General features: G+C 63.8%; 55 protein-coding genes (2 of these 55 cut by a window edge). 34 read left to right on the forward strand and 21 right to left on the reverse strand.

Translation table 11 applies throughout. The features are described from left to right. From ABDB81_RS12715 to thiL, 3 genes are all read right to left on the reverse strand, one after another. A protein-coding gene (locus ABDB81_RS12715; RefSeq protein ID WP_346811376.1) for a CinA family protein crosses the window boundary here: on the reverse strand, positions 1-51 show its 5' portion. It extends 447 nt beyond the left edge of the window; 51 of the gene's 498 nt are visible here — the first part of the coding sequence; the start codon lies at positions 49-51; its stop codon lies off the left edge, out of view. A 43-nt stretch (positions 52-94) separates the two neighbouring features. Next, positions 95-667 (reverse strand): phosphatidylglycerophosphatase A, encoded by a 573-nt coding sequence (locus ABDB81_RS12720; RefSeq protein WP_346811378.1) that lies wholly within the window; start codon positions 665-667, stop codon positions 95-97. A gap of 106 nt (positions 668-773) precedes the next feature. Next, on the reverse strand, positions 774-1,775 hold the full coding sequence (thiL, locus tag ABDB81_RS12725) for a thiamine-phosphate kinase (protein WP_249359054.1): 1,002 nt from the start codon (positions 1,773-1,775) through the stop codon (positions 774-776). 284 nt (positions 1,776-2,059) lie between these two features. On the opposite strand from thiL, the gene ABDB81_RS12730 reads away from it, so the two are divergent. The 3 genes from ABDB81_RS12730 (at position 2,060) to ABDB81_RS12740 (ending at position 5,733) form a co-directional block, all read left to right on the forward strand. After that, positions 2,060-4,384 (forward strand): NADP-dependent malic enzyme, encoded by a 2,325-nt coding sequence (locus ABDB81_RS12730; RefSeq protein ID WP_137923306.1) that lies wholly within the window; start codon positions 2,060-2,062, stop codon positions 4,382-4,384. 399 nt (positions 4,385-4,783) lie between these two features. Continuing rightward, on the forward strand, positions 4,784-5,128 hold the full coding sequence (locus ABDB81_RS12735; RefSeq protein ID WP_160473300.1) for a ribonuclease: 345 nt from the start codon (positions 4,784-4,786) through the stop codon (positions 5,126-5,128). Beyond that, positions 5,125-5,733, forward strand: coding sequence for a barstar family protein (locus ABDB81_RS12740; RefSeq protein WP_137923305.1), 609 nt, complete (start codon positions 5,125-5,127; stop codon positions 5,731-5,733). Before ABDB81_RS12735 ends, ABDB81_RS12740 begins: the two co-directional genes overlap by 4 nt. A gap of 78 nt (positions 5,734-5,811) precedes the next feature. On the opposite strand, the gene ABDB81_RS12745 is transcribed toward ABDB81_RS12740, so the two are convergent. The 4 genes from ABDB81_RS12745 to ABDB81_RS12760 form a co-directional block, all read right to left on the reverse strand. Beyond that, positions 5,812-6,432 carry a YidB family protein gene (locus tag ABDB81_RS12745; protein WP_137923304.1) on the reverse strand — a complete coding sequence of 207 codons (621 nt, stop codon included), beginning with the start codon at positions 6,430-6,432 and terminating at the stop codon, positions 5,812-5,814. Positions 6,433-6,457: 25 nt separating this feature from the next. Then, positions 6,458-7,201: a 16S rRNA (uracil(1498)-N(3))-methyltransferase gene (locus ABDB81_RS12750; RefSeq protein WP_346811381.1), complete on the reverse strand. Its 744-nt coding sequence runs from the start codon at positions 7,199-7,201 to the stop codon at positions 6,458-6,460. Positions 7,202-7,214: 13 nt separating this feature from the next. Then, entirely contained in the window at positions 7,215-7,655 is a 441-nt protein-coding gene (locus ABDB81_RS12755; protein ID WP_137923302.1) for a VOC family protein, read from the reverse strand. A 69-nt stretch (positions 7,656-7,724) separates the two neighbouring features. After that, positions 7,725-8,699, reverse strand: coding sequence for a spermidine synthase (locus tag ABDB81_RS12760; RefSeq protein ID WP_346811383.1), 975 nt, complete (start codon positions 8,697-8,699; stop codon positions 7,725-7,727). Between ABDB81_RS12760 and tkt the strand changes: the two genes are divergently transcribed. Then, positions 8,698-10,734, forward strand: a complete 2,037-nt coding sequence (gene tkt, locus ABDB81_RS12765; RefSeq protein ID WP_137923300.1) for a transketolase — start codon at positions 8,698-8,700, stop codon at positions 10,732-10,734. The two genes, ABDB81_RS12760 and tkt, sit on opposite strands and share 2 nt — an antisense overlap. 84 nt (positions 10,735-10,818) lie before the next feature. Continuing rightward, on the forward strand, positions 10,819-11,817 hold the full coding sequence (gap, locus tag ABDB81_RS12770) for a type I glyceraldehyde-3-phosphate dehydrogenase (protein WP_137923299.1): 999 nt from the start codon (positions 10,819-10,821) through the stop codon (positions 11,815-11,817). Positions 11,818-11,868: 51 nt separating this feature from the next. Here gap and ABDB81_RS12775 read toward each other — a convergent pair whose 3' ends face one another. Beyond that, on the reverse strand, positions 11,869-12,465 hold the full coding sequence (locus tag ABDB81_RS12775; RefSeq protein ID WP_137923298.1) for a flavin reductase family protein: 597 nt from the start codon (positions 12,463-12,465) through the stop codon (positions 11,869-11,871). Positions 12,466-12,764: 299 nt separating this feature from the next. Here ABDB81_RS12775 and ABDB81_RS12780 point away from each other — a divergent pair, with 299 nt between their 5' ends. Continuing rightward, positions 12,765-13,760 carry a LysR family transcriptional regulator gene (locus tag ABDB81_RS12780; protein WP_160472956.1) on the forward strand — a complete coding sequence of 332 codons (996 nt, stop codon included), beginning with the start codon at positions 12,765-12,767 and terminating at the stop codon, positions 13,758-13,760. Positions 13,761-13,851: 91 nt separating this feature from the next. Here the strand turns inward: ABDB81_RS12780 and fur are convergent, their stop codons facing one another. Next, positions 13,852-14,283, reverse strand: coding sequence for a ferric iron uptake transcriptional regulator (gene fur, locus ABDB81_RS12785; protein ID WP_137923296.1), 432 nt, complete (start codon positions 14,281-14,283; stop codon positions 13,852-13,854). A gap of 201 nt (positions 14,284-14,484) precedes the next feature. Here fur and ABDB81_RS12790 point away from each other — a divergent pair, with 201 nt between their 5' ends. The 9 genes from ABDB81_RS12790 (at position 14,485) to ABDB81_RS12830 (ending at position 24,211) form a co-directional block, all read left to right on the forward strand. Continuing rightward, positions 14,485-15,060 carry an outer membrane protein assembly factor BamE gene (locus ABDB81_RS12790; protein ID WP_137923295.1) on the forward strand — a complete coding sequence of 192 codons (576 nt, stop codon included), beginning with the start codon at positions 14,485-14,487 and terminating at the stop codon, positions 15,058-15,060. 103 nt (positions 15,061-15,163) lie between these two features. Further along, positions 15,164-15,961, forward strand: coding sequence for a 4-hydroxy-tetrahydrodipicolinate reductase (dapB, locus tag ABDB81_RS12795; RefSeq protein ID WP_160472955.1), 798 nt, complete (start codon positions 15,164-15,166; stop codon positions 15,959-15,961). A gap of 164 nt (positions 15,962-16,125) precedes the next feature. After that, positions 16,126-18,747 (forward strand): leucine--tRNA ligase, encoded by a 2,622-nt coding sequence (leuS, locus tag ABDB81_RS12800; protein WP_160472954.1) that lies wholly within the window; start codon positions 16,126-16,128, stop codon positions 18,745-18,747. Between the two features lie 41 nt (positions 18,748-18,788). Continuing rightward, positions 18,789-19,304: an LPS assembly lipoprotein LptE gene (gene lptE, locus ABDB81_RS12805; protein WP_346811388.1), complete on the forward strand. Its 516-nt coding sequence runs from the start codon at positions 18,789-18,791 to the stop codon at positions 19,302-19,304. A 24-nt stretch (positions 19,305-19,328) separates the two neighbouring features. Continuing rightward, positions 19,329-20,399 carry a DNA polymerase III subunit delta gene (gene holA, locus ABDB81_RS12810; protein WP_137923291.1) on the forward strand — a complete coding sequence of 357 codons (1,071 nt, stop codon included), beginning with the start codon at positions 19,329-19,331 and terminating at the stop codon, positions 20,397-20,399. A 121-nt stretch (positions 20,400-20,520) separates the two neighbouring features. Next, positions 20,521-21,801: a glutamate-5-semialdehyde dehydrogenase gene (locus ABDB81_RS12815; RefSeq protein ID WP_160472953.1), complete on the forward strand. Its 1,281-nt coding sequence runs from the start codon at positions 20,521-20,523 to the stop codon at positions 21,799-21,801. A 17-nt stretch (positions 21,802-21,818) separates the two neighbouring features. Continuing rightward, positions 21,819-22,241: a CopD family protein gene (locus ABDB81_RS12820; RefSeq protein WP_160472952.1), complete on the forward strand. Its 423-nt coding sequence runs from the start codon at positions 21,819-21,821 to the stop codon at positions 22,239-22,241. 36 nt (positions 22,242-22,277) lie between these two features. Next, positions 22,278-22,883: a 2-hydroxychromene-2-carboxylate isomerase gene (locus tag ABDB81_RS12825; RefSeq protein ID WP_160472951.1), complete on the forward strand. Its 606-nt coding sequence runs from the start codon at positions 22,278-22,280 to the stop codon at positions 22,881-22,883. Between the two features lie 68 nt (positions 22,884-22,951). Beyond that, positions 22,952-24,211: a class I SAM-dependent RNA methyltransferase gene (locus tag ABDB81_RS12830; RefSeq protein ID WP_137923287.1), complete on the forward strand. Its 1,260-nt coding sequence runs from the start codon at positions 22,952-22,954 to the stop codon at positions 24,209-24,211. Positions 24,212-24,269: 58 nt separating this feature from the next. Here ABDB81_RS12830 and ABDB81_RS12835 read toward each other — a convergent pair whose 3' ends face one another. The 4 genes from ABDB81_RS12835 to ABDB81_RS12850 form a co-directional block, all read right to left on the reverse strand. Further along, positions 24,270-25,319, reverse strand: a complete 1,050-nt coding sequence (locus tag ABDB81_RS12835) for a response regulator (protein ID WP_137923286.1) — start codon at positions 25,317-25,319, stop codon at positions 24,270-24,272. Between the two features lie 212 nt (positions 25,320-25,531). Next, complete coding sequence (locus ABDB81_RS12840; protein WP_346811392.1) at positions 25,532-27,007, reverse strand: NAD(P)(+) transhydrogenase (Re/Si-specific) subunit beta; 1,476 nt, start codon at positions 27,005-27,007, stop codon at positions 25,532-25,534. After that, entirely contained in the window at positions 27,004-27,336 is a 333-nt protein-coding gene (locus ABDB81_RS12845; RefSeq protein ID WP_130389211.1) for an NAD(P) transhydrogenase subunit alpha, read from the reverse strand. The genes ABDB81_RS12840 and ABDB81_RS12845 overlap by 4 nt, the downstream gene beginning before the upstream one ends. A 109-nt stretch (positions 27,337-27,445) precedes the next feature. Further along, a complete protein-coding gene (locus ABDB81_RS12850; protein WP_137923284.1) occupies positions 27,446-28,567 on the reverse strand; it encodes a Re/Si-specific NAD(P)(+) transhydrogenase subunit alpha in 1,122 nt (373 codons plus the stop codon). A 339-nt stretch (positions 28,568-28,906) separates the two neighbouring features. On the opposite strand from ABDB81_RS12850, the gene ABDB81_RS12855 reads away from it, so the two are divergent. From ABDB81_RS12855 to mnmA, 5 genes are all read left to right on the forward strand, one after another. Next, complete coding sequence (locus ABDB81_RS12855) at positions 28,907-29,707, forward strand: TorF family putative porin (RefSeq protein WP_346811394.1); 801 nt, start codon at positions 28,907-28,909, stop codon at positions 29,705-29,707. A gap of 133 nt (positions 29,708-29,840) precedes the next feature. Further along, positions 29,841-30,161, forward strand: coding sequence for a hypothetical protein (locus ABDB81_RS12860; protein ID WP_137923282.1), 321 nt, complete (start codon positions 29,841-29,843; stop codon positions 30,159-30,161). Then, on the forward strand, positions 30,148-31,056 hold the full coding sequence (gene dapA / locus ABDB81_RS12865) for a 4-hydroxy-tetrahydrodipicolinate synthase (RefSeq protein WP_160472949.1): 909 nt from the start codon (positions 30,148-30,150) through the stop codon (positions 31,054-31,056). The genes ABDB81_RS12860 and dapA overlap by 14 nt, the downstream gene beginning before the upstream one ends. Positions 31,057-31,113: 57 nt before the next feature. Beyond that, positions 31,114-31,653, forward strand: a complete 540-nt coding sequence (locus ABDB81_RS12870) for an NUDIX hydrolase (protein WP_137923280.1) — start codon at positions 31,114-31,116, stop codon at positions 31,651-31,653. Further along, entirely contained in the window at positions 31,650-32,729 is a 1,080-nt protein-coding gene (gene mnmA, locus ABDB81_RS12875; RefSeq protein WP_346811397.1) for a tRNA 2-thiouridine(34) synthase MnmA, read from the forward strand. Before ABDB81_RS12870 ends, mnmA begins: the two co-directional genes overlap by 4 nt. Before the next feature lie 47 nt (positions 32,730-32,776). Here the strand turns inward: mnmA and ABDB81_RS12880 are convergent, their stop codons facing one another. Further along, positions 32,777-33,391 (reverse strand): glutathione S-transferase C-terminal domain-containing protein, encoded by a 615-nt coding sequence (locus ABDB81_RS12880; RefSeq protein ID WP_137923278.1) that lies wholly within the window; start codon positions 33,389-33,391, stop codon positions 32,777-32,779. 355 nt (positions 33,392-33,746) lie between these two features. Here ABDB81_RS12880 and purB point away from each other — a divergent pair, with 355 nt between their 5' ends. The 8 genes from purB to ABDB81_RS12920 all read left to right on the forward strand — a co-directional run bounded on the left by purB (position 33,747) and on the right by ABDB81_RS12920 (position 42,692). Next, positions 33,747-35,123 (forward strand): adenylosuccinate lyase, encoded by a 1,377-nt coding sequence (gene purB / locus ABDB81_RS12885; RefSeq protein ID WP_137923277.1) that lies wholly within the window; start codon positions 33,747-33,749, stop codon positions 35,121-35,123. 399 nt (positions 35,124-35,522) lie between these two features. Beyond that, entirely contained in the window at positions 35,523-36,086 is a 564-nt protein-coding gene (locus tag ABDB81_RS12890) for a cytochrome b (RefSeq protein WP_137923276.1), read from the forward strand. A 48-nt stretch (positions 36,087-36,134) separates the two neighbouring features. Further along, a complete protein-coding gene (locus ABDB81_RS12895) occupies positions 36,135-36,710 on the forward strand; it encodes a YceI family protein (RefSeq protein WP_346811400.1) in 576 nt (191 codons plus the stop codon). 76 nt (positions 36,711-36,786) lie between these two features. Next, positions 36,787-37,377, forward strand: a complete 591-nt coding sequence (locus ABDB81_RS12900; protein WP_346811402.1) for a YceI family protein — start codon at positions 36,787-36,789, stop codon at positions 37,375-37,377. A 436-nt stretch (positions 37,378-37,813) separates the two neighbouring features. Next, complete coding sequence (locus ABDB81_RS12905; RefSeq protein WP_137923273.1) at positions 37,814-39,205, forward strand: class I SAM-dependent methyltransferase; 1,392 nt, start codon at positions 37,814-37,816, stop codon at positions 39,203-39,205. A 25-nt stretch (positions 39,206-39,230) separates the two neighbouring features. Continuing rightward, on the forward strand, positions 39,231-40,562 hold the full coding sequence (locus ABDB81_RS12910; protein WP_137923272.1) for an ATP-binding protein: 1,332 nt from the start codon (positions 39,231-39,233) through the stop codon (positions 40,560-40,562). A 7-nt stretch (positions 40,563-40,569) separates the two neighbouring features. Next, positions 40,570-41,703 carry a hybrid sensor histidine kinase/response regulator gene (locus tag ABDB81_RS12915; protein WP_346811405.1) on the forward strand — a complete coding sequence of 378 codons (1,134 nt, stop codon included), beginning with the start codon at positions 40,570-40,572 and terminating at the stop codon, positions 41,701-41,703. Further along, a complete protein-coding gene (locus ABDB81_RS12920; protein ID WP_346811407.1) occupies positions 41,700-42,692 on the forward strand; it encodes a response regulator in 993 nt (330 codons plus the stop codon). The genes ABDB81_RS12915 and ABDB81_RS12920 overlap by 4 nt, the downstream gene beginning before the upstream one ends. A 93-nt stretch (positions 42,693-42,785) precedes the next feature. On the opposite strand, the gene secF is transcribed toward ABDB81_RS12920, so the two are convergent. From secF to queA, 5 genes are all read right to left on the reverse strand, one after another. Continuing rightward, positions 42,786-43,760, reverse strand: a complete 975-nt coding sequence (secF, locus tag ABDB81_RS12925; protein WP_160472944.1) for a protein translocase subunit SecF — start codon at positions 43,758-43,760, stop codon at positions 42,786-42,788. Between the two features lie 21 nt (positions 43,761-43,781). Next, complete coding sequence (secD, locus tag ABDB81_RS12930) at positions 43,782-45,647, reverse strand: protein translocase subunit SecD (protein ID WP_346811409.1); 1,866 nt, start codon at positions 45,645-45,647, stop codon at positions 43,782-43,784. Between the two features lie 209 nt (positions 45,648-45,856). Next, positions 45,857-46,183, reverse strand: coding sequence for a preprotein translocase subunit YajC (gene yajC / locus ABDB81_RS12935; protein ID WP_137923267.1), 327 nt, complete (start codon positions 46,181-46,183; stop codon positions 45,857-45,859). A gap of 244 nt (positions 46,184-46,427) precedes the next feature. Beyond that, complete coding sequence (gene tgt, locus ABDB81_RS12940) at positions 46,428-47,558, reverse strand: tRNA guanosine(34) transglycosylase Tgt (protein WP_346811412.1); 1,131 nt, start codon at positions 47,556-47,558, stop codon at positions 46,428-46,430. A gap of 4 nt (positions 47,559-47,562) precedes the next feature. Then, on the reverse strand, positions 47,563-48,651 hold the full coding sequence (queA, locus tag ABDB81_RS12945; protein WP_346811414.1) for a tRNA preQ1(34) S-adenosylmethionine ribosyltransferase-isomerase QueA: 1,089 nt from the start codon (positions 48,649-48,651) through the stop codon (positions 47,563-47,565). A gap of 170 nt (positions 48,652-48,821) precedes the next feature. On the opposite strand from queA, the gene recG reads away from it, so the two are divergent. From recG to ubiA, 5 genes are all read left to right on the forward strand, one after another. Then, positions 48,822-51,005, forward strand: a complete 2,184-nt coding sequence (gene recG, locus ABDB81_RS12950) for an ATP-dependent DNA helicase RecG (RefSeq protein ID WP_346811416.1) — start codon at positions 48,822-48,824, stop codon at positions 51,003-51,005. Positions 51,006-51,124: 119 nt separating this feature from the next. Next, on the forward strand, positions 51,125-52,081 hold the full coding sequence (locus ABDB81_RS12955) for a LysR substrate-binding domain-containing protein (protein ID WP_137923263.1): 957 nt from the start codon (positions 51,125-51,127) through the stop codon (positions 52,079-52,081). Between the two features lie 214 nt (positions 52,082-52,295). Continuing rightward, the gene (locus ABDB81_RS12960) at positions 52,296-52,496 is read left to right on the forward strand and encodes a hypothetical protein (protein ID WP_160472940.1); all 201 of its coding nucleotides are present in this window, start codon (positions 52,296-52,298) and stop codon (positions 52,494-52,496) included. Between the two features lie 100 nt (positions 52,497-52,596). Then, the gene (locus ABDB81_RS12965; protein WP_130389234.1) at positions 52,597-53,082 is read left to right on the forward strand and encodes a Dps family protein; all 486 of its coding nucleotides are present in this window, start codon (positions 52,597-52,599) and stop codon (positions 53,080-53,082) included. Positions 53,083-53,178: 96 nt separating this feature from the next. Further along, positions 53,179-54,063: a 4-hydroxybenzoate octaprenyltransferase gene (ubiA, locus tag ABDB81_RS12970; protein WP_160472939.1), complete on the forward strand. Its 885-nt coding sequence runs from the start codon at positions 53,179-53,181 to the stop codon at positions 54,061-54,063. Between the two features lie 90 nt (positions 54,064-54,153). Here ubiA and proC read toward each other — a convergent pair whose 3' ends face one another. Beyond that, the gene (gene proC, locus ABDB81_RS12975) at positions 54,154-54,975 is read right to left on the reverse strand and encodes a pyrroline-5-carboxylate reductase (protein WP_346811419.1); all 822 of its coding nucleotides are present in this window, start codon (positions 54,973-54,975) and stop codon (positions 54,154-54,156) included. Between the two features lie 93 nt (positions 54,976-55,068). Then, positions 55,069-55,758, reverse strand: a complete 690-nt coding sequence (locus ABDB81_RS12980) for a YggS family pyridoxal phosphate-dependent enzyme (protein ID WP_137923259.1) — start codon at positions 55,756-55,758, stop codon at positions 55,069-55,071. 66 nt (positions 55,759-55,824) lie between these two features. On the opposite strand from ABDB81_RS12980, the gene ABDB81_RS12985 reads away from it, so the two are divergent. Further along, on the forward strand, positions 55,825-55,939 hold the 5' portion of the coding sequence (locus ABDB81_RS12985; protein ID WP_137923258.1) for a type IV pilus twitching motility protein PilT. The gene runs 929 nt beyond the window's last position; only the first 115 of its 1,044 coding nucleotides appear in the window; the start codon lies at positions 55,825-55,827; the stop codon falls past the right edge of the window.

Raw genomic sequence — 55,939 nt, forward strand, 5'->3', positions numbered from 1 at the left:
GACGGTTCCGGCCTGGATGGCAAGCTGGTCTAGCAGGCGGCTGACTGACATGGCGCGGCTCTAAGTGGATAAACGGTGCGGAAGCGGGCGGCGCTCAGATCGAACGCCACAGTGCGAACACAAGCAGCGTGTAGAACGCCGCGAAGATATCGTCGAACATCACGCCGAACGCGCCGTTAAAGCCCGGTCCCTTGAGGGTGCGGTCGTAATAGCGGATTGGCGCCGGTTTGACGATATCGAAGAAACGGAACCATGCGAAGGCTGCAAACTGGCCCCAGAAGCCGGTTGGCGTGACGAACACCAGCACCAGCCAGAACGCGACAATCTCGTCCCAGACCATGCTGCCATGGTCGTAGACACCCATGTCGCGCGCCGTGTGCAGGCAGGCCCAGATCCCGATGGCGAAACCGGCGGCAATGATGTACAGCCAGGTCGTCGGTTCGATCCACATCGAGATCACGACAAACGACAGCCAGCCGTAGAGCGTGCCCACCGTGCCGGGGCTGACGGGCGACAGGCCGGAGCCGAACCCGAGTGCGATCAGACGAGCCGGATGGCCCAGCATGAAGCGCGCGGTGGGGCGCGTGATTCTGGCAGTCTGGCCAGCTTCCAGCGTGACGGGTTCTACGGGGTCGCTCGGCGCGGCACCGGGGGGGTAGGCGGACATCAAGAAATAGCTCGTCTGTATTTGTTATCTATTGCGCGCACGCGGTGGCTCCCGCTACGCGCATGGCGGCATCATGACACGGCTTGCGGCCCGTGTCAGGCAGGTATCAGGGCGCTGCGAAGTGGTCGAACGATGTGCCGGTGTAGTCGAACGGATTACCGTCACCATCGACGATGCGCAGGCCCGCCTCCGGGGTGATTGATCCGACACGCGAAAGAGGAAGATCGAGCTGGCGGCTGATGCCGGCAATGGCTTCACGGGCGCCAATCGGTGCCGAAAAGCAGAGTTCGTAGTCGTCGCCACCGGCCAGCACGCACTCGCGCTGGCACGCCAGGGGCTGGCCAGACAGGATGCGAGACCGTGGCAGCGCGTCCACATCGATGATCGCACCCACCGAAGAGCGATTGAGGATGTGGCCCAGGTCGCCGATCAGGCCATCGGAAATATCGAGCGCGGCGTGAGCCACGCCCCGCAACGCCAGCCCCAGCGCCACGCGCGGCGTAGGGGTGTCCATGCGAGGACGGATCACGGTGAAATCGGGCTCGGGCAGTAGCCATTCGCCACGGCAATCACCGAGCGCCAGTCGTGCGTCGCCAAGCGTGCCGGAAATCCAGATATCGTCGCCGGGGCGCGCAGCGTCACGGCGCAGCGCCTGGCGCGCCGGCACATCCCCGAACACAGTGATCGAAATGGTCAGCGGTCCCTTGGTGGTATCCCCGCCGATCAACTCGCAGCCGTGCGCATCGGCCAGCGCCAGCATGCCGGCCGCGAACGGCTCCAGCCAGGCGGGGTCCGCCTCGGGCAGCGCCAGCGCCAGCGTGAAGGCGCGCGGCTCGGCGCCCATCGCCGCCAGATCCGACAGATTGACCGCCAGGGCCTTGTGTCCCAGCGAGTGCGGCGGCACGTCGGGAAAGAAATGGCGGCCGCTGACCAGCATGTCGGAGCTGATGGCGATCTGGTGGCCGGGGCGCGGCTCGATCAGCGCGCAGTCATCGCCCACACCCAGCACAGCCTTGCGTACCGGGCGCGTGAAGAAACGGCGAATCAGGTCGAATTCGGAGAGCTGGGCAGGCTGGACGGCCGGAGAGGCGGGACTCGGGGCAGGCATGGAGCGTGGGATGACCCGTTGGCGGGCGGGGATGGTGGGGGATGGAGTTCGAAGACCAGTGGAAATGCTGAGACATTCCGGCTGGTCAAGCCCACCGGCATGCGGCATATTGTACCGAATCGAAAAGGTGCCCCGCGCAAAACGCTTATTGTGAAAGAGTATTTCACAATATAAAATGCGCAATTCTTATAGCGCCCCAGGCGGAGACAAACGGGTTCGTGGAGCCGGCCCGTACTCATCGCCCGTGTTATTCAGTGTGGCTCCACCGATCGGAAGATGCGCAGATGACAAGCCCTCAGCAGCCCCCGTCCCAAGACGATCTGAAACAGCAGCAGCGTGAGGCGCTGCGCAAGGCCGCACTCGAGTACCACGAGTTTCCGACCCCCGGAAAGATTTCAGTCACCCCCACCAAGCCGCTGTCGAACCAGCGCGACCTGGCCCTGGCGTATTCGCCGGGCGTGGCCGCTGCCTGCGAGGAAATCGTTGCCGATCCGGCCAATTCCTTCCGCTACACCGCGCGCGGCAACCTCGTGGGCGTGATCACCAACGGCACGGCCGTGCTGGGCCTGGGCGACATCGGCGCCGCAGCGTCGAAGCCGGTCATGGAAGGCAAGGCCGGCCTGTTCAAGAAGTTTGCAGGCATCGACGTCTTCGACATCGAAATCGACGAGAAGGACCCGGAAAAGATCGTCGATATCATTGCCTCGCTGGAACCCACGTTCGGCGGTATCAACCTTGAAGACATCAAGGCGCCGGAGTGCTTCTACGTGGAGCGCAAGTTGCGCGAGCGGATGAAGATTCCCGTCTTCCACGACGATCAGCATGGCACCGCCATCGTGGTGGGCGCCGCCGTGATCAACGGCCTGAAGGTGGTTGGCAAGGACATTTCCAAGGTCAAGCTCGTGGCCTCGGGCGCTGGCGCCGCAGCGCTGGCCTGCCTGGACCTGCTCGTCGACATGGGCCTGCCCATCGAGAACATCTGGGTAACGGACCTGGCCGGTGTGGTCTATGAAGGCCGTACCGAACTGATGGACCCGGAAAAGGCGCGCTTCTCGCAGAAGACCGACAAGCGCAAGCTCGCCGAAGTCATCGACGGCGCCGACATCTTCCTGGGCCTGTCCGCCGCTGGCGTGCTGAAGCCGGAGATGGTGCAGAAGATGGCCGAGAAGCCGCTGGTGCTGGCGCTGGCCAATCCGAATCCGGAAATCATGCCGGAACTGGTCAAGGAAATCCGCCCGGACGCCGTGATGGCCACGGGCCGCACGGACTATCCGAACCAGGTCAACAACGTCCTGTGCTTCCCGTTCATCTTCCGTGGCGCGCTGGACTGCGGCGCCACCACGATTACCCGTGAGATGGAAATCGCCGCCGCGAACGCCGTGGCGGAACTGGCCCGTCAGGAACAGAGCGATATCGTGGCCTCGGCCTACGGTATCCAGGACCTGTCGTTCGGCCCGGAATACCTGATCCCGAAACCGTTCGATCCGCGCCTGATCGTCAAGATCGCACCGGCCGTGGCCGAGGCCGCCGCCAAGTCCGGCGTGGCCGCGCGCCCGATCGAGGACATGGACGCGTACCGCCTGCAACTGCAGCAGTTCGTGTACCACTCGGGCACGCTGATGAAGCCGATCTACGCGGCTGCGCGCAAGGTGGAGATGGAGAAGAAGCGCATCGTCTTTGCCGAGGGCGAGGAAGAGCGCGTGCTGCGTGCGGTGCAGGTGATCGTCGATGAAAAGCTGGCGAACCCGATCCTGATCGGTCGTCCGGCTGTGCTGGCGCACCGCATCGAACGCTTTGGCCTGCGCCTGCGCATGGGTACGGATTTCACGGTGGTGAACCCCGAGCACGACGAGCGCTTCCGCGACTATTCGGACACGTACTACGGCATGATGGCCCGCGAGGGTGTCACGCAGCAGTACGCCAAGCTGGAAATGCGCCGCCGCACCACGCTGATCGGCGCGATGCTGCTGAAGAAGGGCGAGGCCGACGGCATGATCTGCGGCACGGTCAGTACCACGGCTGCCCATCTGCGCTATATCGACCAGGTACTCGGCGGCACCAACAAGGTGTACGCGGCCATGAACGGTCTGGTCCTGCCGGGCCGCCAGATCTTCCTGGTGGATACGCACGTCAATGTGGACCCGACCGCCGACGAGCTGGCCGAGATCACGATCATGGCTGCAGAGGAGCTGAAGCGTTTCGGCATCGAGCCGAAGGTGGGCCTGCTGTCACACTCGAACTTCGGTACGTCCGAAGCACCGTCGGCCCGCAAGATGCGCGACACCCTTGCCATCCTGCGTGAGCGTGCACCGGAACTGGAAGTCGACGGCGAAATGCATGGCGACAGCGCGCTGGACGAAAAGCTGCGAGATTCACTGGTGCCGGACGGTTCGCTCAAGGGCGAAGCCAACCTGCTGGTCTGCCCGAACATCGACGCCGCCAATATCTCGTACAACCTGCTCAAGGTGGCGGCCGGCAACAACGTGGCGATCGGTCCGATCCTGCTCGGCGTGAAGGCGCCGGTGCACATCCTGACCCCGTCGGCCACGGTGCGTCGTATCGTCAACATGACCGCTCTGGTCGTGGTGGATGCCGCTGCCAAGGTCTGACACGCAGCGATATTCTCTTCGCATCACGCGCATCGGCTAAGTCATTGCCGATGCCGCGTCGTAAAGCCGGGCTTGCCCGGCTTTTTTCATGTGCGCCAGCCTGTCTTGTCCGCAAGGTTAGTATGCGCACACATTTCAATAACACATTGAAACAATTGAGGAATTTCGGCGGTCCAGAGCGCAGGGATTGATTAATGCGCGACATCCGCGTAACCTTACGCCTTTGAATGCAGGCGTTCGTCCACGCGCGCCCCGCCACTTTCCCCAATCATTTTCGATAACGTGGGTCCCCGGAATCTCGCGAGCCAGTCGCAGCGGCAGTCAACTTGGCAGTCCCTGAACCTGACGCGGAGCCTGGGCTGCGCGTTGGCCGGTGCGGCATTGTCCGTCGCGCTGGCGATGTCGCCGCAGGGCGCCGTCGCGAAGCGGTCGTCCGTGGCGGATGTGGAAGGGGTGGTGGGAACCATCGCGGCCCCGCAGTTGCCAAACGAGGCGCGGCAGACGCTGGAGCTGATCCAGTCGGGCGGCCCGTTTCCGTATGACAAGGATGGTTCGCGGTTCGGCAACTACGAACGGCACCTGCCGACGCAATCTCGTGGCTACTACCGCGAATACACCGTCAAGAACAGCAAGAGCCGGAATCGGGGAGCCAAGCGGATTGTTTGCGGTGGTGATCAACGCGCCGCCAACGACTGCTATTACACGGAAGACCACTACAACAGTTTCAAACGGATAACCAAATGATGACTGACATTTTCGGATTGGGCGACGCCCTTGCCGCCCGCGAGGAGCGCGGCGCCGGAGATGGCTGGCAGAGGGCCCACCATCAGGCCCAGAACCTTTACGACAATGTGCTGATGATGCCGCGCCAGGATCTGACGCACCCACTGCCGCCTACCTGCTCGCCGGCCATTGCCACGTGGGCTGACGACGGTACCAACGAGGGAGCCATGAATCTGTTCAAGACGGTGCGCCCGAACATCGTCCAGTCGATCCGCGCGTTCCGCGTGCCGGAGTTGGCCCAGGCGGCCACGGCGCTGAACCAGCACTTCCTCTACGCCAACTGCGCCGATTGCGCCAGCAAGGCCGAGATCCTGGAGCGCATCGCCACCGAGTTCACGTTTCCGAAGCATTTCGGCAAGAACTTCGATGCTTTGTCCGATTGCCTGACCGACATGATCTACAAGGCCGGTCCGCAACCCGGTTTTGTAATCGTGCTCGAAGGCTTGCCGATTGCGCTCAAGTTCGACAAGGAAGCGCGTGAGGTGCTGCTGGACGTGTTCCGTGACGCCGCCGAATTCTGGCTGGAGCGCAAGGTGCAGTTCCGGGTGTTCTACTCGTTCGCCTGAACGCCTTCCCCGGCCGCAATGAAAAAGCCCGCTGTCACCAGCGGGCTTTTTTGCGTCCTGCGCCAGCGCTGCACCGGCTCAGGCTGCAGGCGGTAGCTGGCCGCCCGGCGTCAACCGGTCGATCAGTTCCGGCAGGCCTTCGCTGAGGCTCGCCGCCACGTCGTCGGAAGACATCCCGGTCGTTTCGGCCAGCGACTGCAGTGCACCGGTATTGCCCAGCGCACCCTGCAGGTCGGCTGCACTGACGGCCTCGTTTCCGCCGGTGCCGATCCAGGAATCGACCTGCTGGCCCAGCCCGGCCTGGCCGAGTATGTCGCGCAACGCGCCGATACCGCCAGCGGCCGCTCCCATCGCCTGCGCCGAGTTCGTGGCATCGCCCTGACCGCCGAGCAGTCCGCCCAGCAGCGATCCGAGATCGAGTCCGCCCGGGGCCGGGGCGCTGCCGCCACCCAGCATGCCGCCGAGCATGCCGCCAAGACCGCCGAGTCCTCCCAGGCCGCCGAGGGCACCGCCCGCCGCATCGCCGGCGTCGGCGGGGGCAACGCTGCCATCCGCACCCTGGCTCTTGTTACGCATCGCCAGCATCGCCAGCAAGCCCAGCGCCATCATGAGCTTGGGATTCATCCCTCCGCCGCCGGCTTGTTGCTGGCCGCCGCCCTGACCGAGCATTCCGCCCAGCACGCTATCGAGTAGTCCCATATTCGACTCCTTTGACCTGTCCTGGTCAGAATCCGCCAAGGATGGCGTTCAGCGTGGCGAGGCACGCGAGGCCCACCGTCTCGGTACGCAGAATACGCGGCCCCAGCGACACACCGATGAAACCGGCATGGCGCGCCGCTGCTTCTTCCTCGGGCGACAGCCCGCCTTCGGGGCCGATCAGCAACGTCACGCCCTTGGCACGCCAGGCATCGGCGTGAGTTCGTGCAAGCTCGGGCAGGGGCGCTACGGCACGCGGCGACAGCAGCAGCCGGTTGCCCGTAGCAGGCGCCGCCGCAAGCCATGCATCAAAGGTAGACACCGGCGCCAGCGCCGGCAAGCGGTTACGTCCGCATTGCTCGCACGCCGCCTCGATCAGGGCCTGCCAATGGGCTTGGCGTTTGGCAGCCCGCTCGCCGGATAGCCGCACCACGGAGCGCTGGGCCTGCAGCGGCTGGATCGCCGCCACGCCAAGCTCCACGGCTTTCTCGATCAGCCAGTCCATTTTGTCGCCGCCTGCCAGACCCTGCGCCAACGTCACCGCAAAAGGCGGTTCGGCCTCGGTGGCGTCATGGGCGGAGATACGGGCCGATGCGCTGCGCTTGCCGATCTCCGCGAGCGTGGCGCTGTAGCTGCCGCCCTGACCGTTGAAAAGCGTGATGGGGTCTTCGGGCGACAGGCGCAGCACATGGACGTGACGTACGACGGTGTCGGGCAACTCCACGACGGTATCGGCAGCAAGCGCTGCATCGACAAAAAATCTAGGTGGCATCAGGAAAGAAAGATCAGGATTCGGACGAGGGATCGACGTCCGCGGCCTTCGGCAGCGGCGTGCCGAAGCCCCAACGGTAGCCGTCAGGGTCCTCGACCATGCAGTAACGGTCGCCCCAGAACTGGTCGGCGGGCGCCATCACGCTGACCGCGCCGGCACCAATGGCCTGCGCATACATGGCATCGACATCGTCGCAATAGACATAGAACGTCTGAGACGCCTCGACGCCAAGGGAGCGGGGCGTGCGCGCGGTACTGCCCCATGCGCCTTCGGGCGCGAACATCACGACAAGCTCGCCCTTGTAGTGCAATTCGGCGTGGGTCGGAACGCCGTTCTCGTCGACCACATGGCCGGCGGTGAAGCCGAACGCGCGCTGGTAGAAATCGATTGCGGCGCGGCCGCTGGCAACCGTCAGGTAGGGCGTCAGCCAGGGCGTGTTGGACGGTCTGGGCATGCTGGTCTCCCGGAGGGTGGCTCGGAGGAAGTCCCGGCCGCTCGGCGGCGATCGGGAGGAAAGTGCATGTTACGCGGGTCGGCTGGCGCTGTCGAAGATCGGCTGCAGATGGCGAGGATGCAAGAAGAGCGCTGGGTGGAGATCTGCATGATAGGCGCGCAGTGCCGTGTCCAGGCGCCATTGCCGCAGCCGAGCCGCGATGGACGCGGCAGGTGCGGCGGCAATGTCCAGCGTATCGCTTGCCAGCGCGATGCCCCACAGCGCGCCGTACGCCGGCACATAGGCGGCTAGCGGCGCCACATTCGGAAAGACTTGCCGCAGGCGCGACAGCAGCAACCGCGCCGCGTCGGGACGATGGAGCAGGGGGCCAAGATGCAGCGAGAGCGCGCCACCCGGCGCCAGACATCTGCGCGCCGTTTGCAACCCGTGCGTGGTGAACAGCGCGGCCGCGGGGCTGCCGTCGTCGGCCTCGGTCAGGTCGTAGACGATGAGATCGAAACGGCGGCCGGTACGGGCGAATGCTTCCATTAGGCCCAGTCCGTCACCGATGGCGAGATGCAGGCGTGGATCACCCGGTTCGTCGAGCGCTCCGCGATGGATGCCGGGCAGCCATTCGCGCGCCAATCGCACAACCTCCGCATCCAGCTCGGCCACCACCACATCCCGCATTGTGGGAATTCGCAACAATTCGAAGGCCGAACCGCCATCGCCGCCGCCCACAACCAGCGCGCTACGTGGCGTACCGTGCACAGCAGCCATTGGCACGGACATCAGTTCGTGCAGGATGAAGGCATCGGCCTCGGTGCTCATCACCACGCCGTCCAGCCGGAAGATCCGCCCCAGGCCTGGGTTTTCGCCGATCTCCACCTGCTGGTACGCCGAACGCGTGGCCGCCAGGACAGTGATCTCGCCCAGCGTGGTGCCCGTACCGGGTGCCAGCCATTCCGTCCAGGTTTGATGGCCTCTTCGGGACGCGCCTTCGCGCCCGGAAATGCCGCCTGCTTCTGCTAAAATTGCGGTTTTCCCGCCGTCAGGTTCTCGCATGTCTGCCCTCGCCCATCCCGCAACAAGTCCTTTCGCCAACCAGCCCGTCAAACTGATGGCCGACGCCATCCGCGTGCTTGCCATGGACGCCGTCCAGCAAGCCAACTCCGGTCACCCCGGTGCGCCGATGGGGATGGCGGATATCGCCGTGGCGTTGTGGGGCCGGCATCTGAAGCATAACCCCGTGAATCCGCAGTGGGCCGACCGCGATCGCTTCGTGCTGTCGAACGGTCACGGCTCGATGCTGATCTACGCGCTGCTTCACCTCACGGGTTACGACCTCCCGGTGGAAGAACTGAAGAACTTCCGTCAGTTGCACAGCAAGACGGCCGGCCATCCGGAATACGGCATCACGCCGGGCGTGGAAACCACGACCGGTCCGCTGGGTCAGGGCATTACCAACGCCGTGGGCATGGCGCTGGCAGAGCGCTTGCTGGCCGAAGAATTCAATCGTCCGGGCTTCGACATCGTCAACCATCACACCTATGTGTTCATGGGCGATGGTTGCCTGATGGAAGGTATCAGCCACGAGGCTTGCTCGCTGGCTGGCACGTTGAAGCTGAACAAGCTGATTGCACTGTGGGATGACAATGGCATTTCGATCGACGGCGACGTGGTGCACTGGTTCGCCGACGATACCCCGAAGCGTTTCGAATCCTACGGCTGGAACGTGATTCGCGGCGTGGACGGCCATGACGCCGTGGCGGTGGACAATGCCATCGCGCAGGCCAAGGCCAGCGACAAGCCAACGCTGATCTGCTGCCGCACGCTGATCGGCAAGGGTGCTCCGAACAAGGAAGGCGGTCACGACGTGCACGGTGCCCCGCTGGGCGGCGCCGAAGTGCTGGCCACGCGCGAAGCGCTGGGCTGGGTGCATGCACCGTTCGAACTGCCGCCGGAAGTCTATGGCGCGTGGGATGCCAAGCATACCGGTGCCGCGCTGGAAAAGGCCTGGGACGCGCTGTTTGCCGCCTACGCCGAAGTCCATCCGTACGAAGCCGGCGAGTACACGCGCCGCATGCGCGGTGAGCTGCCGGGCGCGTTCGACGAGGCTGTCGATGCCTTCCTCGCCAAGTGCGAAGAAAAGGCAGAGACCATCGCCACGCGCAAGGCCAGTCAGAACACGATCGAGGCGCTCGCGCCCGTGCTGCCGGAATTCCTGGGCGGCTCGGCCGACCTGACCGGCTCGAACCTGACCAACTGGTCCGGCAGCAAGGCTGTGCGTGTAGATGCCTGGGGCAACCACATCAACTACGGCGTGCGCGAATTCGGCATGAGCGCCGTGATGAACGGCATCACGCTGCACGGTGGCTACATCCCCTACGGTGCCACGTTCCTGACGTTCTCGGACTACAGCCGCAACGCGCTGCGCATGGCCGCGCTGATGAAGATCCGCACGCTCTTCGTGTTCACGCACGATTCGATTGGCCTGGGAGAAGACGGCCCGACGCACCAGTCGATCGAGCACGTCGCCAGCCTGCGCCTGATCCCGAACATGGATGTCTGGCGTACTGCCGACACCACCGAGACTGCCGTGGCCTGGGCCGAGTCGATCCGCCGCGAGAATGGTCCGAGCTGCCTGATTTTCAGCCGCCAGAACCTGCCGTTCCAGAAGCGCGACGACGTGACGCGCGCCAATATCGCTCGCGGCGGCTACGTGTTGCGTGATGCGAAGAACCCGCGCAAGAAGGCGCCGGACGCCGTCATCATCGCCACGGGCTCGGAAGTGGGCCTGGCCATCGGCGCCGCCGATGCACTGGCTGCCGAAGGCGTGCATGTGCGCGTGGTGTCGGTGCCGGCAACAACCGTGTTCGACAAGCAGGATGCCGCGTACAAGGCCAGCGTGCTGCCGGCCGGCGTGCCGCGTATCGCCGTGGAAGCCGGCGTGACCGATTTCTGGTGGAAGTACCAGGTCCAGGCGGTCGTCGGCATCGACACGTTTGGCGAATCAGCTCCGGCAGGCGTGCTGTTCAAGCACTTCGGCTTCACGGTAGAAAACGTGGCCGACACCGTGCGCGCCACGCTCGCCCAGTAATTCCCTCCCGTGTGCCCCGCCGGTGCGACGCGCCGGCTGGCGGCACCGGCCCAGGCTTCATCGATTGCACTCTAGGAGATAGACATGACCATCAAGATCGGCATCAACGGCTTTGGCCGTATCGGACGCATGGTGTTCCGCGCCGCCGCCGCGAACTTCAAGGACATTGAAGTCGTCGCCATCAACGACCTGCTGGAGCCGGACTACTTGGCGTACATGCTGAAGTACGACTCGGTGCATGGCCGCTTCGATGGTGAAGTGTCGGTGGATGGCAACACGCTGGTCGTGAATGGCAAGAAGATCCGTTTGACCGCTGTCAAGGATCCGTCGGAACTGAAGTGGGGCGAAGTCGGCGCCGATGTCGTGATCGAATCGACCGGCATTTTCCTGACCAAGGAAGGCGCGCAGAAGCACATCGACGCGGGCGCCAAGAAGGTGATCATGTCGGCTCCGTCCAAGGACGACACCCCGATGTTCGTGTACGGCGTGAACCACGAGTCGTACAAGGGCGAAGCGATCGTTTCGAACGCCAGCTGCACCACGAACTGCCTGGCCCCGGTTGCCAAGGTGCTGAACGACAAGTGGGGCATCAAGCGCGGACTGATGACCACCGTGCACGCTGCCACGGCGACGCAGAAGACCGTTGACGGTCCGTCGAACAAGGACTGGCGCGGTGGCCGCGGCATCCTGGAAAACATCATCCCGTCGTCGACCGGTGCTGCCAAGGCCGTGGGCGTGGTGATTCCGCAACTGAACAAGAAGCTGACGGGCATGTCGTTCCGCGTGCCGACCTCGGACGTTTCGGTGGTTGACCTGACCGTCGAGCTGGAAAAGTCGGCCACGTACGCCGAAATCTGTGCCGAGATGAAGGCCCAGAGCCAGGGCGCGCTGAAGGGCGTGCTGGGCTACACCGAAGACAAGGTCGTGGCCACGGACTTCCGCGGCGATGCACGGACCTCGATCTTTGACGCCGAAGCTGGCATCGCGCTGGACGGCACGTTCATCAAGGTTGTGAGCTGGTACGACAACGAGTGGGGCTATTCGAACAAGTGCCTGGAAATGGCACGCGTCGTCGCCAAGTAATCTGGCGGCGGTCCCAAGAAAAACGCGCCTTCGGGCGCGTTTTTTTGTGGGTCAGAGTTTCAGCGGCTTCGCATCGATGACATCGCCGTCGACGATGAAATGTCCGCCCGCCACGTGATGGATCGTGCGGAGGGAATCGTGGCCCGTGAAATCCCAACGGCCTTCCCGGAACACGCGACTGTCGGCGTGCGCGGCGACGACTTCGCCGAGGAACAGGTCATAGCTGTTCTGGATAGCGGGCTCGGGCAGCAGGCGGCATTCCAGCCAGGCGGCGCAACCTTCGAGCAACGGCGCACCGACAAGGTTGCCGTCAAACGTTTGTAGTCCGTAGGCGGCAAACTTGTCGATGCCATGTTCCTCGGAGATCTTCAGGCCGGAACTCGATCCGAGCGCCTGAGTAATGTCCACCTGGGCCACGGTGGGCACATGCAGCGCGAATTCGCCGCTGGCTTCGAGCAACTGGCGCGTCCATGTGGCCTTGTCGAGCACGACGGCCACTTTGGGCGGTGCGAAATCGAGCGGCATCGCCCATGCGGCAGCCATGATGTTGCGTTGCCCGCTATGGGCTGCGCTCACCAGGACGGTGGGGCCGTGGTTGAGCAGCCGATAGGCTTTGGATAGATCAACGTTGTGACGATGAGTACTCATGATATCTCTGCGATCTCAGGGATATGTGTCCGAGCGCAAGGCGGAAACATCCCACTACGACGAATATAGCGAGTTCCGCGCATAAGAACGCGTGGGCTTTTTGACATTATCTGTTCCGAATGTGCCCGGAAGCCGCTGGAAATCATCCGATAACCCGTTTGCTTAGTGCGAGAAATGCCGAATTTGCTTTTCCCTGCCGTTTTTTTCTCATACACTCGGAAGAATCTGTTGATATCTGATGTGCAGCCAGTGAAAGTGGTGGGGCCATCGAATGTGGAACACAATAACCGGGCCTGATCATGGTGAACGTGGATACCAAGCTGCTTGTGATTTTCACAGAGCTGCTGAGTAAGCGAAACGCCACTTATGTGGCGGAGAAAATGCACATGACGGCACCTGCCGTCTCGCATTCGCTCGGCCGACTGCGCGAAATCTTTGACGATCCTCTTTTTATCCGTGTCCCCCACGGGCTGACGCCGACGCCCCGCGCGTTGGAGCTGGGTCCAAAGATTCGGGACATGTTGGATCTTTGGTCGTCGATCAACGAAGGTGATGCCGACAATTTCGATCCGGCAATCGCTACTGGCACGCTGAGCGTGGGCTTTGCAGCCGAGCTGGGCGATACCGTGTTCAACCGGTATGTGCTGCGCATCAAGCAACTGGCACCCGACCTGCATATCCGCCTCGTGGAATCGCATTCCTGGGAAAGTGACGTTGCGGCGATGCGCGCCAATGAACTGGACCTGGGCTTCTCGCCATTCCCGACTCGCCATCCGGAGATCGTCGAGGAAATGGTGACCTCGCTGAATCTTTGGGTTTGCGCGCGCAAGAACCACCCGCTGCTCATTAACGATTGCACGCTCGAACAGTATCTGGATTGCAGCCATATCTTCATGGCGCATTCCGGTGGCGCAGGCCGTCCGGCACCCGCGCTCATTCCGCTCGACTACGCGCTGCAGCAGCGTGGGCTCAAGCGAAATGCAACGCTGACGGTGCATTCGTGGCGCGCACAGGCTGAACTGGCCGCCCAGACGGACATGATTTTCACGGTCAACGCGCTGACCAAGGACATGGCCTGCGAGACCTATGGTCTGAAGGCGTTCCCGTTGCCGGCTGAGTTGGATACGACGCTGGGCCTGAACATGTTCTGGCACCGCAGCCGCAATACCCATCCGATGCTGGTATGGGCCCGCAATCTTTTTCGTCAGGTTGTCGGAGAGTTCGTAGGTGTGCCACAGAACTCGGCAGCCCGCCTGCTACGTGTGGTGGCCGAGCAGGATTTGCCGCAGGAGTAACGACGGGAAGGTCAGGTGAGTCGATAAAGAAAAACCGGCGTCTGGGCGCCGGTTTTTTCATGCCTGCTGCCGGAATCGTCGCCGGCGCGGCTTATCGTTTGGGTCTGTGGGTACAGTTGTCTTTTGTGCAATTGCCGTACAGCGACAATGCGTGTTCCTGCAATGCGAAGCCGCGCTCGCGCGCAATGCTCTGCTGGCGGTGCTCGATGTCCGGGTCGAAGAATTCTTCGACTCGGCCGCAGTCCAGGCACACCAGGTGATCGTGATGCTTGCCTTCGTTCAGTTCGAAAATGGCCTTGCCCGATTCGAAGTTGTTGCGCGACAGGAGGCCGGCTTGTTCGAACTGGGTAAGGACGCGATAGACCGTGGCGAGGCCGATATCCATATGTTCGTTGAGCAGGATACGGTAAACGTCTTCAGCGCTGAGGTGCCGCTGTTCGCTGGTCTGGAAGATCTCGAGGATCTTCAGGCGGGGGACAGTCGCCTTGAGGCCAATATTTTTGAGGTCCGCCGGACTCGGCATGGGCGTGACTCCCTAGAGTACAATGTCTGGATAGTTGAATCATAAGGGTTTTGGCGGCAAATGTCGCCCCGGTGCCATGACGCCCGGACGCCACCCCTGCGGCGGCGTGTCCCGAAGCGCCTGGCCGTGCCCCGACGCCGCTACGTACTGTGCAGCGCGCCGGCTCCGGCACAGAGTCACTCCCGTCTGGAAGCGAGATACATGCGTTCATTCCGTTCGACCGCCACGCGCCCGGCGCTGGTATTTTCCCTGCTGGCAGCGGCGCTGCTGGCCGGTGCCTGCTCCGCTTACGACAGCACGTCGCGCAAGGTGGTGCAATCCATCACGCCTTACCGCATCAATATCGTCCAGGGCAATTTCGTGTCCCGCGAAGCTACCTCGCAGTTGCGTGAAGGCATGACGCGCGATCAGGTTCGCTTCCTGCTCGGCACGCCGCTGCTGCAGGACGTGTTCCATGGCAATCGCTGGGACTATTATTTCTCGTTCCGTCGCGGCGCCACCCCGGTCGTGCAATCGCGCCAGTTCACGGTGTTCTTCGACGGCGACAAGCTCGTGAAGTGGCAAGGCGATGAACTGCCTTCGGAATACGAATTGATTGCCGAGATCGACGGCATGAAGGCAGCGCAGCGGAACAACACGTCGGGCAAGGCCGTGTCGACGCCAGCCGCAGCACCAGCTTCTACCTCGACGACCCCCGCGCCGGAAGCGGCGCCGGCAGCACCGGAAGCGCCAGCGGCGTCGGCCGTACCCGCCGCGCAGGAAAAACCCGCCAACTGATCGGACCGGGCCCACGCTATCGCATAGACGACATCGTTGGCCGGTTCCTTCCAGACTGCCCGGCCTGTGGACCGGGCGCTGTCCCCAATTACCCCCGTACACCATGAAAATCGCCATCGCAGGTGCATCAGGCCGCATGGGCCGCATGCTGATCGAAACCGTCCTGAACACCGAAGGCGTGACGCTGACCGGCGCGCTGGACATTCCGGGTGCTGCCGCATTGGGGCAGGATGCGGCCATGTTCCTGGGCCGCGAGACCGGCGTGAAGATTTCGGACGATATCGAAGCGGTACTGGGTGCTTCGGACTGCCTGATCGATTTCACGCGGCCGGAAGGCACGCTGGCCCATCTGGCCGTGGCGAAACGCCTGGGCAAGAAGATCGTGGTCGGCACGACCGGATTCGATACAGCTGGCAAGCAGGCACTCGAAGATGCGGCGAAGTCGATCGGCGTGGTCTTCGCCTCGAACTTCAGCGTGGGTGTGAATGCCACGTTCAAGCTGCTCGAAGTGGCGGCCAAGCTGCTCTCGACAGGTTATGACATCGAAGTCATCGAGGCCCACCATCGCCACAAGGTGGATGCACCGTCCGGCACGGCGCTGACGATGGGCGAGGTGATTGCCAAGGCAGTCGGCCGGAATCTGGACGACTGCGCGGTGTATGCCCGCGAAGGCCACACCGGCCCGCGCGATCCGAAATCGATCGGGTTTGCCACGATTCGCGGCGGCGATATCGTGGGCGACCACACGGTGATGTTCGCCGGCATCGGCGAGCGCATCGAGATCAGCCACAAGTCGTCGAGCCGCCAGTCGTACGCCGATGGTGCCGTGCGCGCGGCGCGTTTCCTGGCCGACAAGCCCAATGGCCTATTCGACATGCAGGACGTGCTTGGCCTGAAGTGATGTCGGGCCCGTTTCGGCGGGCCGCCCCAGCGCCCTGGCGCATTGCCGTGGCAGCCCGGATTGGCCGGGCGCCACGGTTATAATCGTTTCTTTCGCAAACCGATCCCCCGGCCGTCCGGCGCGCCTGTTGCCGCCGGACTGGTGTCCAGACTGCCGTCCCGACCATGCAAGACAAATATCTTCCGTCCGCCGTTGAACAAGCTGCGCAGCAGCACTGGCAAGCCATCGATGCCTACCGGGTGTCCGAGTCTGCCGTCGGCCCGGATGGCAAGGAAAAGCAGAAGTTCTACGCCTGCTCGATGCTGCCGTATCCCTCGGGCAAGCTCCACATGGGGCACGTGCGCAACTACACGATCAACGACGTGATGGCGCGCTATCTGCGCATGAACGGACGTAACGTGCTGATGCCGATGGGCTGGGATGCATTCGGCATGCCCGCCGAGAACGCCGCGCTGAACAACAAGGTGGCACCGGCCGCCTGGACCTACGACAACATCGCTTACATGAAGAAGCAGATGCAGTCGATGGGCCTGGCGATCGACTGGTCGCGCGAAGTGGCGACCTGCAGCCCTGACTACTACCGATGGAACCAGTGGCTGTTCCTGAAGATGCTGGAAAAGGGCATTGCCTACCGCAAGACCGGCACAGTGAACTGGGACCCGGTCGACCAGACCGTGCTCGCCAACGAGCAGGTGATCGATGGCAAGGGCTGGCGTTCGGGCGCGGTGGTGGAAAAGCGCGAGATTCCGATGTACTACCTGCGCATCACCGAGTACGCGCAGGAACTGCTGGGCGATCTGGACGGCCTGGGCTGGCCCGAGCGTGTCAAGATCATGCAGCAGAACTGGATCGGCCGCAGCGAAGGCGTGCGCTTTGCGTTCCCGCATGACATCCGCGATGCGGCAGGCAACACCATCCAGGACGGCAAGCTGTACGTGTTCACCACGCGCGCCGACACGGTCATGGGCGTGACGTTCTGCGCCGTGGCTGCAGAGCATCCGCTGGCTACGCACGCCGCCGCGAACAATCCGGAACTGGCTGCATTCATCGAGGAGTGCAAGCACGGTTCCGTCATGGAAGCCGACATGGCGACCATGGAAAAGAAGGGCATGCCCACTGGCCTGCAGGTCACGCATCCGCTGACCGGCGCGCAGGTGGACGTCTGGGTCGGCAACTACGTGTTGATGAGCTACGGCGACGGCGCCGTGATGGGCGTGCCGGCTCACGACGAGCGTGACTTCGCCTTCGCCAACAAGTACAACCTGCCGATCAAGCAGGTGATCGACGTCAAGGGCCAGCCGTACTCCACAGATGCGTGGCAGGAATGGTATGGCGACAAGGAACAGGGCGTCTGCATCGAAAGCGGCAAGTACGATGGCCTGGCCTACAAGGCTGCCGTCGACGCGATTGCCGCCGACCTCGCCGCCAAGGGCCTGGGCGAGAAGAAGGTGACATGGCGCCTGCGCGATTGGGGTATCTCGCGCCAGCGCTACTGGGGCACGCCGATTCCGCTGATCCATTGCGATGCCTGCGGCGTGGTGCCCGTGCCCGAGCAGGATTTGCCCGTGGTGCTGCCGGAAGATCTCGTGCCGGACGGCACGGGCAATCCGCTGAACAAGGACGAGCGTTTCCTGGCCTGCACCTGCCCGTCATGCGGCAAGCCCGCGCGTCGCGAGACCGACACGATGGATACGTTCATCGACTCGTGCTGGTACTACATGCGCTATACGTGCCCGGATGCCACCACGATGGTGGATGGCCGCAACGACTACTGGATGCCGATGGACCAGTACATCGGCGGCATCGAGCATGCGATCCTGCACTTGCTGTACGCACGATTCTGGACCAAGGTCATGCGCGACATGGGCCTGGTCAAGTTCGACGAGCCGTTCACGAACCTGCTGACGCAGGGCATGGTGCTCAACGAGACGTACTACCGTGAAGATGTGTCGGGCAAGAAGACCTGGTACAACCCCGCCGACGTCGATGTGAAGACGGACGAGCGTGGCCGCCCCGAAGGCGCCACGCTGAAGGCGGACGGGCAGCCCGTGGTGATCGGCGGCGTGGAAAAGATGTCGAAGTCCAAGAACAACGGCATCGACCCGCAGGCCCTGATCGACCAGTACGGTGCCGACACCGCGCGCCTGTTCGTGATGTTCGCCGCGCCGCCGGAGCAGCAGCTCGAATGGAGTGGCTCGGGTGTGGAGGGTGCATCGCGCTTCCTGCGCCGCGTTTGGAACTACGGCGTGGCCAATGCGCAGGCCATTCGCGATGGCGCCGGCACGAAGCCCGTCGCCGGAGATGCCGACCTGCGCCGCGAACTGTACACGGTGCTCAAGCAGGCCAACTACGATTACGAGCGGATCCAGTACAACACCGTGGTGTCCGCCACGATGAAGATGCTGAATGCGCTGGAAGATGCCAAGGGCGCATCGCCGGCTGCGCGCCGCGAGGGCTTTAGCATCCTGCTGCGCGTGCTGTACCCGGTGGTGCCGCATATCGCGCACGGGCTGTGGGCCGAACTCGGCTATGCAGCTGAGTCCGGCGACGTGCTCGACGCCGCCTGGCCGCAGGTGGACGAGTCCGCGCTGGTGCGCACCGAGATCGAACTGGTGCTGCAGGTCAACGGCAAGGTCCGTGGCAGCCTGACCGTGCCGGCCGGCGCGGACAAGGGTGCGATCGAAGCCATGGCCGCGGCCAGCGAGACCGTGGCGAAATTTGCCAACGGCGCGGCACCGAAGAAGATCGTGGTCGTGCCCGGTCGCCTCGTCAACGTGGTGCTCTGACGCAAGTCGCCAGATATCGCCAGCAACAGCCAGGAAACAGAATGGATCGACCGGACATGGGACGCCGCGGATTTCTCGCCATCGGTGCTGCAATGGCAGCGGCCGGCCTGCTGGCTGGCTGCGGCTTCCACATGCGTGGCAATGCCGACTTCGCATTCAAGCGGCTCTATATCGGTCTGCCGGCCGGTTCGCTCATGGGCGCCGACCTGCGCCGCAACATCCGCAACGGGTCGGACACCAAGGTCGTCGAGGACAAGGCGGATGCCGATGCCTTCCTCGACGTGCTGGCCGATACGCGGGGCAAGTCGATCCTCTCGATCACGGCCCAGGGCGTGGTGCGCGAGTTCCGGTTGAGCCAGCGGTTCGTGTTCCAACTGCGCGACGCCGCGGGCAAGGAACTGATTCCGCCGTCGACGTTGCTGCTGACGCGGGACCTGACGTACAACGAAGCCAGTACACTGGCCAAGACGTACGAGGAAGAGCAGCTTTATCGCGACATGCAGAAGGATGTGGTCCAGCAGTTGATGCGCCGTCTGGCGGCCGTCAAGACGATCTGACCCCCTTCTGGCCACGCATTGGCGATGCAACTCAAGCTCGACGCACTCGACGGACATCTGAAGCAGGCCCAGGCCAAGGGCCTGGCGCCGCTTTACGTGGTGCATGGCGACGAACACCTGCTCGTGCTGGAAGCGGCCGATCGGCTGCGGCGTGCGGCGCGTGATGCCGGCTTTACGGAGCGCGAGGTGCTGGTGGCGGAGCGCGGGTTCCATTGGAGCCAGCTCGTCGAGGCCCAGCAGTCGATGTCGTTGTTCGGCGACCGCAAGATCGTGGAACTGCGCATTCCGACGGGCAAGCCCGGCAAGGATGGTGGAGAAGCGCTGCGCGCTGTCGCGGCGCAGCCGTCGCAGGATGTGGTGATGTTGGTGACGCTGCCCCGGCTGGACTTTGCCACGGCGAAGTCGGCGTGGTTCCAGGCGCTGGAATCTGCAGGCGTCTCGATCAAGGTGGATGCCGTGGATCGCACCCGGCTGCCCGCCTGGGTGGGCGAGCGGCTTGGCCTGCAGCAGCAGCGCGTGGAGCCCGGCGAAGCGGGCCGGCGCGCGTTGCAGTTCATCGCGGACAAGGTGGAAGGCAACCTGTTGGCCGCGCATCAGGAAATCCAGAAGCTCGGACTGCTGTATCCGCCCGGTGTGCTGACGTTCGATCAGGTACATGATGCCGTGCTCAACGTGGCGCGTTTCGATGTTTTCAAGCTGTCCGAAGCCATGCTTGGCGGCGATGTGCCGCGCCTGACACGCATGCTCGAAGGGCTGCGGGGCGAGGGCGAGGCCACGGTGCTGGTGCTGTGGGCGCTGACCGAGGAAATTCGCGTATTATCCAAGGTCCGGCAAGGGCTGGCGGGCGGTAAGCCGGCCGGTGTGCTGATGCGCGAACTGCGCGTCTGGGGGCCGCGCGAGCGGCTCGTGCCGCAGGCGGCCCAGCGGCTGTCGATGCCGCAGTTGGAAGCGGCGCTGGCCATGGCTGCCCGGTTGGACCGACAGGTCAAGGGACTGGGAGACCTACCGGGTGCAGGGGGCACGGCAGGGGGGCTGCCCGCCGAGCCTTGGGATGGGCTGCTGCAACTGGCGTTGCTGATCGCCCGGCCAGCCTGACATCCTCACCCAAATGGAATTTCGCCGGCAGCCGCGCCGGCGCCAAGCATCGCGGCACCATGAATCGTGGCACCACGCAGTGCCGCACCCACAGCAGACCGGGCTCGTGCCCGGACACATCATGACCGAGTCCGATCTCCACGCATACATGAACCGCGTCGGCCAGCAGGCCCGCGCGGCATCGCGCGCCATGGCGCGTGCCTCCACGGCTGACAAGAACCGCGCGCTGATGACCATTGCCGCCGCGATCCGCCGCGACGCCGACAAGCTCAAGGCCGTCAATGCACGCGATGTGGAGCGCGCGCGCGCCAACGGGCAGGACGCCGCCTTCATCGATCGCCTGACGTTGTCGGACAAGGCCATCGACACCATGGCTGCGGGCCTCGAACAGATCGTGGCGTTGCCGGACCCGATCGGCGAAATCTCCAACATGAAGTTCCGCCCGACCGGTATCCAGGTGGGGCAGATGCGCGTGCCGCTGGGCGTGATCGGCATCATCTACGAGTCGCGCCCGAACGTGACGATCGACGCCGCGGCGCTGTGCCTGAAATCAGGCAACGCGACGATCCTGCGCGGCGGCTCCGAAGCCATCGAATCGAACACGGCGCTGGCCGCGCTGGTGGCAGAAGGGCTATCGTCGGCCGGACTGCCCGCCGAGGCCGTGCAGGTTATCGAGACCACGGATCGGGCCGCAGTGGGCCGCCTGATCACGATGACCGAATACGTGGACGTGATCGTGCCGCGTGGTGGCAAGAGCCTGATCGCGCGGCTGATCGAGGAGGGACGCGTGCCGATGATCAAGCATCTGGATGGCATCTGCCACGTCTATATCGACGATGACGCCGATCTCGACCGTGCGGTGCGCATCTGCGACAACGCCAAGACGCAGCGTTATGCGCCGTGCAACACCATGGAGACGCTGCTGGTGTCGCGTCCGGTTGCCCGGCAGGCGCTGTTGCCGCTGTGCCGCATCTATCAGGAGAAGGGTGTCGAGCTGCGGGTCTGTGCCGAAACGCGCGCCATGCTCGAAGCCGCAGGCTTCTCGGGGCTGGTGGATGCCACCGAGGAAGACTGGCGTACCGAGTACCTGGCGCCGGTGCTGGCGATCCGCACTGTCGACGGACTCGATGCGGCCATCGACCACATCAACACGTACGGCTCGGCACACACTGATTCGATCGTGACCGAAAACTACAGCACGGGTATGCGATTCATCCGCGAGGTGGATTCGGCCAGCGTCATGATCAACGCGTCCACGCGCTTTGCCGATGGCTTCGAGTATGGGCTCGGCGCGGAGATCGGCATCTCCAACGACAAGTTGCATGCGAGAGGTCCGGTGGGCCTGGAAGGGCTGACTTCGCTCAAGTACGTCGTGTTCGGGCACGGCGAGATTCGCGTTTAAGCGGAGGCAGTAAACAGATGCTCTGGGTCAAGGCGTTTCACATCCTGTTCGTGACTTCGTGGTTTGCCGGGTTGTTCTACCTGCCGCGTATTTTTGTCAACCTAGCGATGGAAACCGAGGCGGCCAGCGTACAGCGGCTACTGCTGATGGCGCGCAAGCTGTTCCGGTTCATGACGATGCTGGCAGTGCCTGCCGTGGTGCTCGGGCTCTGGCTCTACCTCGGCTATGGCATCGGACGCGGCACGGGGCAGGGCTGGATGCATGCCAAGCTGGCACTGGTGCTGGTGCTGATCGGCTATCACCATGGCTGCGGCGTGCTGCTGCGCAAGTTCGAGCGGGGCGCCAACAAGCGCTCGCACACGTTCTATCGGTGGTTCAACGAAGTGCCGGTGCTGGTGCTGTTGGCCATCGTGATTCTGGTTGTCGTAAAGCCGTTCTAAGCTGTCGGATCTTTCCTGATATCTGATGAGGTCGTGATGAGCAAGCAGGTCGAGTATTTTCTGGCGCCGCATTCCCCGTATGTCTATATGGGGCATGCGCGCTTCGTTGAAATCGCCCGGCGCCATGATGCGCAGGTGCTGCTCAAGCCGATGGACCTGGGCAAGCTGTTTTCCGTTTCGGGCGGGCTACCGCTGGCACAGCGTCCGCCGCAGCGGCAGGCGTACCGGCTGGTCGAACTCGAGCGCTGGCGCAAGTTTCTCGACATCCCGTTCAACCTGCATCCCACATTTTTTCCAGTATCCGGCGATGCCGCCGCACGGCTCATCATTGCCGCGCAACTGGCGCACGGCACGGCACGCGCGTTGGAGTTGACCGGCGCCATCACCCGTGGTGTCTGGGCCGACCAACGCAACATCGCCGATGCTGCCACGCTGTCCTTGATTGCCGACGAACTGGATTTCGACGGTGCGAGTCTGCTGAAGGCCAGTGAAGCACAGGCCGTGCAGGCGGCTTATGCACAAAATACGCAGGATGCCATTTCGGCCAATGTGTTCGGCGCCCCGTGGTATGTCCACGACGGCCAGCCGTACTGGGGCCAGGACCGTCTCGATTTCCTCGATCGCGCACTTGCGGCGGTCTGAGAGACGGTCAACACCACGCTTTCCCGTCCGCTGCTGTTGCGGACGTTTTTGTTTCAGGATGACACGTCATGACCCAAGCATTTTTCGCTCCCTGCCCACGCGGCCTTGAACAGGCACTGGCCGAGGAGTTGCGCGAGATCGCGCAGTACCCGGCTGTGGTGGCCTCGGCGCCGTTCACGGTGCATCGCGATGTGCCCGGCGGCGTGACATTCTCCGGCGACATGTCTGCGGCGTACGCGGTCAACCTGCATTCGCGGATTGCCAGCCGCGTGCTGCTGCGTGTGGCGCAGCGCGGCTATCGGCACGAGGACGATATCTACACGCTGGCGCGCCAGCAGCGCTGGGAACAATGGTTCTCGCCCAACGAGACGCTGCGCGTTGATATCACGTCGCACAAGTCGCCGTTGCGCAGCCTTAATTTCACGGCGTTGCGGGTCAAGGATGGTGTGTGCGATGCCATGCGCGAACGCCTGGGCGAGCGGCCGAGTGTGGATACCGTCAGCCCGGATGTCCGCATCTACGCGCACCTGACCGAGACCGACTGCACGCTCTATCTCGATACCACGGGCGAGCCGCTGTTCAAGCGCGGCTGGCGCATGGAGAAAGGCGAGGCGCCGCTCAAGGAAAACCTTGCGGCCGGCATCCTTCGGTTGGCGGGCTGGACGCCGGGTAATACCAACCGTCCGTTCTTCGATCCGATGTGCGGCAGCGGCACATTCCTGGTAGAAGCCGCGCAGGTGGCGCTGGGCATTGCACCGGGCGTGGCCCGCACGTTTGCGTTCGAATGGCTCAAGGGCGCCGACATGAAGGCATGGCAGGCGCTGCGCAGCGATGCCCAGCATGCCCGCGAGCGGGCCGCGAACCGAGGCGATGCGCTGCATATCGCAGGCTCGGATATCTCCACCGACATGCTTTACATGGCGGAAGCCAACTGGCGCCGCGCCGGATTGCCCGGTGACGTGCAGTTGAAACAGGTCGATGCACGGTTCGTGCAACCGCCGTTTGCCGAGGCGGGACTGGCAATCATGAACCCGCCTTATGGCGAGCGTATCGCAGTGCGCGGCGAACGTCGCGATCCCACGTATGACGCTCCGCCGGACGAAGCCGAGGAAGCGGCAGCCAACCAATTCGCAGCGGCCTTTGCCACGACGTTGAAGCAGCATTTTTCCGGCTGGCAGGCATGGGTATTCACAGGCGATCTGTCGATGCCGAAACGTCTGCGTTTGAAGGAGTCGCGCCGTACCCCGCTATACAACGGCAACATCGAATGCCGGTTGTTCCGGTTCGATATGGTGCGTGGCGGGAATCGGGAGGGGAAGAAGGAGTGAGGTGGTTTTCTCCCCTCTCCCGTTTTGCGGGAGAGGGGAGAAAAACAAGCGGCGGATTCTAAGCCAGCTTGTTCCTACCCGTCATTGCCTGCCCATTGCGTGAGAACTCCGACAGGAAGCTTTGCAGGCTGACGATCGGTTCCTGCAGCAAGTGACGCGGCAGGTCGAACAGGGCGTAGAAGTATTCCTCGCGGCCTTCGCAACGTTCGGCCGGCAGGCAGTACTGTTCCCAGTCTACACAGGCCGGGGTGTACATGCCGTTGCCGGGCCAGAAGAACGGCACGATACGGCCTTCGCGCAGACCCTCGATCAGCGCGGCGGGCGCCTCGTAGGCTTCGGCCGACTCCACCTGGTTCAGCAGGCCGGCGCGCGTTTCGATCACCATCAGCGTGGCATGGCCCTGCGCGGTCAGCAGCAGCATGCCCACGGGATTCGGATACAGGTAATACTCCACGAAGCCATAGCGCGCCGCCGTCTGGCGTACACGCTCGGCCATGACCGGGTCCGACAGGAACGAGTACGAATGCCGTGTCAGCAAATCGCGCAGCGTGCGCGAAATCGACGCGAAATACTGTTGCTGCAGGGCGTCGATTTCCTCGTTCAGCCGGGCCACCATGTCCGGGTCATGCTTCTTGACGTAGCGATCGATCAGCCCGTGATTGAAACCCTGCACGGCGATGCTTTCGTCGGCCGTGCCGGTCAGGAGAATTGTCTTGCACGGCAGGTCTTCCAGTGCCTGGCAGAACTCGAGGCCATCCATCTGTGGCATCGAGTAATCGACCACGATGACGCCGGGCTGCAGGAAGCGATGCACATCGTGAATCTGACGATGGATGCGGTCGACATCGAGCTGCACCGTGCGGCGCTCCGACAGGAACGTCAGGTCGTCGTGGGTGACGCGCACCGGGAGGAAGGCCGGATGCCGCGTGGCATAGGCTTCGCGAATCCACGCGAGTGCTTCGCGCGGGTCCGTGAAATTGACGACCGCGCGCGATGCATCCATCTGGAATGCAAGGCTGTCGATGAACGACTTGCTGTCGTCCACCAGCACCGTCAGAACGGGGTGATGGAAGACCGACAGGTTCCTGTCATGCGCGGTAAATGTCATGGTGCGATTGAATCTGGCCGCCTGCTGCAAAGGGGGAATGGAAAAGGGGCAAGCCAGTATAGCGCCGGAATTCCCGCATGCAAGCCAGTCGCACAAAAGGAAACGGCCGGCGTTGGTTGCCGGCCGCACCAGTTCGATTTTATTGATTTCAGGTCTGCGCGTTGCTTTATTCACCCTGCGGACCTGACGCCGTCCGCAGGGTTAACGGCAACTTATTCCACGGCCTTGAACATGTCTTCCACCACCTTCTTGGCGTCGCCGAAGACCATCATCGTCTTGTCCATGTAGAACAGTTCGTTGTCGAGACCCGCGTAGCCGGCGGCCATCGAACGCTTGTTCACGATGATGGTCTTGGCCTTGTAGGCTTCCAGGATCGGCATGCCGGCGATGGGCGATTGCGGATCCGTCTTGGCGGCCGGGTTGACCACGTCGTTGGCGCCCAGCACCAGCACCACGTCGGCTTGCCCGAACTCGCTGTTGATGTCCTCCATCTCGAAGACCTGGTCGTACGGCACCTCGGCTTCGGCCAGCAGCACGTTCATGTGGCCGGGCATGCGACCCGCCACGGGGTGGATCGCATACTTGACCGTCACACCGTGCTCGGTGAGCTTTTCGGTCAATTCCTTAAGTGCATGCTGCGCACGCGCCACCGCCAGGCCATAGCCGGGCACGATGATCACGGTCTCGGCGTTGCTCATCACGAAGGCCGCGTCGTCGGCGGAACCCGACTTCACGTTGCGCGCAGCCTGCGTACCCGCTGTGGCGCCTGCCGTGGCATCGGCGCCGAAGCCACCCAGCAACACGTTGAAGAACGAGCGGTTCATCGCGCGGCACATGATGTACGACAGAATGGCACCGCTTGAGCCCACCAGCGAGCCGGCGATGATCAGCATCGGGTTGTTCAGCGAGAAGCCGATACCTGCCGCCGCCCAGCCCGAGTACGAGTTCAGCATCGACACCACCACGGGCATGTCGGCGCCGCCGATCGGAATGATGATCAGTACGCCGAGCACGAACGCAATGGCCAGCATCAGCAGGAACGGCAGCCATGCCTGCGTCATGAAGAAGATGATGCCGAAGCCCACCATCGCCACGGCCAGCAGCAGGTTCAGCCAGTGCTGTCCGGCGAAGACCACCGGTGCGCCCTGGAACAGCCGGAACTTGTAGCGGCCCGACAGCTTGCCGAACGCGATCACCGATCCCGAGAACGTGATGGCACCCACGAAGCAGCCGATGAACAGTTCGATGCGGTTGCCCAGCGGGATGTCATGCGAGCCGGCCGGCGTGATGCTGAAGGCGGCCGGTTCGGCCACGGCAGCTACGGCGATGAACACTGCCGCGAGACCGATCAGCGAGTGCATTGCTGCCACCAGTTCCGGCATCTTGGTCATTTCGACCTTGCGCGCCACGTAGGCGCCGATGCCCCCACCGACGACCAGCGCGCCGAAGATCAGCCCGAGGCCCGTAGTGACCGACGATTGCGCCGCGCCCGCCGCAAGGAACTCGTGCTTGAGCTTGACGATCAGCACCAGCGTGGTCACCACGGCAATCGCCATGCCGATCATGCCGAACGCATTGCCCTTGCGGGCCGATGCCGGATGCGAGAGACCCTTCAGCGCCTGGATGAAGCAGACCGACGCCACCAGGTACAGCAGCGTCACAAGGTTCATGCTGACGGCTTCCATCACGCACCTCCCTTGGCGGCTTCAGCCCCGGCCTTGGCCTTTGGCTCCTTCTTCTTGAACATCTCCAGCATTCGCTGCGTCACCAGGAAGCCGCCGAACACGTTCACCGCGGCCAGTGCCACGGCCAGCGTGCCCATGATGCGGCCGACGTTGCCTTCGGTAAGGCCAGCGGCCAGCATGGCGCCGACGATGATGATGGCCGAGATTGCATTGGTCACGGCCATCAGCGGGGTGTGCAGCGCGGGTGTGACTGTCCAGACCACGTGGTAACCCACGTAGATTGCCAGCACGAAGATGATCAGGTTGATCACCGTGTGGTTCACCATCTCCATCGACTTCTCCTCCGTTGCTTTGAATACGGTGCCACGCCCACGCGTGCGGGGCGCGGCGTACCGTGGCGCGCAGGCTCGGCGCACCACGGCAACATCAGGGGCGATTAAATCAGGCGGCTTCGCGGATGACCTGGCCGTCCTTGCACATCAGGCAGGCGGCGACGATGTCGTCTTCGAGGTTCAACGTGTAGCGGCCGTCCTTGTCGATGATCAGTTTGAGGAAGTCCAGCACGTTGCGCGCATAGAGCGCCGACGCATCGGCGGCCACCATGCTTGCCAGGTTGGTGTGTCCGATCAGCGTCACGCCATGGCGTTCCACAACCTCGTCAGCCACGGTCAGCGGACAGTTGCCACCCTGCGCGGCCGCCAGGTCCACTACGACCGAGCCGGGCTTCATCTGCTTGACGGTGTCTTCCTGCAGCAACACCGGCGCCTTGCGACCCGGGATCAGTGCCGTGGTAATGACGATATCGGCCTGGATGGCGCGCTGGTGGACCAGTTCGGCCTGGCGGCGCATCCAGTCAGCGGGCATCGGGCGGGCATAGCCGCCAACACCCTGGGCAATCTCGCGTTCCTCGTCAGTGACGAAGGGCACGTCGAGAAACTTGGCGCCAAGAGACTCAATCTGCTCTTTGACTGCGGGACGCACATCGGAGGCTTCGATCACCGCACCCAGCCGCTTGGCCGTGGCGATGGCCTGCAGGCCGGCCACGCCAGCGCCAAGGATAAGCACGCGTGCCGCTTTCACGGTACCCGCGGCAGTCATCAGCATCGGCATGAAGCGCTGGTAGTGGTGCGCAGCCACGAGCACTGCCTTGTAGCCAGCGATGTTGGCCTGTGACGACAGCACGTCCATGCTTTGCGCGCGCGTGGTGCGCGGCGCGGCTTCCAGCGCGAAGGCGGTGATCGCCGAGCTGGCCATGCGGGCGTTGTTTTCGATATCGAAGGGATTGAGCATGCCGACGAGCACGGACCCGGCCCGGAACTGCGCACGCTCGGCATCGTCGGGAGCACGTACCTTGAGTACCAGTTCGGCGCCCAGCGCATCGGATGCAGATCCGATGCGCGCACCAGCCGCCTCGAACGCTGCATCCGGAATGCTGGCACGTACGCCAGCGCCGGTCTGCACCGTCACCTGATGGCCCTGAGCCACGTACTTCTTGACGGTCTCCGGGGTGGCGGCGACACGCGTCTCACCTGCCCGCGTCTCGAGCGGGATACCGATATGCATCGTCAATTTCTCCTGTCTGGCGTCGTTCGAATCTGGTTGTCGGGGCTACGTCCATGCCCGTTGGTGCATTGCAAAACCCGCACCAATTTTTGCGCAGCTTACCCGAAACTTACGCTCGGTGGTGGCTGGCCGGTCAGAGATTTGTGCGTCGGCGGCGACTCATTTTTGTTCCGCATGAAACGACTCCTTTCATGCAAGGCTGATTCCTGTTGAAAAGCGTCTTTATCGGAAGGTGTCGGCACCGTCCCTTTTCTTGATGCCGATTTGATATGCGTCTGCGTATCGTGGCGCCCACGCCTCCTCAAGGGGCGCATTCCCAACGCAACGCTATTCCATTTCATGATTGCCACCCGCCTGATGACTTCGGTGCCTGCCTCGCTGGCCGCCGCCATCCTCCTCGCCGCCCCGTTCTCTACCGCATTTGCGCAAGAAGCCACCGCCACGCCCGAAGCGCCTTCGCAAACCTCGCCGCACACCTTCACCGCCAATGTCTCGGTGGTCTCCGACTATCGCTACCGCGGTATCAGTCAGACCGACCGTCGCCCCGCCATTCAGGGCGGCTTCGACTATGCGCATGCCAGCGGCTTCTATCTGGGCAACTGGAATTCGAGCATCAGCTGGCTTGGAGATTCTGACGCGTCAGTGTCTGCGCCGATCGAGATGGATTTCTACGGCGGCTTCAAGAACACGTTCCAGCTAGGCGGCCAGGACTTCAACTACGACCTCGGCGTGCTGGAGTACTACTACCCCGGCGCGTACACGGCCACGCGGCCATACACCACCGAGCTGTACGCCGGCATCGGCTGGGGTCCCGTGTTCCTGAAGTACTCGCATGCCGTGACGAACCTGTTCGGATTCGCCGACAGCAAAAACAGCTACTACGTCGATCTCTCGGCCAACGTGCCGCTCGATGTGTGGGGCCTGACGCTGAATGCGCATGTGGGCTACCAGGGCGTGCAGCATTTCAGCGATGCCTCGTACGCGGACTGGAAGATCGGCCTGACGAAGGATCTTGGTCAGGGCTTCTCCGTGGCCGTGGCATATATCGACACCAATGCGAAGCAATCGGTCTACACGAATACGCGCGGCCGATACCTCGGCAAGTCTACGGCCTTCGTCTCGCTGACCAAGACGTTCTGATCGTTGCCGATGGCGGGGTCTTTTACGCGTTCTTGATGCGCCCCGCCCGTAACGCTGCATCAAATTGATGCCCGCCTCCCTAGCATGGGAGGCATGTTCAACAGACGATCCGCCACGCGCGGATCATCGCTTCATGCGACAGTCATCGAGTCTCGCCATCGCCTTTGCATCCGTACCGCGACGCCGGATCGTTGCGGACGACGCCTGGATCCGCCTGCGCCTCGCCGTATCGTCGACGCAGGTCTTTGCCCTGCGCCAGACCCTGCATCGGGCTATCGGCAACATGGCGCGGATCTACGTGGTGCAAGTCGATCATCGCCATGGCGAGACCACGCTGCATGTGGAAGTGGAGCGCGCCGACCGCGACGCGGCCATGCACGCCATCATGGAAGCGCTGCCCGCCGCCGAGTTCGGTGCGGCCACCGTGCTGGGAGCCGACCATGCCGCGCACTGAAACGCAGCGTGGCACCGTTACCGACGGCTTGTGGCTACCGATGGTCACGCCGCTGCGCAACGACCAGGTGGATCTGGACGCAGCACAACGGCTGGCCTTGCACTATGCGGAAGCCGGCGTCGATGGCCTGATCGTGCTGGGCACCACGGGGGAGGGCGGGCTGCTGACGGACGCCGAACGCTTCATGCTGACGGCGTCGGTGACCGAAGCCGTGCATGGCGCCATACCTGTGATGGCTGGCGTAGGAGGCGTGGCCACGCATGCGGTGTGCGAACAGGTGCGCAGGCTCGACCGCCTGCCGCTGGCCGGCTACCTCGTGCCGCCGCCTTACTATCTGCGTGTTTCCGATGAGGGGATCGCCTGGCACATGCGCAGCATCGCTGGCCACACCAACAAGCCGTTGATGCTTTACAACGTGCCCAAGCGCACCGGCTGCACGATCTCCCCGGAACTGGCGTGGCGACTGGCGGCGCATCCGCAGATCGTCGCCATCAAGGAATGCGATCCCGCGAACATGCGCACGCTGGCAATGCAGGATCTGATCGGCGTCTATTGCGGCGACGATGCATCGATGCTCGACCATTTGCTGGATGGCGGGCAGGGGGTGGTGCCGGCCGCCGCGCATGTGCGGCCTGACCTGTTCGTGCGGTTGCTGCAATATGCCCGCACGGGTCGCGTCGACGCCGCGCGTGCGTTGTTCCAACAACTGTCGCCGCTGATCGCCCTGATGTTCGCCGAACCGAATCCCGCGCCGGTGAAGGCGGCGCTGGCCTTGCTCGGTCAGGCGACGGCAGAGGTGCGCCGTCCGCTGATGCCGGCATCGAAGGCGCTCACGGCGCAGATCGATGCGGCCATGGCGTTGCTGCCGCCTGTGGTCATCGCCAAGGCTGCGTGACACCCCGAGCCATGCACGTTCGAACGGCAACCGGTAAAATGCCGGATTGCTTAAAAAATGTGCATCATGTCACGTGAATGGAATGCCAGTGTCACGGTTGCCGCCGTTATCGAACGGGGTGGCCGCTTCCTGCTGGTGGAAGAGGAAACGGCGGATGGCCTGCGCCTGAACCAGCCGGCGGGCCATCTCGAAGCGGGCGAAAGCCTGATCCATGCGGTGATCCGTGAAACGCTCGAGGAAACCGCGCACACCTTCGAGCCGCGCGCACTGGTGGGCTGCTACATGAGCCGCGGCCGTTCGTCGCGCGATCAGGGCGACACCACCTATATCCGCTTTGCCTTCACCGGTGACCTCGGCGCGCTCGACGCCGGCCGTCAACTCGACGCGGGCATCGTACGCACCGTCTGGATGACCGCCGAGGAACTGCGCGCGAGTACCGACCGGCATCGCACGCCGCTGCTGATGGCGTGCGTCGAAGACTACCTGGCCGGCAAGCGCTTTGCGTTGGATGTGCTGCATACTCATCCCACTGCGGTGGCGGAGGCGGCGCTTGTCGCAACGCCTGCAACTCCCGCAACGACCGGATCGGCATCATGAGCGGCAAGCGCGTAGTGGTGGGCATGTCCGGCGGCGTGGATTCGTCGGTCACGGCATGGCTGCTCAAGCAGCAGGGCTACGAGGTCATCGGCCTGTTCATGAAGAACTGGGAAGACGATGACGACAGCGAGTATTGCTCCACGCGGCAGGACTGGCTCGATGTGGCGTCGGTTGCCGACGTCATTGGCGTGGATGTCGAAGCCGTGAACTTCGCGGCCGAGTACAAGAATCGCGTGTTCGCCGATTTCCTGCGCGAGTACTCGGCAGGGCGCACGCCGAATCCCGATGTCCTCTGCAATGCCGAGATCAAGTTCAAGGCGTTTCTCGACCATGCAATGTCGCTGGGCGCGGACACCATCGCCACGGGCCACTACGCCCGCGTGCGGCAGGCGACGAATGGTCGATTCGAACTGCTCAAGGCGTTCGACCACACGAAAGACCAGAGCTACTTCCTGCATCGCCTGAATCAGTCGCAACTGTCGCGCACGCTGTTTCCACTCGGGGAAATGCCGAAGACGCGCGTGCGCGAGATCGCCGCGGAAATCGGCCTGCCCAACGCGAAGAAGAAGGATTCGACGGGCATCTGCTTTATCGGCGAGCGTCCGTTCCGGGATTTCCTGAACCGCTACCTGCCGACCAAGCCCGGTCCGATGAAGACCGACGAAGGCAAGGTGGTGGGCGAGCATATCGGCCTGGCCTTCTACACGCTGGGCCAGCGCAAAGGCATCGGTCTGGGCGGCAGCAAGGACGGCAATGGCGATGCATGGTACGTGGCGCGCAAGGACGTGGCGGCGAATACGCTGTATGTCGTGCAGGGACACGATCATCCGTGGCTGTTGACGCCGGAACTGAACGCGGCCGATCTCTCGTGGGTGGCTGGTGAACCCCCGGCTGCAGGTGCCGTGATGGCGGCCAAGACGCGTTACCGGCAGAGCGATGCGCCGTGCACCGTGGTGTCGGCGGACGGCGAGGCGCTGAAGCTGTCGTTCGCCGAGGCGCAGTGGGCGGTCACGCCGGGCCAGTCGGCGGTGCTGTACGACGGCGAGGTGTGCCTGGGTGGGGGGATTATTCAGTAGTGCAGGGATGCAGAGGGTGGCCGGAGCCGGCCACCCGGGCACGCCGGTCAGGCGGCGGGAATTGCAGTGTCGATGAACGACTGGCGCTTCTCGATCTTCTCCTGGAACGCGACGAGGTTGGCGTACTGCTCGCGCCATGCCAGATCCGGGAAGCGGAAGTCCAGGTAGGCCAGCGCACAGCCCACGGCCACGTCGGCCAGCGTGAAGTGGATGCCGGTGCACCACGGCTTGTCGGCCAGGCCGGCGGACATCGCGGCCAGTGCCGCGTCGATCTTGCCGCGCTGGCGGGCTACCCAGCTTTCGCTGCGTTCGTTCGGCTGGCGTTGCGTGGCTTCCAGGCGCACGAGCAGGGCGGCGTCGAGCAGGCCATCGGCCAGTGCTTCCCAGCAACGCACTTCCAGGCGTTCACGGCTACCTTGCGGAATCAGTCGGCCGACGGGCGACAGCGTGTCGGCATACTCGGCGATGACGCGCGAATCGAAGACCGCGCCGCCGTCTTCCATGACCAGGCACGGCACCTTGCCGAGCGGGTTGAACTGGGAAATGGTGGTGTCGGGTGACCAGACGTTCTCCTCGATCATCTGGTAGTCGATCTTCTTTTCCGCCAGCACCACGCGCACCTTGCGCGCATACGGGCTGGTGTGGGACGCATACAGCTTCATGTTCTCCCCTTGAGCATGTTATGAAGTGCATCGGCGCTCTATGGCACACGGTGCGGCAGGCGCGGCCGCGTGCCCAATGCACTTCATAACAGGCTAACGGATGGGCGAGCGGGAGTATACCCGCGCGTCTGCCCGGATGCCGCGCCAATGCGGCCTGTCGCACCGATCACCGCCCATCGCATGGGACGGTCCGCACAGCGCCATGGTGCGATGGTAAAATCGCGCGTTACGCGTTTTGGCCCTGGCCACTGAGCGGCGCATCCGCCGCTTGCACGAGCCGCCTTCGCGACGCCTATCCTCTGGTTCCGGCGCCCCCGCACGAACCCCCGATTTCTCTTCTCTCCGGTTGCCCAGCATGTCCACGTCTTCCCTTTCGCCGCTCTCCGCCCTGTCCCCCATCGATGGCCGTTATGCCGCCAAGGCCGACGCGCTGCGCGAGTGGCTGTCGGAAGCCGCATTCATGCGCAACCGCGTCAAGGTCGAGGTCAACTGGCTGATCGCACTGGCCCAAGCCGGCCTGCCTGACGTGCCGAGATTCTCGGCCGAATCCGAAGCGAAGCTGCAGGCGCTGGTGGATGACTTCACTGAAGCCGATGCCGGCCGGATCAAGGAAATCGAAGCCGTCACCAACCACGACGTGAAGGCGGTGGAGTACTGGCTCAAGGAACAGGTCAAGGGCAACGCCGAGCTGGAAGCCGCGAGCGAGTTCATCCATTTCGCCTGCACCTCGGAAGACATCAACAACACGTCGCACGGCATGATGCTCAAGGGCGCCCGCGATGGCGTGATCGTCCCGGCGCTCAAGCGCGTGCACGCCCGCCTGGTGGAACTGGCCAAGCTCAATGCCACGCAGCCGATGCTGTCGCGCACGCACGGCCAGCCGGCCAGCCCGACCACGCTGGGCAAGGAAATGGCCAACGTGGCCGCCCGCCTGGCCCGCGCCATCGAACGCGTGGAGCGCGTGGAACTGCTCGGCAAGATGAACGGCGCCGTGGGCAACTACAACGCCCACCTGTCGGCCTATCCGTCGTTCGACTGGGAGTCGTTCTCGAAGCAGGTGATCGAGCAGCGCCTGGGCCTGACGTTCAACCCGTACACCATCCAGATCGAGCCGCACGACTACATGGCCGAGCTGTTCGATGCCGTGGCGCGCGCCAACACGATCCTGCTGGACCTGAACCGCGACATCTGGGGCTACATCGCGCTGGGCTACTTCAAGCAGAAGACGAAAGCTGGCGAGATTGGCTCGTCGACGATGCCGCACAAGGTCAATCCGATCGACTTCGAAAACTCGGAAGGCAACGTGGGCCTGGCCAATGCCGTGCTGCGCCACCTGTCGGAAAAGCTGCCCTTGTCGCGCTGGCAGCGTGACCTGACCGATTCCACCGTACTGCGCAACATGGGCGTGGCCTTCGGCTACAGCCTGCTGGCCTACGAGGCATGCCTGCGCGGCCTGGGCAAGCTGGAAACCAATCCGGAGCGCCTGAACGAAGACCTCGACAACTGCTGGGAAGTGCTGGCCGAGCCGGTGCAGACCGTGATGCGCCGCTTTGGCGTGCCCAACCCGTATGAACAGCTCAAGGAGCTGACGCGCGGCAAGGGCATCTCGCGCGAAGCGTTGCAGACGTTCGTGCAGGGGCTGGCGATTCCCGACGACGCCAAGAAGGTGCTGCTCGACATGACGCCGGCCAGCTACATCGGCAAGGCCGTGGAACTGGCGAACCGCATCTGATTACCTTCGCGCTCCGCAAGGAGCGTGGCGGCAGGACAACAGGGGCTGACCTTCGGGTCGGCCCTTTTTGTTTGGCGCGGTTTCAAACGGGCAACGACTGGCCGGACAGGGTGACACCATCGGCCAGTGCCGTCTGTCACCGGTGTGCGCTACGATCGGTTCCCGGTTGGCTGGTGCGACATTACGGCACATCAAATGATTTGAACGACTTCATGAAGTTCGGGGCTTCCCAGCATCGGGCGCGCACCCAATAATGCGAAGATTGCTGGTCACGCATGGCGCGGCGCAGGCGGCCTTGGGGCCTGACGTGATTGTCGTGGCGGATCGTCTTAGATGATGCATGGTCGCCAGACAGGCCGGCGCAACAAATAAAAGCAACAAACGAAGGGATTGACTGACATGGGTTCCATTGGATCCTCGACGGGGGCGCCGGCGCGCTATACGCCTACGGCGATCGGCCTGCACTGGCTGATTGCGTTCGGCATCTTTGCCGCGTTCGGCCTCGGCCTCTACATGACCGGTATCCCCGGTTTCACGCCCACCAAGCTCAAGCTGTTCTCCTGGCACAAGTGGCTTGGCGTAACGATCTTCGTGCTGGCCGTGCTGCGCGTGATCTGGCGCGCCACCCATGCCGCACCGGCCGTGGCGCCGGGCACGCCGGCCTGGCAGGCACGGGCCGCGGCCGCCGCGCACCATCTGCTCTACCTGCTGATCATCGTCGTCCCGATCACCGGCTATCTGTACAGCCTGGCTGCTGGCGTGCCGGTGGTCTACCTGGGGCTCTGGAAGCTGCCGGTCCTGATCGAGGCCAGCGACACATGGAAGCCGATCCTCCAGAATGCCCATATCTGGCTCAACTACCTGATGGCGGCGATTGTCGTGGTGCATGCCGCTGCAGCCATCAAGCACCAGATCATCGACCGTGACGGCACGCTGGGCCGCATGATCCCGTTCCTGCGCTGAACCGCGCGAATCCATCACCCGATCACCCCATTACCACTGGAGTCTCAGATGAAACGCATGTCCCGTTCCGGTCCAATCCTCGTGGCCGCCTTGCTGACCACGGCGGGCATGGCCGCCAACCTGGCATGGGCCCAGATCGATGCCGCAAAGAGCTCGGTCACGGCCGTTGCCAAGCAGATTGGCGTGCCGATGGAAGGCAAGTTCAAGAAGTTCGATGCCACGCTCGACTTCGATCCCGCCAAGCTCGCCACCTCGTCGGCCAAGGTCGAGATCGATGTGTCGAGCTTCGAGATCGGCGATGCCGAGACCACGAAGGAGGTCAAGGGCAAGGACTGGTTCGATGCAGGCAAGTTTCCGAAGGCCGTGTTCCAGTCCACCAGCATCAAGGCCGGCGCCGCAGGCAAGTACGACGTGGTGGGCAAGCTGACCATCAAGGGCAAGACCATCGACGTGACCGTGCCGGCCACGTACAAGCAGGACGGCGGTGCGCAGGTCTTCGACGGCGTGCTGCCGATCAAGCGTACCGTGTTCAACATCGGCGACGGCGAGTGGAAGGACACTTCCGTGGTGGCCGACGACGTCCAGATCAAGTTCCATATCGTGACCCCGGCAAAGAAGGGCTGAGGCAGGCTTAGTCCCGCTGACCGCTCCTTGGCCGATTTATGACCTTCCTCTCCAACTTTTTGACGGGAGATTCAAGATGAAAATGCGCACCCTGATCGCCGCTGCCGCGGCAGCCTCCGCCACGTTCGCCGCCGGCGCCGCCATGGCCAACGCGTCGACGTACAACATCGATCCGACCCACACGTACCCGAGCTTCGAAGCCGACCACCTGGGCGGCCTGTCGAAGTGGCGTGGCAAGTTCGACAAGTCCAGCGGCGTGGTGACGCTGGACCGTGCTGCCAAGACCGGCACGGTGGACATCAAGATCGATGCGGCGTCGATCGATTTCGGCAACGGCAAGCTCAACGAGCACGCCAAGGGCCCGGAGATGTTTGACGTACAGGCTTTCCCGGATGCCACGTACAAGGGCAAGTTCTCGAAGTTCAAGGGCGACGTGCCGACCGAAGTGGAAGGCGTGCTGACGCTGCGCGGCGTATCGAAGCCGGTCAAGCTCGAGATCAAGGAATTCAAGTGCATCCAGCACCCGATGCTCAAGCGTGAAGCTTGCGGCGCCGATGCCGTGGCCGAGTTCAACCGCGCCGACTTCGGCATCGACTACGGTGTGAAGTACGGCTTCAAGCAGGACGTGAAGCTGGCGATCCAGGTCGAGGCCGTCAAGGCGGACTAAGGTTCGGACTGGGTTCGACGGTGATCCGTACACAAGGACGGATCACGGCGCGATGCAATATTTCGGTGCATCCGCGCCATCGGGGAGATGTCATCTTCCCAAGACATGGGCCGGCAGGGAATGCCGGCCCATTTTTTATGCGTGTTGGCATACCCCACTATTTGGCTGGACTGGCCGGTTGTGCGTTGTCGAACAGCCACAGTACAATGGGTCGCCGCAGTCCCACCCTCTGGGGCGGCGCCCGCCAGTGCAATGGCCAGTTCCGCCAGCCTGCCGGTGCGCGCCTTCCCGCAACAGGTCACGCGCATCGATATGAGCATAGGCTGCATTCCCTGACTGGTAGTTCGCCTCAAGTCCCTTGCCTGAGCCGTAATCGGCCGGCTGCCCCTTGGCGCCGAGCCCGCAGTGTTTCTCGGAATTCCCCTGGCGCGATACCGTGTACTCCAAAACGCAAATCGATCCGGTAGTCAGCTTCCGCAACTCGCAGGGCGAGCAGGTGCGGGGCACGATTATCAATCTCCAGCGCAAGTCGCTGGTGATGGAAATCTACAATCCCTATTCGATTGTCCAGGTCAGCGAGGTACTCAGCGAACTGAACGTCCGCATGGGCGCCAAGAACGCTTACCTCGGCAAGGCCGTCGTCATGAGTCTCGTCAACACGGGCCTGACCGCTGTGGTCTCGCTGACGCTGATCGACGAATGGCGCGAGCTGACGGACGTGGGCGACGCGCCCAAGTCGGTCGCCCACGAGGCGAATCTCTTTGTCCAGGACTGGGACACGCGCTTCAATATCCGGCGCGATTACCAGATCGTGGTCAACGAGATGCGCGCATTCCTCTCGGAAGTCTCGCGCTGGGTCGAGCAGGTGGACCTGACCGAGTCGCTGCCGAAGAAGGAAGGCCGGCTGCGCGAGGACGTGTTCTACGAACTGGCCTCGCCGCTGATGGGGAAGGTGAAGACCTACCTCGACTGGCTCGAGGGTGAAGCACAGAGCGTGGACAGCGAACTGGCGCCGGTGCACCGCACCTATGCGCAGGCCGCGCTGCATCCGCTGCTGCTGCGGGCACCGTTCGTGTACCGCACCTTCACCAAGCCGCTGGGCTACGCCGGCGACTACGAGATGGTGAACCAGATCCTCAGCGATCCGCAGCAGGGTCCGACCACGTACTTCCAGATCGTCAACACCGCGTTCCTCAAGGCTGCGGTGGCTACGGCGCACCGCAACCGCATCGACCTGCTGGTGGACTTCCTGACACGGCAGGCCGAGCGCGCGCGGGCCGCGGGGCGTCCGTTCCGCATCCTCAACGTGGGGTGCGGGCCGGCATTCGAGATCCAGCGCTTCGTGCGCGAGTACCCGAATCCAGAGTTGCTGTCGTTCCAGCTGGTCGATTTCAGCGAGGAAACGCTCGAATACACACGCAGCTCGATCGAGCGATCGGCGGCGGCGGCCGGGCACAAGGTATCGGTGGAGATGCTGCATCAGTCGGTGCATGAACTGCTCAAGCGCCGGATTGCCATGGACGACCCGAGCGTGCGGGAGTTCGACGCGGTCTACTGCGCCGGCCTGTTCGACTATCTCTCGGACAAGGTCTGCGCGCGTCTGCTGTCCTATTTCGCATCGCGATCGAAGCCGGGCGGGGAGATGCTGGTCACCAATGTCCACTCCGACAATCCCGAGAAATTCGGCATGGAACATTTGCTGGAGTGGTACCTGATCTATCGCGACGAGGCGGGGATGTCCTCGCTGCTGCCGGAGAATTCGCATGCCCACCGACTCTATGTCGATGAAACCGGCGTCAATGTCTTCGCCGAAGCCACCATCCGCTGAGATAGAGGCGGCGCCTGCCAGGGTCATGAGCTCGAACCAACTCTATGCCGGCTATCAGTCGGAGCTGGCCGACTTCCGCCTCGCGTTCAGTCGGGGCGGCGCCTACACGGCCATCGCCCTCGTGCTCCTTGGTGTCGGGCTCGACTACGGCCAGTACCCGCATCTGCAACTGCCTTTTGCGATTGCGCGGGTCGTCGTGTCGTTGCTGATCGCCGGCGTGGTGGTGGCGCTCTACAGCCAGGCGGGGCGCCGCTTCGCGCCCTGGCTGACGATGTCGTGGCTGCTGCTGCCGCAGATCATGATCGCGTGGATGATTTCGCAGACCGAAGGGGTGCAGTCGCCTTACTACGTGGGCCTGAACCTCGCGATCTTCGCCTCGGGCATCGCCCTGCCATTCGGACTCTGGCAGAACCTGGTGTTCGGCATTCTCTCGTACGTGCTCTACGCGCTGGCCTGCCTGCTGCATTCCGGCGGCATCGAGCCGATGGGCACGTTCATCGTGAACTCGCTATTCCTGCTGTTCGCGGCGGCTGCCAGCGGCGTGTACACGTTCTTCAATGAACGCGCGCGCTTCATGCTGTTCCGGCTCAAGGCCGAGGTGGCAGACAAGAACACCGAGCTCGAAGTCATCAATCGCAAGCTGGTGGATATCAAGGGCCAGATGCTGCAGCAGGAAAAGATGGCCGCCATCGGTACGCTGGCGGCGGGGCTGTTGCACGAAGTCAACAATCCGGTGAATTTCTGCCTGATGGCCATCGAGGTGGCCATGGAGGAGCCGGCGGCCAAGAACGAGCCGGGGATCCAGGAGTGCCTGGTGGATGCCAAGCAGGGTATGCAACGCATCCAGCATATCGTCTCCGACCTGAAGACGTTTGCGTACCGCAAGCCCGGCGCCGAGGTGGAGGGCACACCTTTCCTTTTCGAAAAGGCGCTCGACTCGTCCCAGCGGCTGACGGCGCACGAATTGCGCGGCGTCAAGATGACGCGCGAGATGCCGATGGATACGCTGGTGCTCGGCGACGAGGCTGCGATCATCGGCGTGCTGATCAACCTGTTTTCGAATGCCGCGCTGGCCATGCGCAAGGCGGGCACGAAGGAACCGGCGATCCATACGACCGTGCGCTGGGACGTCAAGCGCCTGCACGTGACGGTGCGCGACAACGGCCCCGGCATTGCGCCGGAAAACCTCGCGCGGGTGTTCGAACCGTTCTTCACGACGCGCGAAGTGGGGCAGGGGTTGGGGCTGGGCCTGTCGATCAGCTATGCGGTGATCGAGCGCCACGACGGCGTGCTCTATGCCGAGAGCGAGGTCGGCCAGTGGGCTGCCTTCAGTTTTGACCTGCCGCGCGCGGAGTGATGTTGTCATGATCGAAGTTACGCAGGCGCGTCCTACCATTCTCTACGTCGATGACGAGGAGATGGCCTGCAAGTATTTTGCCCGCGCTGTGGGCAGCGAGTACGAAGTGCTGTCGGCCACGGGTGCCGACGAAGCCATCGCCATCCTGCGTGCGGAGCACGCGCGGATATCCGTGCTGGTGACCGATTTCCGGATGCCGGGCCGCGATGGTGGCGACCTGTTGCGCCAGGTGTCGCTGGAGTATCCGCAGATCGTGCGGATTCTGGTCACGGCCTACGCGGACAAGGATGTGCTGCTCGAAACCGTGAACAACGGCGAGGTCTTCCGCATCCTGGAGAAGCCGATTGGCGTGGCGGGTGCGCGGGATGTCCTGCGGCTGGCCGGCGAACGGTTCCGCGAGCGCGCGGTGCGCCAGCAGCGGCTGATGGCCATCGACGAGACGCTGGCCTTTCTTGCCCACGAACTGAATACGCCGCTGGCGGCCATCGCCAACTTCGCGCGTGGCATCGAGTCACGCGTCGGTGGCGAACTGAGCCAGCAGCGCCAGACCGAGATCGGCCATGCCGCTGGTGCGATGCACGATAACGCCCAGTATTGCCTGGCGGTGCTGTCGTCATTCCTTCAGTCGGTGCGGAGCAGCGCGGGTGGTACCAAGCCCCGGTCCGGACCGGGGCAGGAGGTCAGTGCGGGCGCGCTGGTGGCATCGCTACTGGATAGCTACCCTTTTGCCGATAACCAGCGTAGTTGGGTACAGGTCGATGTGATCGGTGATTTTCCCGTACTCACGCTGCCCAATTGCGTGGCGCTGGTGCTGTCGTCGGTCATGAGCAATGCATTGCGGGCACTGGCCGATGTCGAGGCACCGTTGCTGCGCTTTGTCGTGGAGTCCGGTGACCGGCCGGAAATCCGCATCGCGGACAACGGCCCCGGCATCCCGCCCGAGGTGATGGGCCGGCTGCTGGTGGACCCGGTGACCACGCACGCCTCGGCGGGTGGCAGCGGCATGGGCATGATTTTCTGTAATCGCGTAATGCAATCTTTTGGTGGCGGCATCCGGATAGCGTCCGCATCGGGCGCAGGCACCACCGTTACCCTCGATTTCCCCAATTTCAAGAATCGTATGCACAGGAGTGATCGATGAGCGAACCGAATATGACGCAGGCACCCCCGGCGATTCTGTTCGTCGACGACGAAGCTACCGCAGTCAAGTATTTCCAGCGCGCCATCGGGCAGCTTGCACCGGTGGTGACCGGCCAGTCGGTGGAGGAGGGCAAGGCGCTGCTCGATGCCCACGCCGAGAGCCTTGCCGTGCTGGTGTCCGACCAACGTATGCCGGGCGAGTATGGCAACGAACTGCTGCGGTATGCGCGCGAGCGCTACCCGCACATCGTGCGCATCCTGACCACGGCCTACTCGGAGCTCGACCAGACCGTCGAGGCAGTCAACCAGGGCCAGATCCATCGCTACATCAAGAAGCCGTGGGACATTACGGCGCTGCGCATGGAACTGAAGCAAGCGCTGGAACTGTCCGGGCTGCGCCGCGAGCGCGACCAGCTTGTACGCGAGAAGCTGATGGTGCTGCAGAAGCAGACCGTGGCGACGCGCGTGGGCATGGTGCATGCGCTGTGTGCGAGCCTGATCGGTCCTGGAAAATTCCAGCCGGTGGAGACGTACCTGTCGGGTACCTCGCTGGCCGGCCCGAAGAATGCCGAGCCGGACTGGCAGCGCATGGACTACGCAGACGTGATCGGCGCGGAAAGCCAGCGCAGTGGATCGTTTGGCCATGCGGTCGGCTTGAGGCTCGCGGCGTTGCGCGCGGCGGGCCGTGGCGCTGGCGATGTGGCGGCGGTATTGGCCGAGGCGCTTGGCACGTCCGTGCGCCGTGATGGCGACGTTATCACCTGGACGTCGCCCGCAGCGCTGAGCGAGTTCGTCGCCAATCCGGTGGGCGAAGCCGTGTCGGCCGAACACGCTGCCTGGCTGGCTACGCTGCTGTGGCTGGAGGAAGCCGGCGGGGCGCTGCAACTGGTACGCGAGGGCGACGCCATTTCGGCGCGCACCGGCACCCGTACGGAGTCGTTTGCGTCGGATCGACTGGCGGTCTGGATCGAGAACCTGACCGAAGTCTGATGGCTCGGCCGGTAGCGGCCCGGAGGAAAATAAAAAGGCACCCGAAGGTGCCTTTTTATTTTGTCGCTTCTTTGTCGATGACAGCGATGACCGTCAGGCCTGCGCCCCGAAGTTCGGGTCGTTGCGGTCGGTGGAGTCGCCTCCCTTCTTGTCGCCCTTGACCAGGTCTTCGCGCTTGACGCCCAGCCACATGGCCAGTGCCGCAGCCACGAACACCGACGAGTAGATACCGAACAGGATACCCACGGTCAGGGCCAGTGCGAAGTAGTGCAGCGTCGGGCCGCCGAAGAAGAACATCGACAGCACCATCATTTCGGTCGAGCCGTGGGTGATGATGGTCCGCGACATCGTGCTGGTGATGGCGTGGTCGATGACTTCGTGGGTGCTCATCTTGCGGTACTTGCGGAAGGCTTCACGAATCCGGTCGAAGATCACGACCGATTCGTTGACCGAGTAGCCGAGCACCGCAAGGATTGCCGCGAGCACCGACAGCGAGAACTCCCACTGGAAGTACGCGAAGAAGCCCAGGATGATCACCACGTCGTGCAGGTTGGCGATGATGCCCGCCACGGCGAACTTCCATTCGAACCGGAATGACAGGTAGATCACGATACCGGCCACCACGCAGAGCAGCGCCAGCAGCCCATCGGTGGCCAGTTCCTTGCCCACCTGTGGTCCCACGAACTCCACGCGCTGGAGCTTGGCGTCAGGCGTGGAGGCGGTGAGTGCGCCCATCACCTGTTCGCTCTGCTGCGCCGAGGTCACGGGCTTGCCGTCCGGACCCTTCTGCAGCGGCAGGCGGATCATCACGTCGCGCGAGGTGCCAAAGTTCTGCACCTGCACGTCGCTATAGCCGAGCTTGCCTACCTGGCCACGGATCTTTTCGAGATCGGCGGTCTGCTGGTAGTTGACTTCCATCACCGTACCGCCGGTGAACTCGATCGACAGGTGCAGGCCCTTGTGCCAGAGGAAGAAGACGGCAGCGGCAAACGTCAGGAAGGAGACCACGTTGAAGATCAACGCGTGCTTCATGAACGGAAAGTCGCGCTTGATGCGGAAAAATTCCATGATGTGTGTTCCTGTCCTGGCTTACTTGGTGACCGGGGTATCGGGGCCCGGCTTCCAGACCTGGCCAATGGCCAGGCTCTGCAGCTTCTTCTTGCGGCCGTACCAGAGGTTGACGATGCCGCGGTTGAAGAACACCGCCGAGAACATCGAGGTCAGGATGCCCAGGCAGTGCACCACGGCAAAGCCGCGCACAGGACCCGAGCCGAACGCCAGCAGCGCCAGGCCTGCGATCAGTGTGGTCACGTTCGAGTCCAGGATGGTGGCCCAGGCGCGGTCGAAGCCGATGGCAATGGCCATCTGCGGCGACGCGCCCGCGCGCAACTCTTCCCGGATACGTTCGTTGATCAGCACGTTCGCATCGATGGCCATGCCGAGCACCAGCGCGATAGCGGCGATGCCGGGCAGCGTCAGCGTGGCCTGCAGCATCGACAGCAGCGCGATCAGCAGCAGCAGGTTCACGCCCAGCGCGATCACCGAGAACACGCCGAACAGCATGTAGTAGAAGATCATGAACACGCCCATGGCCGCAAAGCCGTAGGCGACGGAGTCAAAGCCCTTCTGGATATTGTCCGCGCCCAGCGACGGGCCGATCGTGCGTTCCTCGATGATTTCCATCGGTGCGGCCAGCGAGCCGGCGCGCAGCAGCAGCGCCAGGTCGTTGGCGGCTTCGGTCGAGTAGGAGCCGGTGATCTGGAAGCTCGAACCCAGTTCCGACTGGATCGTCGCCACGGTCAGCACTTCGCCCTTGCCCTTTTCGAACAGGACGATGCCCATCGGCTTGCCGATGTTCTCGCGCGACACGTCACGCAGCGTGCGGCCACCCTGTGCATCGAGCTTGATGTTGACGGAGGGGCGCTGGTTCTGGTCGAAGCCGGCCGACGCGCTTTCAATGCGGTCGCCCGTGAAGATCACCTGCTTGCGCAGGATCACCGGCGCGCCGTTACCTTGCGTGAACAGTTCGTCGCCAAACGGCACCGGGTCGCCCGGACGCGGGTTGCGCGGCGCGTCCGGATCGGCCAGGCGGGCTTCCAACGTGGCGGTACGGCCGATGATGTCCTTGGCCTTGGCCGTGTCCTGCACGCCCGGCAGTTGCACGACGATACGGTCGGCGCCCTGCTGCTGGATCACGGGCTCTGCCACGCCGAGTTCATTCACGCGGTTGTGCAGCGTGGTGATGTTCTGCTTGACGGCGGCGTCCTGTACGGCCTTGCGGGCTGCATCGGTAAACACGCCGGTGACGTTGTTGCCGTCCACGGTGAATGCCAGCTCGCGCAGGCTATCGGCCAGGACAGCGCGTGCGCGGTCGGCCTCGCCAGCATTGCCGAAGCGCACGGTCAGGCGGTCGCCGTCACGGTCGATGCCGGAATGGCGGATGTTCTTGTCGCGCAGCAACGTACGGGCATCGCCCGAGAGGCTGTCGAGCTTCTTGTCGACCGCACCCTTCATGTCGACCTGCAGCAGGAAGTGGACGCCACCGCGCAGGTCCAGGCCCAGGTACATCGGCAGTGCGTGCAGGGAGGTGAGCCACTGCGGCGAGCCGGACAGCAGGTTCAGCGCCACCACATAGGTGGGATCGCTGGCGTTGGGATTGAGCGCGCGGGACAGGACGTCCTTGGCCTTGAGCTGCTCGTCGGTCGTGCGGAAACGTGCCTTGACCGAGCCGGACTGGCCGGCGAGATCGAAAAAGACCCCGTCGGGCTGCAGCTGGTTCTGGGCCAGCACTTCCTCGACCTGTTTCTGCATGGCCAGGTCGACCTTGACCGTGGCCTTTGCGGAGGACACCTGTACAGCGGGCGCCTCGCCGAAGAAGTTCGGCAGGGTGTAGATGATCCCGATGGCCAGGGCCACCAGAATCACGATGTACTTCCAAAGCGGGTAACGATTCATCTTTGGCCAGTCGTTGCAGTTGGCGTGGCCGATTGTCGCGCGCAGTGCGCGCCGGATCGGCCGGACCGGTTGGCAAACAGCCGCCTGGCAGCTCCGGGCCGGGTCCGGGTGGACCCGCGGGCTGGTTCAGGCGGCTGCGCAGGGGGCGGTCACGCGCGGCGGTTGCCGTGGGAGACCGTGCCGGGATCAGACGATTGAGGCAGTCCGGATCAGAGCGACTTCAGCGTGCCTTTCGGCAGGACGGTGGTCACGGCGTTCTTCTGCACGGTGATTTCCGTGCCTTCCGCCACTTCTACCGTCACGTAGTTCTCGTTGACCTTGGTTACACGACCCAGGATGCCGCCGGCGGTCACGACTTCGTCGTTCTTTGCCAGTGCTTCCATCATGGCCTTGGCTTCCTTTTGCCGCTTCATCTGCGGGCGGATCATGATGAACCACAGCACCGCGAACATCAGGATGATCGGCAGGAAGCTCATCAGGCCACCCGCGGCGCCGCCAGCGCCAGCGGTCTGAGCAAAAGCGTTCGAAATCAGCACGTTACTTCTCCGTCACAAAGGTCATTCAGTGAATCGGGCATTCTATCACCCGTTGTCGTCCCGCCTTGGGCATTCTAGGGCGAATTCCGGGTTTGCTCGGGGTGCTCCGAAAGTACTTTAAGTACGTGACAGAAATACCTCGTTCCCGGAGGACCACCCGCTCGGCGGGCAGGTATTCGACCATCAGGCCGCGAAAAGTTCTACCGGGCTTTCCGCTACCTGTCTGGTTTTGGATACATGGACGCTATTTGGTGCCGCGCGCGCGGTTCTCGGCGAACTGGCGACGGAACGCCTCGAAGCGGTGTTCCTCGATGGCGGTGCGCATTTCGCTCATCAGTTCCAGGTAGTAATACAGGTTGTGGATCGTGTTGAGCCGTGCGCCGAGGATCTCGCCCACGCGGTGCAGGTGATGCAGGTAGGCACGCGAGAAGTTGCGGCAGGTGTAGCAGCCGCACTGCTCGTCGAGCGGGCGCGGATCGTTTCGGTGGGCGGCGTTGCGGATCTTCACGTCACCGAAGCGCGTGAACAGCCAGCCGTTGCGCGCGTTGCGCGTCGGCATCACGCAGTCGAACATGTCCACGCCATGTGCCACGCCTGCGACCAGGTCTTCCGGCGTGCCCACGCCCATCAGGTAGTGCGGCTTGTTGGCCGGCAGGCGCGGACCTACGTGCTCCAGCACGCGCATCATGTCTTCCTTGGGCTCGCCCACCGACAGGCCGCCGATGGCATAGCCGTGGAAGTCCAGCTCGGACAGACCGGCCAGCGACTCGTCGCGCAGGTCTTCGTACATGCCGCCCTGCACGATGCCGAACAGCGCGTTCGGATTGGCGAGCGACTCGAATTCGTCGCGCGAGCGCTTGGCCCAGCGCAGGCTCATGCGCATCGATTTCGCGGCTTCCTCGTGCGTGGCCGGGCGGCCGTCGATCTCGTAGGGCGTGCATTCGTCGAACTGCATGACGATGTCCGAGTTGAGCGTGCGCTGGATCTGCATCGAGATCTCGGGCGACAGGAACAGTTTGTCACCATTGACCGGCGACGCAAACGTGACACCCTCCTCGGTGATCTTGCGCAGTTCGCCGAGCGAAAACACCTGGAAGCCGCCTGAGTCGGTCAGGATCGGCTTGTCCCAGCCGATGAACTTGTGCAGGCCGCCGTGGGCTTCCACCACGTCCAGGCCGGGACGCAGCCAGAGGTGGAACGTGTTGCCCAGGATGATCTGGGAGCCGATCTCGTTGAGCTCCAGCGGCGACATCGCCTTGACCGATCCGTAGGTGCCCACGGGCATGAAGATCGGCGTTTCCACAACGCCGTGGTTCAGGGTGACGCGGCCGCGGCGGGCGTTGCCATCGGTGGTCAGCAGTTCGAAATCGAGCATGTTCTTAGTCCTGGGATTCAGCGGGCGTTGCAGCGTTCTGGCGGTCGCGCACGGTCAGCAGCATGGCGTCGCCATAGCTGAAGAAGCGGTAGCGGGCCTCCACGGCGTGGCGGTAGGCGGCGCGGATGGCTTCCACGCCAGCCAGCGCCGACACCAGCATCAGCAGGGTGGATTTGGGCAGGTGGAAGTTCGTGATCAGCGCGTCGACCACACGGAAACGGTAGCCGGGGGTGATGAAGATATCGGTGTCGCCATGGGCCACGGCCAGCGTGCCGTCTTCGGCGCCCGCCGATTCCAGCGCGCGCAGCGACGTGGTGCCCACGGCGATCACGCGGCCGCCCCGCGTGCGGGTCTCGCGCACGGCTTCGGCCAGTTCGGGGGGGATCGAGAACCACTCCGAGTGCATCTTGTGCTCGGCCAGGTTCTCGGTGCGCACGGGCTGGAACGTGCCCGCGCCGACGTGGAGCGTCAAGAAGCCACGGCGCACACCGGCCGCGTCGAGGCGTGCAAACAGCGCATCGTCGAAATGCAGCCCGGCGGTGGGTGCTGCCACCGCGCCCGGATTTTTCGCGTACACGGTCTGGTAGCGCGTTTCGTCGTAGGCGTCGGGGTCGTGCGTGATGTACGGCGGCAGCGGCAGGCGGCCGTAGCGCTCGATCAGGTCGAGCGCAGGCTCGGGGAAGCGCAGCGTGAAGAACTGGTCCACGCGCGGGCCTACGGTCACTGCGAAAGCATCGTCGGCCAGCAGCAGTTCGCTACCTTCGGCGGGTGTCTTCGAGGCGCGTACCTGGGCCAGCACGGTGTGGGTATCCACCACGCGCTCGACCAGCACCTCGATCCGGCCGCCGCTGGGCTTCTGGCCGAAGAAGCGCGCCTTGATCACGCGCGTGTCGTTGAAGACGAGCAGGTCGTCGGGACGCAGGTATTCGAGGATGTCGCTGAATGCCCGATCCACCATCCGCACGGCGTCGGCAGTGTCTTCCGGGGCTGTCCGATCCACCACCAGCAGGCGGCTGGCGCTACGGTCGGGCAGGGCGGACTGCGCGATCAGTTCGGGCGGCAGCGGGAAATCGAAATCGGACAGAGTCAGCATGGGTTTGACAAGCGGCGCGGCCACGCAAAACGATGCGCGGGCGGCACTCGTGACGGAGTGCTGCCGCAGGCATCGGCATGGCATGGGTACAATCGGCGAATCCGATATTGTAAGGCTTGGGCGCCCCGCGCTGCCCACGCCCCGCTTGTGATCTCCATATTCCCGCGCTGATGCCAGGCACCGCCAACGATCCGATCGACGAACCCGCACACGCTGAGGCCCCCGGCAAACCGGCCCGGCGTGGCAAGTCCACCCCAGCCAAGGATGGGTCGGGGCCGAACGCGGCCAAGCCGTCCACGGCCGCCGCCCGGCTGGCCAAGCTCGGCTTGCGCCGGCCCGTCGACCTCGTCCTGCATCTGCCGCTGCGCTACGAGGACGAGACCACGCTGGAAACCATCGGCGAGGCCACCCGGCGCGCAGGGCTTGGGCTGGCGGCGCAGGTCGAGGGCGATGTGATCTCGAACGAGGTGACATTTCGACCGCGCCGGCAACTCGTGGTCAAGATTGCCGACGACACCGGCGAACTCACGTTGCGCTTCCTGAACTTCTACGGCAGCCAGACCAAACAGATGGCCGAGGGCGTGCGGCTGCGCGTGCGCGGGGAGATCCGTGGCGGTTTCTTCGGTGCCGAGATGGTTCATCCGACGGTGCGCCCCGTGGTGGCCGAAGAGGCCCTGCCGGATCGCCTGACGCCGGTCTACCCCGCCACGGCCGGCATTTCGCAAGCCTACCTTCGCAAGGCTATTGGTGGCGCGCTGTCTCGGACGCCGATGCCCGAGACATTGCCGCAACCGGTGCTGCGCGGCCCGCTGGCGTCGCTGAAGCTGGCGCCACTGATGGATTGCCTGCGGCTGCTGCACAACCCGCCGCCGCAGGAGAGCGAAGCCGCGCTGGCCGATCGCTCGCATCCGGCGTGGATCCGCATCAAGTTCGACGAACTGCTTGCCCAGCAGATATCGCTGCGCCGCTCGCAGGCGGCCCGGCGCGAGAAGAATGCGCCATCAATGCCGCGTCGCGCGGATGGCCTGCTGACCCGCTTCCTGGCCGCGTTGCCGTTCAAGCTGACCGGCGCGCAGCAGCGCGTGGTGGAGGAGATCGCCGCCGACATGACCTTGCCGCACCCGATGCATCGGCTCCTGCAAGGCGATGTGGGCAGCGGCAAAACCATCGTGGCGGCACTGGCCGCGTGCCAGGCCATCGATGCCGGTTATCAGGCCGCATTGATGGCACCCACGGAAATCCTGGCCGAACAGCACTACCGCAAACTCTCGGCATGGCTGGAGCCGCTGGGCGTGCCTGTGGCGTGGCTGGCGGGCAGCCTCAAGGCGAAGGCGAAGCGCGAAGCCGTGGCGCTGGCCGAATCGGGCGAAGCCAAGCTGGTGATCGGCACCCATGCACTGATTCAGGACGGCGTGCGCTTTGCCAATCTGGGGCTGGCCGTGGTCGATGAACAGCACCGCTTTGGCGTGGCGCAGCGGCTGGCGCTGCGCGGCAAGGCGGGGGCAGCCGATGCTACGGCTCCATCGGACAAGGTGCCCCATCAACTCATGATGTCGGCCACGCCGATCCCCCGGACGTTGGCGATGACCTACTACGCGGACCTCGACGTGTCCGTGATCGACGAACTGCCGCCGGGCCGCACGCCGATCGTCACGCGGCTGGTCAACGATGCGCGTCGCGATGAAGTCATCGAGCGCGTGCATCATGCCGCCGCCGAAGGTCGGCAGGTCTACTGGGTCTGTCCGCTGATCGAGGAAAGCGAGGCGTTGCAGTTGCAGACCGCCGTGGAGACGTATGAAACGCTGGTGGCCGCGCTGCCCGACCTGCGCGTCGGGCTGGTCCATGGCCGGCTGCCGCCCGTCGAGAAGGCGGCGGTGATGGAAGATTTCAGCGCGAACCGCATGCAGGTGCTGGTCGCCACCACTGTGATCGAGGTGGGCGTGGACGTACCCAATGCCTCGCTAATGGTCATAGAGCATGCCGAGCGTTTCGGGCTGGCGCAGTTGCACCAGTTGCGCGGCCGGGTGGGGCGGGGCAGTGCGGAATCCGTCTGTCTGTTGATGTACCAGGCCCCGTTGTCGCCCACGGCCAAGGAACGGCTGGCCACGATGCGTGAGACCACCGACGGTTTCGAGATCGCGCGGCGCGACCTGCAGATCCGTGGTCCCGGCGAGTTCCTCGGCGCGCGCCAGTCGGGGGAGGCCATGCTCCGGTTTGCCGATTTGGAGACCGATGCCTGGCTGGTGGATCCCGCGCAGGAAGCTGCTGAGCTGATGCTCGCCCGGTTCCCGGAGGCTGTGGAGGCGCATCTCTCGCGCTGGCTTGGCGGTCGGGAAGACTTTCTGAAGGCCTAGCGTTGTTCGCGGAATGTTTGATGCGTCAGCGAAGTGATGTATGCCTGACATTACTTCGTCGATCTGACAGACGGCGGAATCGAAGCTAAAATCTATCGCCTAACCGGAATTGATTAATCATGACGCTCACCGAACTGAAGTACATCGTCGCCGTTGCGCGCGAGCGCCATTTTGGCCGTGCGGCCGAGGCGTGCTTCGTATCGCAGCCAACGTTGTCAGTCGCCATCAAGAAGCTGGAAGACGAGCTGACCGTTCAGATCTTCGAGCGGGGCACCTCCGAGGTGTCGGTGACGGCGATTGGCGAGCAGATTGTGGCGCAGGCTCAGCGTGTGCTGGAGCAGACCATGGCGATCCGCGAAATCGCCAAGCAGGGCAAGGATCCGCTGGCCGGTCCGCTGCGCGTGGGCGTGATCTACACGATCGGGCCGTACCTGCTGCCGGCGCTGGTCAAGCAGATGATCGACACCGTGCCGCAAATGCCGTTGATGCTGCAGGAGAATTACACGAACAAGCTTATAGAACTGCTCAAGCAGGGCGAGATCGATTGCGCGATCATGGCCGAGCCGTTCCCGGATTCGGGTTTGACCGTGCGTCCGCTCTATGACGAGCCGTTCGTGGTGGCTGTTCCGCGCGGGCACGCCCTGGCCGAACAGGCCAAGGTGGACCCTGACGAGCTCAAGCAGCAGACCATGCTGCTGCTTGGCAGCGGGCATTGCTTCCGCGATCACGTGCTGGGCGTGTGCCCGGAACTGTCGCGCTTCTCGCAGGCCGCCGACGGTATCCAGAAGACGTTCGAAGGATCGTCGCTCGAGACGATTCGCCACATGGTGGCCAGCGGCGTGGGTATCACCGTGCTGCCGCGCACGTCGGTGCCGGACCTGAAGCCGCGTAACGACCTGCTGGCCTATGTGCCGTTTGCCGATCCGGTGCCAGACCGCCGCGTGGTTCTGGCATGGCGCAAGAGTTTCACGCGTCTGCCGGCCATGGAGGCCCTGGCCCGCGCCGTGGCCGCGTGCGATCTGTCCGGCGTGCGCCGACTCTCCGATGCGTCCGCCGTCGAGGCAGTGGCGGCCTGACAGCCTTTCGATAATCCATTGCCAACGGCAGGGTTCTCCTGCCGTTTTTTATTTCCCGCCAACGCCGTCCGGCCAACATAGCCCCAGCCTATTCAATAGTTTTAAATTATCGAATAGTCACATTAGTAGTTGATGCATACACTCCATTCCATCGGGTCTTGCGGTGCTGCTTGCAGCGGCGCAAGACCTCCAGTGACCGCATGGGGAGCACAACATGGCAATGGTTGATCTTTTTGTTTCCGAATTCCGGCAATTGCAGGCGCAGGCCACTGAACAGCGCCTGGCGCGCACCGGCGATGCCGCCCGGCTGCGCCGCAAGGTGGTGCGCAAGGAGATCGGCATGGCGATTGTCGCGCTGGGGGCAATGGCGATGTTCCTCGACGCGGCACGGGGTCTGACCTTCCTCGCGGCGTGATCCTGGTGCGATAATGATCGCCGTCTTGTCCGCCATCATGTTCGCAACCGGCGGCGGACGCCGATCCTCGTGCTTGAACAAAAAATGGAGCTGAAACACCATGGCAAAGAAGAATGAGATGAGCGTGAATATTGGTATTTCGGACAAGGACCGCAAGAAGATCGCGGAAGGGCTCAGCAAGCTGCTGGCTGACACCTACACCCTCTATCTCAAGACCCACAATTTCCACTGGAACGTGACGGGTCCCATGTTCAACACCCTGCATACGATGTTCGAGACGCAGTACACCGAGCTGGCGCTGGCCGTCGACTCCATCGCCGAACGTATCCGCGCGCTGGGCTACCCGGCACCGGGCACGTATCGTGAGTTTGCCAAGCTGTCGTCGATCGCCGAGGAAGAGGGCGTGCCCGAAGCCACGGACATGATCCGCAAGCTCGTGGAGGGCCAGGAAGCCGTGGTGCGCACCGCGCGCTCGCTGTTCCCGGCTATCGATGCTGCTGGCGACGAGCCGTCGGCCGACCTGCTGACCCAGCGCATGCAGACGCACGAGAAGACCGCGTGGATGCTGCGCTCGCTGCTGGCCTGATCCTCATCGGCCAGTGACCGGTTGATCCGGTACGACGCGCCCCGGCAAACCATGCCGGGGCGCGTTTTTGCTTTACAGATTGCTACGAAGTCCGCCATGTCCCAACCCTCTGCCGCCCCCCGACACCCGAGCCGCCTCGCGCTTTACGCGCGGCTGGTGCGCATCGACAAGCCCATCGGCACGCTTCTGCTGCTCTGGCCCACGCTGTGGGCGCTGTGGATGGCCGATGGGGGGCCGCCTTCGTGGCAGATGTTCTGGATTTTCTTCGTCGGTACGTTCCTGATGCGCTCGGCGGGTTGCGCAATGAACGACTGGGCAGACCGCGATTTCGACCGCCATGTGAAGCGCACGAAGGAACGACCGCTGACCGCCGGCCTGATCGCGAGTTGGGAAGCCCTGATGGTGGCGGGCGTGCTCACCGTGGTGTCGTTCCTGCTGATCCTGCCGCTGAACGGGCTGACCAAGTGGCTGGCCGTGGTGGCGGCAGTGCTGGCCGGCACCTATCCCTTCTTCAAACGTTTCTTCGCCATCCCGCAGGCTTATCTGGGCATCGCGTTCGGCTTCGGTATCCCGATGGCGTTCGCGGCTATCCAGGGCCAGGTGCCTTTTGTGGCCTGGCTGATGCTGGCAGCCAATGTGTTCTGGGCCGTGGCCTACGACACCGCTTACGCGATGGTCGATCGCGATGACGACCTGCTGCTCGGTATGAAGACTTCGGCCATTACGTTCGGACGCTTTGACGTGGCCGCGATCATGATCTGCTACGCGGTGTTCCTGGGCCTGATGGCTTGGGCTGGACTGCTGCTGGAACTGGGCTGGCCGTACTTCGCGGGGCTGGCGGCTGCGGCGGTACTCGCCGGCTATCACTACACCCTGATCCGCGAGCGTGACCGCATGAAATGCTTCGCCGCGTTCCGGCATAACAACTGGCTGGGAGCCTGTGTGTTTGCGGGGACGTTTGGGGCGTATTGGATCAAGTAGCCCGTTCCGCTTGGCTTTCCCTATCCCGCCGGTTTGGCCCCCCTCTCCCGCGTGCGGGAGAGGGGAGAAAACAGAGAGTGAATCGGGCGCTCAATCCTTCCCGAATTCCGCCCCCATCTCCCGGCCGCGCTCTGCAGCCGCGTGCATCGCCTTCACGAACGCTTCCTTCATGCCGCTCGCATCCATCGCCGTCAGCGCCGCGTGGGTCGTGCCGCCCTTCGACGTCACGCGCTCGCGCAGCAGCGACACAGGCTCGGGCGACTCGGCGGCCAGCGCCGCTGCGCCACGGAAGGTTTCCACCGCAAGCTGGCGGCCCTGTTCGGCGGAGAGTCCCATTTCAAGCGCCGCGCGCTCCATGGCTTCCACGAAATAGAACACGTAGGCCGGACCGCTACCTGAGATGGCCGTGACGGCGTCGATCTGGTCGTCGTCGTCCACCCAGACACACTGGCCCACGGCTTCGGCCACGGCGCTTGCGATGGCGCGGTCGGCCTCGGACAGCCCCGGGGCGGCCGCCAGTCCGGTCATGCCCATGCCGGCCAGCGCCGGGGTATTCGGCATGGCACGCACCAGACGGGTACGGCCGAGCCAGCGGGCCATGTCCTGCAGGCGGATGCCAGCCGCCACGCTGATGATCAGGCTGTCGCCCAGCAGGGCTTCCAGCGGAGCCAGGGCGTCGCGGAACTGCTGCGGCTTGACGGCCAGCACGATGACGTCGCTGGCGCCGAATGCGGCGTCCGGAGCGGCCAGTGCATGGACGCCCGGCGCCTGTGCCAGACGTTTGCGGGCGTCTTCGGAGGGGTCGACCACGCGGATCGAACCGGCGGGTACGCCACGGGCCACCAGGCCGCCAATCAGCGCGGAGGCCATGTTGCCGCCGCCAAGGAAGCCAAAGGTGAGGGAATCGAGCATCAAAGTTCCTGGTCTGCCAGCGCGCCGCCATTGGCTGGATCGGCTGGCGTTCTTGTCATGGGTTCGGGGGCCGGCGCGGACCCGTTGGGGCAGTCAGCCCCGCGCGCCGAAAATTGCGGTACCGATGCGCACGAGCGTGGCGCCTTCGGCAATGGCCGCGTCCATGTCTGCAGACATGCCCATCGAGAGCGTGTCCACGTTTAGCCCGGATTGGCGTAGTTGATCAAGCAACCTGCGCAAATCGGCAAACGGCCGGCGCTGTGCCACCGGATCGTTCGCCTGCGCCGGAATTGCCATCAGCCCACGCAGTTGGAGATTCGGCAAGGCTGCGATGGCCTGGGCCAGCGCAGGCACTTCATCGGGCGCCACGCCGCTCTTGGTGTCTTCACCGCTGATATTCACCTGGATGCAGACCTGCAGCGGTGCCAGGCCGGCCGGCCGCTGGGCGGAGAGCCGCTCGGCAATCTTCAGCCGGTCGATGGCATGTACCCAGTCGAACTGCTCGGCTACCACGCGGGTCTTGTTGCTTTGCAACGGTCCGATGAAATGCCAGACAATGCCGCCGCGCAGATCGTCCAGCGCCCCGATCTTTTCCACGCCTTCCTGTACATAGTTTTCGCCGAACGCGCGCTGTCCGGCCTCATATGCCTCGCGGATCCTGGCCACCGGAACGGTCTTGGAAACGGCCAGCAAGGCGACTTCCGAAGCGGGTCTTCCCGCCTGTTGTGCAGCCGCCGCGATGTCACTTTCCACGGCTTGCAAGTTGGCGGCGATTACAGACATAATCCGGCGAACATATATATCAAGAAGTAAAACAATAAGCGGGTTTTTAGGGTGGGGTCATTATAGATGGACATCGCACAGCTTCTGGCCTTCGCGGTCAAGAACAAGGCTTCCGATCTTCACCTCTCGGCTGACATGCCGCCGATGGTGCGGATTCACGGCGATATGCGCCGCATCAATG

Origin of the sequence: Cupriavidus sp. DL-D2 (assembly GCF_039710735.1) — a bacterium.
In the GTDB taxonomy this organism is placed as follows: Bacteria; Pseudomonadota; Gammaproteobacteria; order Burkholderiales; family Burkholderiaceae; genus Cupriavidus.

What these genes read in the sequence shown, in the direction of transcription:
- ABDB81_RS12720 (WP_346811378.1), bottom strand. Translation starts at nt 667, where the DNA reads ATGTCCGCCTACCCCCCCGGTGCCGCGCCGAGCGACCCCGTAGAACCC.
- thiL (WP_249359054.1), bottom strand. Translation starts at nt 1,775, where the DNA reads ATGCCTGCCCCGAGTCCCGCCTCTCCGGCCGTCCAGCCTGCCCAGCTC.
- ABDB81_RS12730 (WP_137923306.1), top strand. Translation starts at nt 2,060, where the DNA reads ATGACAAGCCCTCAGCAGCCCCCGTCCCAAGACGATCTGAAACAGCAG.
- ABDB81_RS12735 (WP_160473300.1), top strand. Translation starts at nt 4,784, where the DNA reads ATGTCGCCGCAGGGCGCCGTCGCGAAGCGGTCGTCCGTGGCGGATGTG.
- ABDB81_RS12740 (WP_137923305.1), top strand. Translation starts at nt 5,125, where the DNA reads ATGATGACTGACATTTTCGGATTGGGCGACGCCCTTGCCGCCCGCGAG.
- ABDB81_RS12745 (WP_137923304.1), bottom strand. Translation starts at nt 6,432, where the DNA reads ATGGGACTACTCGATAGCGTGCTGGGCGGAATGCTCGGTCAGGGCGGC.
- ABDB81_RS12750 (WP_346811381.1), bottom strand. Translation starts at nt 7,201, where the DNA reads ATGCCACCTAGATTTTTTGTCGATGCAGCGCTTGCTGCCGATACCGTC.
- ABDB81_RS12755 (WP_137923302.1), bottom strand. Translation starts at nt 7,655, where the DNA reads ATGCCCAGACCGTCCAACACGCCCTGGCTGACGCCCTACCTGACGGTT.
- tkt (WP_137923300.1), top strand. Translation starts at nt 8,698, where the DNA reads ATGTCTGCCCTCGCCCATCCCGCAACAAGTCCTTTCGCCAACCAGCCC.
- ABDB81_RS12760 (WP_346811383.1), bottom strand. Translation starts at nt 8,699, where the DNA reads ATGCGAGAACCTGACGGCGGGAAAACCGCAATTTTAGCAGAAGCAGGC.
- gap (WP_137923299.1), top strand. Translation starts at nt 10,819, where the DNA reads ATGACCATCAAGATCGGCATCAACGGCTTTGGCCGTATCGGACGCATG.
- ABDB81_RS12775 (WP_137923298.1), bottom strand. Translation starts at nt 12,465, where the DNA reads ATGAGTACTCATCGTCACAACGTTGATCTATCCAAAGCCTATCGGCTG.
- ABDB81_RS12780 (WP_160472956.1), top strand. Translation starts at nt 12,765, where the DNA reads ATGGTGAACGTGGATACCAAGCTGCTTGTGATTTTCACAGAGCTGCTG.
- fur (WP_137923296.1), bottom strand. Translation starts at nt 14,283, where the DNA reads ATGCCGAGTCCGGCGGACCTCAAAAATATTGGCCTCAAGGCGACTGTC.
- ABDB81_RS12790 (WP_137923295.1), top strand. Translation starts at nt 14,485, where the DNA reads ATGCGTTCATTCCGTTCGACCGCCACGCGCCCGGCGCTGGTATTTTCC.
- dapB (WP_160472955.1), top strand. Translation starts at nt 15,164, where the DNA reads ATGAAAATCGCCATCGCAGGTGCATCAGGCCGCATGGGCCGCATGCTG.
- leuS (WP_160472954.1), top strand. Translation starts at nt 16,126, where the DNA reads ATGCAAGACAAATATCTTCCGTCCGCCGTTGAACAAGCTGCGCAGCAG.
- lptE (WP_346811388.1), top strand. Translation starts at nt 18,789, where the DNA reads ATGGATCGACCGGACATGGGACGCCGCGGATTTCTCGCCATCGGTGCT.
- holA (WP_137923291.1), top strand. Translation starts at nt 19,329, where the DNA reads ATGCAACTCAAGCTCGACGCACTCGACGGACATCTGAAGCAGGCCCAG.
- ABDB81_RS12815 (WP_160472953.1), top strand. Translation starts at nt 20,521, where the DNA reads ATGACCGAGTCCGATCTCCACGCATACATGAACCGCGTCGGCCAGCAG.
- ABDB81_RS12820 (WP_160472952.1), top strand. Translation starts at nt 21,819, where the DNA reads ATGCTCTGGGTCAAGGCGTTTCACATCCTGTTCGTGACTTCGTGGTTT.
- ABDB81_RS12825 (WP_160472951.1), top strand. Translation starts at nt 22,278, where the DNA reads ATGAGCAAGCAGGTCGAGTATTTTCTGGCGCCGCATTCCCCGTATGTC.
- ABDB81_RS12830 (WP_137923287.1), top strand. Translation starts at nt 22,952, where the DNA reads ATGACCCAAGCATTTTTCGCTCCCTGCCCACGCGGCCTTGAACAGGCA.
- ABDB81_RS12835 (WP_137923286.1), bottom strand. Translation starts at nt 25,319, where the DNA reads ATGACATTTACCGCGCATGACAGGAACCTGTCGGTCTTCCATCACCCC.
- ABDB81_RS12845 (WP_130389211.1), bottom strand. Translation starts at nt 27,336, where the DNA reads ATGGAGATGGTGAACCACACGGTGATCAACCTGATCATCTTCGTGCTG.
- ABDB81_RS12850 (WP_137923284.1), bottom strand. Translation starts at nt 28,567, where the DNA reads ATGCATATCGGTATCCCGCTCGAGACGCGGGCAGGTGAGACGCGTGTC.
- ABDB81_RS12855 (WP_346811394.1), top strand. Translation starts at nt 28,907, where the DNA reads ATGATTGCCACCCGCCTGATGACTTCGGTGCCTGCCTCGCTGGCCGCC.
- ABDB81_RS12860 (WP_137923282.1), top strand. Translation starts at nt 29,841, where the DNA reads ATGCGACAGTCATCGAGTCTCGCCATCGCCTTTGCATCCGTACCGCGA.
- dapA (WP_160472949.1), top strand. Translation starts at nt 30,148, where the DNA reads ATGCCGCGCACTGAAACGCAGCGTGGCACCGTTACCGACGGCTTGTGG.
- ABDB81_RS12870 (WP_137923280.1), top strand. Translation starts at nt 31,114, where the DNA reads ATGTGCATCATGTCACGTGAATGGAATGCCAGTGTCACGGTTGCCGCC.
- mnmA (WP_346811397.1), top strand. Translation starts at nt 31,650, where the DNA reads ATGAGCGGCAAGCGCGTAGTGGTGGGCATGTCCGGCGGCGTGGATTCG.
- ABDB81_RS12880 (WP_137923278.1), bottom strand. Translation starts at nt 33,391, where the DNA reads ATGAAGCTGTATGCGTCCCACACCAGCCCGTATGCGCGCAAGGTGCGC.
- purB (WP_137923277.1), top strand. Translation starts at nt 33,747, where the DNA reads ATGTCCACGTCTTCCCTTTCGCCGCTCTCCGCCCTGTCCCCCATCGAT.
- ABDB81_RS12890 (WP_137923276.1), top strand. Translation starts at nt 35,523, where the DNA reads ATGGGTTCCATTGGATCCTCGACGGGGGCGCCGGCGCGCTATACGCCT.
- ABDB81_RS12895 (WP_346811400.1), top strand. Translation starts at nt 36,135, where the DNA reads ATGAAACGCATGTCCCGTTCCGGTCCAATCCTCGTGGCCGCCTTGCTG.
- ABDB81_RS12900 (WP_346811402.1), top strand. Translation starts at nt 36,787, where the DNA reads ATGAAAATGCGCACCCTGATCGCCGCTGCCGCGGCAGCCTCCGCCACG.
- ABDB81_RS12910 (WP_137923272.1), top strand. Translation starts at nt 39,231, where the DNA reads ATGAGCTCGAACCAACTCTATGCCGGCTATCAGTCGGAGCTGGCCGAC.
- ABDB81_RS12915 (WP_346811405.1), top strand. Translation starts at nt 40,570, where the DNA reads ATGATCGAAGTTACGCAGGCGCGTCCTACCATTCTCTACGTCGATGAC.
- ABDB81_RS12920 (WP_346811407.1), top strand. Translation starts at nt 41,700, where the DNA reads ATGAGCGAACCGAATATGACGCAGGCACCCCCGGCGATTCTGTTCGTC.
- secF (WP_160472944.1), bottom strand. Translation starts at nt 43,760, where the DNA reads ATGGAATTTTTCCGCATCAAGCGCGACTTTCCGTTCATGAAGCACGCG.
- secD (WP_346811409.1), bottom strand. Translation starts at nt 45,647, where the DNA reads ATGAATCGTTACCCGCTTTGGAAGTACATCGTGATTCTGGTGGCCCTG.
- tgt (WP_346811412.1), bottom strand. Translation starts at nt 47,558, where the DNA reads ATGCTCGATTTCGAACTGCTGACCACCGATGGCAACGCCCGCCGCGGC.
- queA (WP_346811414.1), bottom strand. Translation starts at nt 48,651, where the DNA reads ATGCTGACTCTGTCCGATTTCGATTTCCCGCTGCCGCCCGAACTGATC.
- recG (WP_346811416.1), top strand. Translation starts at nt 48,822, where the DNA reads ATGCCAGGCACCGCCAACGATCCGATCGACGAACCCGCACACGCTGAG.
- ABDB81_RS12955 (WP_137923263.1), top strand. Translation starts at nt 51,125, where the DNA reads ATGACGCTCACCGAACTGAAGTACATCGTCGCCGTTGCGCGCGAGCGC.
- ABDB81_RS12960 (WP_160472940.1), top strand. Translation starts at nt 52,296, where the DNA reads ATGGCAATGGTTGATCTTTTTGTTTCCGAATTCCGGCAATTGCAGGCG.
- ABDB81_RS12965 (WP_130389234.1), top strand. Translation starts at nt 52,597, where the DNA reads ATGGCAAAGAAGAATGAGATGAGCGTGAATATTGGTATTTCGGACAAG.
- ubiA (WP_160472939.1), top strand. Translation starts at nt 53,179, where the DNA reads ATGTCCCAACCCTCTGCCGCCCCCCGACACCCGAGCCGCCTCGCGCTT.
- proC (WP_346811419.1), bottom strand. Translation starts at nt 54,975, where the DNA reads ATGCTCGATTCCCTCACCTTTGGCTTCCTTGGCGGCGGCAACATGGCC.
- ABDB81_RS12980 (WP_137923259.1), bottom strand. Translation starts at nt 55,758, where the DNA reads ATGTCTGTAATCGCCGCCAACTTGCAAGCCGTGGAAAGTGACATCGCG.